At 39.0% G+C, this 57,671-nt stretch carries 57 protein-coding genes (1 of these 57 running past the window's edge); 29 read left to right on the top strand and 28 right to left on the bottom strand.

Annotated elements, in window-relative coordinates:
• Both OOZ15_RS16620 and OOZ15_RS16615 read right to left on the bottom strand, forming a co-directional pair.
• Positions 1–1,310, bottom strand: the 5' portion of a protein-coding gene (locus OOZ15_RS16620) for a M56 family metallopeptidase (protein WP_265957568.1). It extends 55 nt beyond the left edge of the window; the window shows 1,310 of its 1,365 coding nt (coding positions 1–1,310); its start codon is at positions 1,308–1,310; the stop codon falls past the left edge of the window.
• Entirely contained in the window at positions 1,310–1,669 is a 360-nt protein-coding gene (locus tag OOZ15_RS16615) for a BlaI/MecI/CopY family transcriptional regulator (RefSeq protein WP_265957567.1), read from the bottom strand. Before OOZ15_RS16615 ends, OOZ15_RS16620 begins: the two co-directional genes overlap by 1 nt.
• Before the next feature lie 152 nt (positions 1,670–1,821).
• Between OOZ15_RS16615 and OOZ15_RS16610 the strand changes: the two genes are divergently transcribed.
• Positions 1,822–2,754, top strand: coding sequence for a calcium/sodium antiporter (locus tag OOZ15_RS16610; RefSeq protein ID WP_265957566.1), 933 nt, complete (start codon positions 1,822–1,824; stop codon positions 2,752–2,754).
• Between the two features lie 129 nt (positions 2,755–2,883).
• Here the strand turns inward: OOZ15_RS16610 and OOZ15_RS16605 are convergent, their stop codons facing one another.
• Positions 2,884–3,915 (bottom strand): glutamine synthetase beta-grasp domain-containing protein, encoded by a 1,032-nt coding sequence (locus OOZ15_RS16605; protein WP_265957565.1) that lies wholly within the window; start codon positions 3,913–3,915, stop codon positions 2,884–2,886.
• 282 nt (positions 3,916–4,197) lie between these two features.
• Here OOZ15_RS16605 and OOZ15_RS16600 point away from each other — a divergent pair, with 282 nt between their 5' ends.
• The 4 genes from OOZ15_RS16600 (at position 4,198) to pyrF (ending at position 10,246) form a co-directional block, all read left to right on the top strand.
• Complete coding sequence (locus OOZ15_RS16600) at positions 4,198–6,384, top strand: glutamine synthetase III family protein (protein WP_265957564.1); 2,187 nt, start codon at positions 4,198–4,200, stop codon at positions 6,382–6,384.
• Between the two features lie 318 nt (positions 6,385–6,702).
• Positions 6,703–7,881 (top strand): AIR synthase related protein, encoded by a 1,179-nt coding sequence (locus OOZ15_RS16595; protein WP_265957563.1) that lies wholly within the window; start codon positions 6,703–6,705, stop codon positions 7,879–7,881.
• Between the two features lie 383 nt (positions 7,882–8,264).
• Positions 8,265–9,341, top strand: a complete 1,077-nt coding sequence (prfA, locus tag OOZ15_RS16590; RefSeq protein ID WP_265957562.1) for a peptide chain release factor 1 — start codon at positions 8,265–8,267, stop codon at positions 9,339–9,341.
• Between the two features lie 95 nt (positions 9,342–9,436).
• A complete protein-coding gene (gene pyrF, locus OOZ15_RS16585; protein WP_265957561.1) occupies positions 9,437–10,246 on the top strand; it encodes an orotidine-5'-phosphate decarboxylase in 810 nt (269 codons plus the stop codon).
• 182 nt (positions 10,247–10,428) lie between these two features.
• On the opposite strand, the gene purU is transcribed toward pyrF, so the two are convergent.
• Positions 10,429–11,283 (bottom strand): formyltetrahydrofolate deformylase, encoded by an 855-nt coding sequence (gene purU, locus OOZ15_RS16580; protein WP_265957560.1) that lies wholly within the window; start codon positions 11,281–11,283, stop codon positions 10,429–10,431.
• 313 nt (positions 11,284–11,596) lie between these two features.
• Here purU and OOZ15_RS16575 point away from each other — a divergent pair, with 313 nt between their 5' ends.
• Complete coding sequence (locus OOZ15_RS16575; protein ID WP_265957559.1) at positions 11,597–15,061, top strand: methylmalonyl-CoA mutase family protein; 3,465 nt, start codon at positions 11,597–11,599, stop codon at positions 15,059–15,061.
• Between the two features lie 237 nt (positions 15,062–15,298).
• On the opposite strand, the gene OOZ15_RS16570 is transcribed toward OOZ15_RS16575, so the two are convergent.
• The 6 genes from OOZ15_RS16570 to OOZ15_RS16545 all read right to left on the bottom strand — a co-directional run bounded on the left by OOZ15_RS16570 (position 15,299) and on the right by OOZ15_RS16545 (position 18,416).
• The gene (locus OOZ15_RS16570; RefSeq protein WP_265957558.1) at positions 15,299–15,922 is read right to left on the bottom strand and encodes a dihydrofolate reductase family protein; all 624 of its coding nucleotides are present in this window, start codon (positions 15,920–15,922) and stop codon (positions 15,299–15,301) included.
• An 82-nt stretch (positions 15,923–16,004) separates the two neighbouring features.
• A complete protein-coding gene (locus tag OOZ15_RS16565; RefSeq protein ID WP_265957557.1) occupies positions 16,005–16,214 on the bottom strand; it encodes a hypothetical protein in 210 nt (69 codons plus the stop codon).
• A gap of 162 nt (positions 16,215–16,376) precedes the next feature.
• On the bottom strand, positions 16,377–16,784 hold the full coding sequence (locus OOZ15_RS16560; protein ID WP_265957556.1) for a VOC family protein: 408 nt from the start codon (positions 16,782–16,784) through the stop codon (positions 16,377–16,379).
• Positions 16,785–16,809: 25 nt separating this feature from the next.
• A complete protein-coding gene (locus OOZ15_RS16555) occupies positions 16,810–17,253 on the bottom strand; it encodes an SRPBCC family protein (protein WP_265957555.1) in 444 nt (147 codons plus the stop codon).
• A 168-nt stretch (positions 17,254–17,421) separates the two neighbouring features.
• Positions 17,422–17,814 (bottom strand): VOC family protein, encoded by a 393-nt coding sequence (locus OOZ15_RS16550; protein ID WP_265957554.1) that lies wholly within the window; start codon positions 17,812–17,814, stop codon positions 17,422–17,424.
• A 188-nt stretch (positions 17,815–18,002) separates the two neighbouring features.
• Complete coding sequence (locus OOZ15_RS16545; RefSeq protein WP_265957553.1) at positions 18,003–18,416, bottom strand: VOC family protein; 414 nt, start codon at positions 18,414–18,416, stop codon at positions 18,003–18,005.
• Between the two features lie 330 nt (positions 18,417–18,746).
• Here OOZ15_RS16545 and OOZ15_RS16540 point away from each other — a divergent pair, with 330 nt between their 5' ends.
• Positions 18,747–19,724 (top strand): GlxA family transcriptional regulator, encoded by a 978-nt coding sequence (locus tag OOZ15_RS16540; RefSeq protein WP_265957552.1) that lies wholly within the window; start codon positions 18,747–18,749, stop codon positions 19,722–19,724.
• 470 nt (positions 19,725–20,194) lie between these two features.
• On the opposite strand, the gene OOZ15_RS16535 is transcribed toward OOZ15_RS16540, so the two are convergent.
• The 5 genes from OOZ15_RS16535 to OOZ15_RS16515 all read right to left on the bottom strand — a co-directional run bounded on the left by OOZ15_RS16535 (position 20,195) and on the right by OOZ15_RS16515 (position 26,155).
• Entirely contained in the window at positions 20,195–20,689 is a 495-nt protein-coding gene (locus tag OOZ15_RS16535) for a MepB family protein (protein WP_265957551.1), read from the bottom strand.
• A 160-nt stretch (positions 20,690–20,849) separates the two neighbouring features.
• Positions 20,850–22,673 carry an ABC transporter ATP-binding protein gene (locus OOZ15_RS16530; RefSeq protein ID WP_265957550.1) on the bottom strand — a complete coding sequence of 608 codons (1,824 nt, stop codon included), beginning with the start codon at positions 22,671–22,673 and terminating at the stop codon, positions 20,850–20,852.
• 156 nt (positions 22,674–22,829) lie between these two features.
• Positions 22,830–24,548, bottom strand: a complete 1,719-nt coding sequence (locus OOZ15_RS16525; RefSeq protein ID WP_265957594.1) for a phospho-sugar mutase — start codon at positions 24,546–24,548, stop codon at positions 22,830–22,832.
• 42 nt (positions 24,549–24,590) lie between these two features.
• The gene (locus tag OOZ15_RS16520) at positions 24,591–25,556 is read right to left on the bottom strand and encodes a glycosyltransferase family 2 protein (RefSeq protein WP_265957549.1); all 966 of its coding nucleotides are present in this window, start codon (positions 25,554–25,556) and stop codon (positions 24,591–24,593) included.
• Between the two features lie 74 nt (positions 25,557–25,630).
• Complete coding sequence (locus OOZ15_RS16515) at positions 25,631–26,155, bottom strand: DUF4199 domain-containing protein (protein ID WP_265957548.1); 525 nt, start codon at positions 26,153–26,155, stop codon at positions 25,631–25,633.
• Positions 26,156–26,333: 178 nt separating this feature from the next.
• Here OOZ15_RS16515 and OOZ15_RS16510 point away from each other — a divergent pair, with 178 nt between their 5' ends.
• The 4 genes from OOZ15_RS16510 to OOZ15_RS16495 all read left to right on the top strand — a co-directional run bounded on the left by OOZ15_RS16510 (position 26,334) and on the right by OOZ15_RS16495 (position 29,551).
• Positions 26,334–26,585 carry a type B 50S ribosomal protein L31 gene (locus tag OOZ15_RS16510; protein ID WP_265957547.1) on the top strand — a complete coding sequence of 84 codons (252 nt, stop codon included), beginning with the start codon at positions 26,334–26,336 and terminating at the stop codon, positions 26,583–26,585.
• Between the two features lie 159 nt (positions 26,586–26,744).
• Positions 26,745–27,920 carry a GlmU family protein gene (locus tag OOZ15_RS16505; RefSeq protein WP_265957546.1) on the top strand — a complete coding sequence of 392 codons (1,176 nt, stop codon included), beginning with the start codon at positions 26,745–26,747 and terminating at the stop codon, positions 27,918–27,920.
• An 86-nt stretch (positions 27,921–28,006) separates the two neighbouring features.
• The gene (locus OOZ15_RS16500; protein ID WP_265957545.1) at positions 28,007–29,035 is read left to right on the top strand and encodes an alkaline phosphatase D family protein; all 1,029 of its coding nucleotides are present in this window, start codon (positions 28,007–28,009) and stop codon (positions 29,033–29,035) included.
• 96 nt (positions 29,036–29,131) lie between these two features.
• Positions 29,132–29,551 carry a nucleoside-diphosphate kinase gene (locus OOZ15_RS16495; RefSeq protein ID WP_265957544.1) on the top strand — a complete coding sequence of 140 codons (420 nt, stop codon included), beginning with the start codon at positions 29,132–29,134 and terminating at the stop codon, positions 29,549–29,551.
• Positions 29,552–29,681: 130 nt separating this feature from the next.
• Here the strand turns inward: OOZ15_RS16495 and OOZ15_RS16490 are convergent, their stop codons facing one another.
• The 3 genes from OOZ15_RS16490 to recF form a co-directional block, all read right to left on the bottom strand.
• The gene (locus OOZ15_RS16490; RefSeq protein WP_265957543.1) at positions 29,682–29,981 is read right to left on the bottom strand and encodes a DciA family protein; all 300 of its coding nucleotides are present in this window, start codon (positions 29,979–29,981) and stop codon (positions 29,682–29,684) included.
• Positions 29,981–30,397 (bottom strand): lipocalin family protein, encoded by a 417-nt coding sequence (locus OOZ15_RS16485; RefSeq protein WP_265957542.1) that lies wholly within the window; start codon positions 30,395–30,397, stop codon positions 29,981–29,983. The genes OOZ15_RS16490 and OOZ15_RS16485 overlap by 1 nt, the downstream gene beginning before the upstream one ends.
• A 483-nt stretch (positions 30,398–30,880) precedes the next feature.
• Positions 30,881–31,960, bottom strand: coding sequence for a DNA replication/repair protein RecF (recF, locus tag OOZ15_RS16480; RefSeq protein ID WP_265957541.1), 1,080 nt, complete (start codon positions 31,958–31,960; stop codon positions 30,881–30,883).
• 190 nt (positions 31,961–32,150) lie between these two features.
• Between recF and OOZ15_RS16475 the strand changes: the two genes are divergently transcribed.
• The 9 genes from OOZ15_RS16475 (at position 32,151) to OOZ15_RS16435 (ending at position 39,224) form a co-directional block, all read left to right on the top strand.
• Complete coding sequence (locus OOZ15_RS16475; RefSeq protein WP_265957540.1) at positions 32,151–32,915, top strand: tetratricopeptide repeat protein; 765 nt, start codon at positions 32,151–32,153, stop codon at positions 32,913–32,915.
• A 65-nt stretch (positions 32,916–32,980) separates the two neighbouring features.
• Positions 32,981–33,463, top strand: a complete 483-nt coding sequence (gene ribH / locus OOZ15_RS16470; protein WP_265957539.1) for a 6,7-dimethyl-8-ribityllumazine synthase — start codon at positions 32,981–32,983, stop codon at positions 33,461–33,463.
• Between the two features lie 194 nt (positions 33,464–33,657).
• Entirely contained in the window at positions 33,658–33,951 is a 294-nt protein-coding gene (locus tag OOZ15_RS16465; protein ID WP_265957538.1) for a hypothetical protein, read from the top strand.
• Positions 33,951–35,786: a DNA mismatch repair endonuclease MutL gene (mutL, locus tag OOZ15_RS16460; protein WP_265957537.1), complete on the top strand. Its 1,836-nt coding sequence runs from the start codon at positions 33,951–33,953 to the stop codon at positions 35,784–35,786. Before OOZ15_RS16465 ends, mutL begins: the two co-directional genes overlap by 1 nt.
• Positions 35,787–35,802: 16 nt before the next feature.
• On the top strand, positions 35,803–36,546 hold the full coding sequence (locus OOZ15_RS16455; RefSeq protein WP_265957536.1) for a rhomboid family intramembrane serine protease: 744 nt from the start codon (positions 35,803–35,805) through the stop codon (positions 36,544–36,546).
• Positions 36,546–37,412, top strand: coding sequence for a rhomboid family intramembrane serine protease (locus tag OOZ15_RS16450; protein ID WP_265957535.1), 867 nt, complete (start codon positions 36,546–36,548; stop codon positions 37,410–37,412). Before OOZ15_RS16455 ends, OOZ15_RS16450 begins: the two co-directional genes overlap by 1 nt.
• Before the next feature lie 32 nt (positions 37,413–37,444).
• Positions 37,445–38,458, top strand: a complete 1,014-nt coding sequence (locus tag OOZ15_RS16445; protein WP_265957534.1) for an endonuclease/exonuclease/phosphatase family protein — start codon at positions 37,445–37,447, stop codon at positions 38,456–38,458.
• A gap of 105 nt (positions 38,459–38,563) precedes the next feature.
• Positions 38,564–38,773: a hypothetical protein gene (locus OOZ15_RS16440; protein ID WP_265957533.1), complete on the top strand. Its 210-nt coding sequence runs from the start codon at positions 38,564–38,566 to the stop codon at positions 38,771–38,773.
• Positions 38,745–39,224, top strand: coding sequence for a nucleotidyl transferase AbiEii/AbiGii toxin family protein (locus OOZ15_RS16435; protein WP_265957532.1), 480 nt, complete (start codon positions 38,745–38,747; stop codon positions 39,222–39,224). Before OOZ15_RS16440 ends, OOZ15_RS16435 begins: the two co-directional genes overlap by 29 nt.
• Here OOZ15_RS16435 and OOZ15_RS20330 read toward each other — a convergent pair.
• A complete protein-coding gene (locus tag OOZ15_RS20330) occupies positions 39,191–39,520 on the bottom strand; it encodes a DUF6122 family protein (RefSeq protein WP_265957531.1) in 330 nt (109 codons plus the stop codon). The two genes, OOZ15_RS16435 and OOZ15_RS20330, sit on opposite strands and share 34 nt — an antisense overlap.
• A 487-nt stretch (positions 39,521–40,007) precedes the next feature.
• On the opposite strand from OOZ15_RS20330, the gene OOZ15_RS16425 reads away from it, so the two are divergent.
• A complete protein-coding gene (locus OOZ15_RS16425) occupies positions 40,008–41,405 on the top strand; it encodes an alpha/beta hydrolase (RefSeq protein ID WP_265957530.1) in 1,398 nt (465 codons plus the stop codon).
• A gap of 71 nt (positions 41,406–41,476) precedes the next feature.
• Here the strand turns inward: OOZ15_RS16425 and OOZ15_RS16420 are convergent, their stop codons facing one another.
• Entirely contained in the window at positions 41,477–42,688 is a 1,212-nt protein-coding gene (locus OOZ15_RS16420; protein WP_265957529.1) for an MDR family MFS transporter, read from the bottom strand.
• A 311-nt stretch (positions 42,689–42,999) separates the two neighbouring features.
• On the opposite strand from OOZ15_RS16420, the gene OOZ15_RS16415 reads away from it, so the two are divergent.
• Entirely contained in the window at positions 43,000–43,662 is a 663-nt protein-coding gene (locus tag OOZ15_RS16415; RefSeq protein WP_265957528.1) for a DUF1684 domain-containing protein, read from the top strand.
• On the opposite strand, the gene OOZ15_RS16410 is transcribed toward OOZ15_RS16415, so the two are convergent.
• Entirely contained in the window at positions 43,652–44,356 is a 705-nt protein-coding gene (locus OOZ15_RS16410; protein ID WP_265957527.1) for a class I SAM-dependent methyltransferase, read from the bottom strand. The two genes, OOZ15_RS16415 and OOZ15_RS16410, sit on opposite strands and share 11 nt — an antisense overlap.
• Before the next feature lie 106 nt (positions 44,357–44,462).
• On the opposite strand from OOZ15_RS16410, the gene OOZ15_RS16405 reads away from it, so the two are divergent.
• Positions 44,463–44,957, top strand: a complete 495-nt coding sequence (locus OOZ15_RS16405) for a YkgJ family cysteine cluster protein (RefSeq protein WP_265957526.1) — start codon at positions 44,463–44,465, stop codon at positions 44,955–44,957.
• Between the two features lie 41 nt (positions 44,958–44,998).
• Positions 44,999–45,832 carry a sterol desaturase family protein gene (locus OOZ15_RS16400; RefSeq protein WP_265957525.1) on the top strand — a complete coding sequence of 278 codons (834 nt, stop codon included), beginning with the start codon at positions 44,999–45,001 and terminating at the stop codon, positions 45,830–45,832.
• A 3-nt stretch (positions 45,833–45,835) separates the two neighbouring features.
• Here the strand turns inward: OOZ15_RS16400 and OOZ15_RS16395 are convergent, their stop codons facing one another.
• Positions 45,836–47,071 (bottom strand): exo-beta-N-acetylmuramidase NamZ family protein, encoded by a 1,236-nt coding sequence (locus OOZ15_RS16395; RefSeq protein WP_265957524.1) that lies wholly within the window; start codon positions 47,069–47,071, stop codon positions 45,836–45,838.
• Positions 47,072–47,074: 3 nt separating this feature from the next.
• Here OOZ15_RS16395 and OOZ15_RS16390 point away from each other — a divergent pair, with 3 nt between their 5' ends.
• The gene (locus OOZ15_RS16390; RefSeq protein ID WP_265957523.1) at positions 47,075–48,310 is read left to right on the top strand and encodes an ABC transporter permease; all 1,236 of its coding nucleotides are present in this window, start codon (positions 47,075–47,077) and stop codon (positions 48,308–48,310) included.
• 288 nt (positions 48,311–48,598) lie between these two features.
• Positions 48,599–49,681: a Gfo/Idh/MocA family protein gene (locus OOZ15_RS16385; RefSeq protein WP_265957522.1), complete on the top strand. Its 1,083-nt coding sequence runs from the start codon at positions 48,599–48,601 to the stop codon at positions 49,679–49,681.
• 346 nt (positions 49,682–50,027) lie between these two features.
• On the opposite strand, the gene OOZ15_RS16380 is transcribed toward OOZ15_RS16385, so the two are convergent.
• Positions 50,028–50,456, bottom strand: coding sequence for a DUF4268 domain-containing protein (locus tag OOZ15_RS16380; protein ID WP_265957521.1), 429 nt, complete (start codon positions 50,454–50,456; stop codon positions 50,028–50,030).
• A gap of 13 nt (positions 50,457–50,469) precedes the next feature.
• A complete protein-coding gene (locus tag OOZ15_RS16375; protein ID WP_265957520.1) occupies positions 50,470–51,144 on the bottom strand; it encodes a ZIP family metal transporter in 675 nt (224 codons plus the stop codon).
• An 82-nt stretch (positions 51,145–51,226) separates the two neighbouring features.
• On the opposite strand from OOZ15_RS16375, the gene OOZ15_RS16370 reads away from it, so the two are divergent.
• Positions 51,227–52,384: a THUMP domain-containing class I SAM-dependent RNA methyltransferase gene (locus tag OOZ15_RS16370; RefSeq protein ID WP_265957519.1), complete on the top strand. Its 1,158-nt coding sequence runs from the start codon at positions 51,227–51,229 to the stop codon at positions 52,382–52,384.
• A gap of 18 nt (positions 52,385–52,402) precedes the next feature.
• Positions 52,403–52,636, top strand: coding sequence for a hypothetical protein (locus OOZ15_RS16365; protein ID WP_265957518.1), 234 nt, complete (start codon positions 52,403–52,405; stop codon positions 52,634–52,636).
• A gap of 12 nt (positions 52,637–52,648) precedes the next feature.
• On the opposite strand, the gene OOZ15_RS16360 is transcribed toward OOZ15_RS16365, so the two are convergent.
• The 4 genes from OOZ15_RS16360 to OOZ15_RS16345 form a co-directional block, all read right to left on the bottom strand.
• A complete protein-coding gene (locus OOZ15_RS16360; protein ID WP_265957517.1) occupies positions 52,649–53,434 on the bottom strand; it encodes a DUF6048 family protein in 786 nt (261 codons plus the stop codon).
• Positions 53,415–53,957 carry a DUF6452 family protein gene (locus OOZ15_RS16355; RefSeq protein ID WP_265957516.1) on the bottom strand — a complete coding sequence of 181 codons (543 nt, stop codon included), beginning with the start codon at positions 53,955–53,957 and terminating at the stop codon, positions 53,415–53,417. Before OOZ15_RS16355 ends, OOZ15_RS16360 begins: the two co-directional genes overlap by 20 nt.
• 22 nt (positions 53,958–53,979) lie before the next feature.
• Positions 53,980–55,389: a 23S rRNA (uracil(1939)-C(5))-methyltransferase RlmD gene (gene rlmD / locus OOZ15_RS16350; RefSeq protein WP_265957515.1), complete on the bottom strand. Its 1,410-nt coding sequence runs from the start codon at positions 55,387–55,389 to the stop codon at positions 53,980–53,982.
• Positions 55,390–55,558: 169 nt separating this feature from the next.
• On the bottom strand, positions 55,559–55,948 hold the full coding sequence (locus OOZ15_RS16345) for a lipocalin-like domain-containing protein (RefSeq protein ID WP_265957514.1): 390 nt from the start codon (positions 55,946–55,948) through the stop codon (positions 55,559–55,561).
• A 260-nt stretch (positions 55,949–56,208) separates the two neighbouring features.
• On the opposite strand from OOZ15_RS16345, the gene rocD reads away from it, so the two are divergent.
• Positions 56,209–57,453 (top strand): ornithine--oxo-acid transaminase, encoded by a 1,245-nt coding sequence (gene rocD, locus OOZ15_RS16340; RefSeq protein ID WP_265957513.1) that lies wholly within the window; start codon positions 56,209–56,211, stop codon positions 57,451–57,453.
• Positions 57,454–57,671: the final 218 nt, after the last annotated feature.

Raw genomic sequence — 57,671 nt, 5'->3', positions numbered from 1 at the left:
TCTCCATATTTTTCAATAGCTTTTGCTTCTTTCAATACCATTACACTACCAATATCGTCTGGGTTAATTTCAGATAGCTCTTCTTCTGTAGCTTCCTTATCATCGATGATAAGTAATTTTTCTTTAACATCTAGTTTTGTCTTTTTCAATAAAGCATCAGGAGTATTGGCCTCACTGGTTTTCTTGATGCTAATTCCATTTCCTGTATTAGCAGATGTGTTTTTTGAATCTTTCTTCAAGAAAATTTCAACAACTCCGTTTTTAGCCTTTTCACCATATTTTTTTACGGCTTTCTCTCCTTTGAGGACGTTTATTTTGTCAATTGATTTAGGATCGATAGCTGCCATAATACTTTTTGAAACTACTTTTCCATCTACCACATATATCGGATCATCATCTTGTTCGTTATGTGGAGTAATTGCTGTTTTTTGTGCGGTTTCAGAAGGTACTTTATAGGTAGTAACCGTTTTAAAACTGAACAGTAGCATAAAACCTAATAAAAAAGGTGCAATTAATGCATAACGTAATAATTTTACTTTGTTTGATTTTTGTTTTTGTAACATAAGAATTCGTTTTTTGATTAATGAATTAAAAAATGGATTAATGATGGAGAATTGGTCTCCATATGATTGTTTCAATAGTAAATATTGATAGTTTTTCAAGTCGCTATTTGCTGTTTCCGCTGTCTCCATATCGGCTATGTATTCCATATTTTGCGTCAGGTCTTTTTTATAAAACCAGACCAAGGGGTTCGACCAAAAGAATGCAGCGAACAAATGGATAAGTATGACATCCAAGGAATGAAATTGTTTCACATGCACCTTTTCGTGTTTTAATATGGTTTTTAATTCTTTTTCACTGTATAAATCAGGATTGTAGACCACATAGTGGAAAAACGAAAAGGGACTCACTTTTTTTGAAACGTGAACATGTTTGATGCTTGCTTTCTGAATCGTTTTCCCTTTTTTGATAAACCGGTAAAGTGATATTAACTGAATCCCTAACCGGCTTAGGAAAAATAAGACACCGATAATATGTATATAGAAGATTGCTTTTATAAAATCAAACCCTTGGTTTTCTACAGCTGAATTGATAGGAGTGTTACTGAAAGAGAGTTCTGGCTGTATCTCAATCAGCGCTGTTTTTTCAAAATATATAAGGGGAAATAATATGGAAAAAGCGAGACCGGATAATAAAAACCACCTGTTTTGTACAAAAAAGGTTTCTTTTTTTAGGAAAAGGGTGTAAATCAACCAAAAAATGAGTAAAACCCCGTAGCTTTTAAGCAGGTATGTAAAAAAATCTTCCATTATTTTTTGTTTTCTATTTGTTTGATAATGTCTTTCAGTTCATTAATACTGATCTTCTCTTCATCGGCAAAAAAAGAAACTAGGTTCTTATATGAGTTGTTGAAATAGTCCTCAATGGCAGAAGCGACAAAACGTTTTCTGTAATCTTCCTTTTTTATAACGGGAAAATATTGATGGGTGTTCCCGTAAGCTTTATGTCCCACATAACCTTTATCTTCCAAATTGCGAATAATGGTCGATAAGGTGTTGTAGTGTGGTTTGTCATCTTTTATTTTAGACAAGACTTCTTTTACAAAAGCTTTTTCAAGCTTCCATAATATTTTCATCACCTCTTCTTCTTTGTTAGTGAGCTTTTTCATCTACTTCATTTTATACGCTTATGCGAAAGCAAATATAAACTATATTTTTAGTTATACAACTATTTTTATAGTTATTTAACTAATTCATTAGTTTTATGAGGAGAGTTTGTTGCTTTATCTAATTGTATATCTTCGTAGCAAAACAACTGTAAATGAACTTTCTCTTTGTTGTGCTCGGCCTTTTTCTATTGGTTTTGGGCGGAAATTGGCTTTTAAAAGCAGCTGTAAGCTTATCAATAAAATTAAATATCCCGAAAATCGTTATCGGAATGACGGTGGTGTCCTTGGCGACCTCTGCTCCGGAACTTATCGTAAGTGTGAAATCCGCTTTAGACGGCTTTCCAGACCTTGCCATGGGAAATGTAATCGGGTCTAATGTAGCCAATTTAGGTATGGTATTGGCTATAACAATTATTTTATCGAGCATCGATGTTGAAAAAAGTTTTTACAAAACAGGCTGGCCGGTCGTGATGCTGGCTTCGTTGATGTTGTTTGGCTTTGTATTTTTCGATCATGTCTTAGAGCGTTATGAAGGGATTATTTTGTTCAGTTTTCTTGTCGTTTTTCTAATCTATCTGCTCAGATTTCAAAAACCAGCTGTGTTGGCAGAGGAAACTGACCAAGAGGAACTTCCGCTGTATAAAGTGATGTTGTTTTTGTCTTTGGGAGGTGTCGCACTCTGGGGTGGGTCGGAATTGTTGATCGAAGGAGCAGTAGGGATGGCTGAGTTTTACGGAGTAAGCAGACGTATCATAGCGGTAACGGTTGTCTCCATAGGGACTAGTGTTCCGGAGTTGGCTGCTTCGGTTATAGCGGTTATTAAAAAGGAAAAAGCGATTTCCTTGGGAAATCTTTTAGGCTCCAATGTGTTCAATATTTTAGCTGTATTGGGTATTACGGCCATGATAGCCCCTATTCATGTAAATGATACGGGTTTGCTGACTAATGATATGTATTGGATGTTGGGTATTTCGTTTGTTGTTCTTCCTTTGGTGTTTTTCCCCAAAGGCTTGCGATTGGGATGGAGAGATGGTTTGGTTTTACTTGGAGGGTATGCAGCTTTTGTCTGGACTACTTTGCAATGAATTTAGTTTAGTTCATCTGTATCATTCAGATATGATTACTTCAAAAATTGTAAGCAGGCTAAATAAAAAAAAGGCTGCCAAATAAAATTGGCAACCTTTCTTAACAAATTCTAATAGGTAGGTTAATTATTAAAATTTTGCTTCTACTTTCACATCTGCAGTTTTAACTGTCTCGATGATTCTAGCAGCTACTTTATATGGATCTGCATTGGAAGCAGGACGTCTGTCTTCCAACCATCCTTTATATCCTTTTTCAACTGTAATAATTGGGATACGAATAGAAGCTCCTCTATCTGATACTCCATAACTGAAGTCGTTTATAGAAGCTGTTTCGTGATCACCGGTCAAACGTTGGTCATTGAACTCACCATAAACAGCAATGTGTTCTTTGGTAACAGGTCTAAACGCTTCACATACTCTGTCGTAGATATCTTTAGAACCGGCAGTTCTTAAAAGGGTATTAGAAAAGTTTGCGTGCATTCCCGAACCGTTCCAGTCACCTTTGACTGGTTTAGGGTGATATTCGATATAATAACCGTATTCTTCAGTAAGCCTGTCCAGTAAATAACGGGCTACCCAAATTTCGTCTCCAGCTTTTTTAGCTCCTTTTGCAAAAAGTTGGAATTCCCACTGTCCTGAAGCAACTTCCTGATTAATACCTTCAAAGTTAAGTCCGGCTTCTATACAAAGGTCGGCATGTCTTTCAACAAGTTTTCTACCGTGAGTGTTTCTACCACCAACAGAGCAGTAGTACATTCCTTGTGGTCCCGGATATCCACCTACAGGGAAACCAAGAGGTAGTTGGGTTTTAGTGTCCATTATAAAATATTCTTGCTCAAAACCAAACCAGAAGTCTTCGTCATTATCAGCATCGATCGTTGCTCTCGAGTTGGTTTTGTGAGGAGTTCCATCAGCGTTTAAAACCTCAGCCATCACCAAATATCCGTTTTTACGTGCCGGATCCGGGTAGATAGCAACGGGTTTCAATAGACAGTCAGATGAGCCTCCTTCTGCTTGTTTTGTTGAAGAGCCGTCAAACGACCAGATAGGGCAATCTTCTAATTTACCACTGAAATCATCTTCAACTTTGGTTTTACTTCTCATGTTTTGGGTAGGAAAGTATCCATCTAACCAAATGTACTCAAGTTTAGCCTTACTCATTTTTTAATAGTTTTAATTGAACTTTACTCAGTTAGCAAAAATATGTTTTTTTATGTTTGATACCGAAAATCATCGGGGTGTTTTTCAAAAAATATTATTATTTTTATTAATACCCTATTTTTAGACAGGGTATTTTCATTTTTATGTAAATTTTCAAAAATATGTTAATAATAATTTAATATTTTATTTACTTGAAAGTAATGGATTAAAAATGAAAATCGCATTTTTGTTATCTATTAAACATATCAACTTAAAAATCAACTTTTTATAACTAAAAATATTATGTCAACAATCAGGTTTAAGGCTATTAAAGAGACATTTGGACGAAAACCGTTAGGAGTTACTTCAGATGGGAAAAGATCGGCGCTGTATGGAACCAGTGTTTTTAATGAAATGGTAATGCGTCAAGTATTGTCAAAAGAAGCTTTCAATAGTGTGATGTCGGCCATAGAGGGCGGTGGGAATATTGACAGAAAACTTGCTGATGAAATTGCTGCAGCCATGAAAAATTGGGCCTTGTCAAAAGGGGCTACACATTATACACATTGGTTTCAACCTTTGACAGGGGCTACGGCCGAAAAACACGACGCTTTTTTTGAGCCTATCAATAATTCGCAGGCTGTAGAAAAATTCGGGGGGGATCAATTGGTGCAGCAAGAACCGGATGCATCCAGCTTTCCGCATGGAGGGATCAGAAATACATTTGAAGCCCGGGGATATACAGCTTGGGATCCGACCTCTCCTGCGTTTGTGTACGGAACAACCTTGTGTATTCCTACGGTGTTTGTCTCCTATACCGGAGAGGCTTTAGACAATAAAGCGCCACTTTTGAGGGCATTGCAGGCTATTGATGGTGCAGCTACCGAAGTGGCTCGCTATTTTGATAAGAGTGTGACCAAGGTATATGCTACTTTGGGTTGGGAGCAAGAATATTTTTTGATCGATAAGGTATTGGCGTCCTCACGTCCAGATATTGTATTGGCGGGAAGAACACTCCTTGGACATTCCCCGGCAAAAGGACAGCAGTTGGACGATCATTACTTTGGATCGATCCCTGACAGGGTGTTGAGTTTTATGCGGGAACTCGAAAATGAATGTGTGAAATTGGGGATTCCTGTAAAAACAAGGCATAATGAGGTGGCACCCAATCAGTTTGAATTGGCGCCACTGTTTGAAGAAGCCAACTTGTCGGTTGACCACAATTCGCTGTTGATGGACTTGATGGACAAAATAGCCGACAAGCATAATTTCAAGGTACTTTTTCATGAAAAACCCTTTGCCGGCATCAACGGATCCGGAAAACACAACAATTGGTCTTTGGCAACCAACAATGGGGTCAATTTGCTGAGTCCGGGTACTACACCGACAAAAAACCTTCAGTTTTTGACCTTTTTTATCAATACCATCAAAGCGGTTCACGATAACGAAGCCTTGTTAAGAGCTTCGGTGGCTTCGGTGTCCAATGATCATCGTTTGGGAGCCAACGAAGCACCACCGGCCATTGTTTCGGTTTTTATTGGGTCACAACTTACCAAGGTTTTGGATGAGTTGGAAGATGTTTCCAAAGGAAAATTATCACCACAGGAAAAAACAGACCTGAAATTGAACGTGGTGGGAAAAATACCTGAAATTTTATTGGATAATACCGATAGAAATCGAACCTCCTCTTTTGCTTTTACGGGGAATAAATTTGAATTTCGTGCAGTAGGGTCTAAATCCAATTGTGCCAAACCTATGACGGTACTGAATACCATCGTGGCCAAACAGCTTCAAGAGTTCAAAAAAGAAGTAGATGGCTTGATCGACAAAAAAGGACTTAAAAAAGATGAGGCTGTTTTTAATGTGTTGAGAGAGTACATAAAATCGTCTAAGAAGATTCGCTTTGAAGGCGATGGATATAGTGCCGCTTGGGAAAAAGAAGCTGAAAAAAGAGGGTTGAGCAACAAGAAAACAACACCTGAGGCCTTAAAAGCCTCTGTCTCTAAAAAAGCAGTGGACTTATTTGAAGAAATGGGAGTGATGAATTCCGTAGAAATACGTGCCCGTCACGAGATCGAATTGGAAGAATATGCGTTGAAAGTTCAGATTGAAGGTCGTGTGTTGGGCGATATTGCAAAAAATCATGTGATTCCAACGGCTATACGATATCAAAACACACTTATAGAAAATGTGAAAGGGCTCAAAGAGGTCTTCGGGAGTGATTTTAAAAAACTGGCTCCCGAACAATTGGATTTGATAGAAGAGATATCCAATCACATCTCAGAGATCAACTCAAATGTGAACTTTATGGTTGAAGAGCGGAAAAAAGCCAATAAATTAGAAAAAGTTGAGCTTAAAGCTGAGGCATACTGTGAAAAGGTGCTGCCCTATTTTGCTAAGATACGTTACCATTGTGATAAGCTTGAACTCTTAGTGGACGATTCGTTGTGGCCACTTACAAAGTATAGGGAGTTGTTGTTTACACGGTAAGTAGGGCACTGCGGATTGTTTTTGTAAGAATTTTTACTTTTTGATATAAAACCGATGAGTTAATCCGATTTTATTACTTTTTCGTCTAAAAATGAGAGAAATAGGATTTTTCCCCTTAAATCAGTGTTACATTTTTTTATCTTTGGATTGCTATTAATCGATTGAATAATGTGATTTTGAAGTTGGGAAGCAAGTGAAGCTTTTGCTGAAAAATCACAGAAGGTTGAAAGGAAACTACCTTTCGAAAATTATAAAGCACACGAACTTTTGTTTGTGTGCTTTTTATTTATGGCTATTTTTGCACAAAACATTCTGTAAATGAGTTCTGAGATAAGCAAAAGGTATGCACAAAGAGGTGTTTCGGCATCCAAGGAAGACGTGCACAACGCGATTAAAAATGTTGATAAAGGATTATTCCCAAATGCCTTTTGCAAGATTGTCCCCGATTATTTAACCGGAAGCAGGGATCACTGTATTATCATGCATGCCGATGGAGCAGGAACCAAGTCGTCTTTAGCTTATATGTATTGGAAAGAAACCGGCGATATTTCGGTTTGGAAAGGGATAGCGCAAGATGCATTGATTATGAATATAGATGATCTGCTTTGTGTAGGAGCGACTGAAAATATCATGTTGTCTTCGACTATAGGAAGGAATAAAAACCTGATTCCCGGTGAAGTGATCTCAGCTATCATCAATGGTACGGAAGAACTCATAGCCGAGTTGAAGGATTTTGGGGTACAGATCCACTCCACGGGAGGGGAAACAGCCGATGTAGGTGATTTGGTAAGAACCATTATTGTCGATTCTACCGTAACCGCAAGGATGAAACGCAAAGATGTGATCGATAATGCCAACATCAAAGCCGGAAATGTAATTGTGGGATTATCTTCCTTCGGACAGGCCACGTACGAGACCCAATACAACGGCGGGATGGGAAGTAACGGTTTGACCTCGGCGCGCCACGATGTTTTTTCAAAATATTTAGCTGAAAAATATCCGGAAAGTTTTGATCACTCCGTTCCCGACGAACTCGTATATTCAGGAAATGTAAAACTCACGGATGCCGTTGCTGATGCTCCCCTCGATGCCGGAAAACTGGTGCTTTCGCCAACGCGGACTTATGCTCCGGTTATTCAAAAAATATTCAAAAAATATACAGCCAAAGATATCGATGGAATGGTACACTGCAGCGGTGGGGCACAAACTAAAGTGTTGCATTTTGTAGATGATGTCCACGTAATAAAAGATAATTTGTTTGACGTACCTCCGCTTTTCAAATTGATTCAAGAACAATCAAAAACCTCATGGAAAGAAATGTATCAGGTGTTCAACTGCGGTCACAGAATGGAGATTTATGTTGATGAAAATATCGCTCAGGATATTATAGATATTTCCAAGTCTTTTGATGTTGACGCACAGATCATCGGCCGCGTAGAGGCTTCAGAAAATAAAAAACTGACTATTACAAGCGGACACGGGACTTTTGAGTATTAAAAGCGATTTAAAGTTTAATATTTAAGATTCAAAATTCAAGGCTGCTTTCGGTTTTAAAATTCAACTTACCAAATAATGATTTTCAACCAGCTCTTGTCTGGAATTGATAAGTTTTGTATATCCGTTTTTCAGGATGTAAAGATCATCGGAAACATCGACGATATGTTTGTATGGATTCTGTAAAGTTTATTTAAGTAAGGTAAAGTCCGTAGGACTGAAATATTAATAGCAAGAATGTAGCCTTAGTAGGTCTAAGCCCGCCTTAGGCGGGGTGGAATAAAAAGCTGCAATCCGATTTAGATCAAAAATCATTAAAAATAATCGTAAATTTGCGAATTGAACCCAATAAGCGCCCCTGAGGGAAGATTATATAGAAACGAGTTATGTTAGATAAATTGAATGTTGTAAAACAGCGTTTTGATGAGGTCTCAGATTTGATTATCCAACCGGATATCATTGCAGACCAAAAGCGTTATGTGAAGTTAAATAAAGAGTACAAAGAATTAAAAGAGCTTGTAGATAAACGGGAGGAATACAAAGCCATACTCGATAATATTGCCGAAGCTGAAGAGATCATCGAAGATGGAAGCGATGAAGAGATGGTAGAAATGGCCAAGTTGCAATTGGAAGAAGCCAAAGAAAAGTTGCCAGATCTTGAAGAGGAGATCAAATATATGTTGATCCCGAAAGATCCTGAGGATGCCAAAAACGTTGTGGTGGAAATCCGTGCAGGAACCGGAGGCGATGAAGCCAGTATTTTTGCCGGAGATTTACAGCGAATGTATGCCAAGTACTGTGAGAGCAAGGGCTGGAAAGTGAATGTGGTCGATTATAATGAAGGAACTTCCGGGGGTTATAAAGAAATCATTTTTGAAGTGAATGGGGAGGATGTGTACGGAACTATGAAATTTGAAGCCGGTGTACACCGCGTACAGCGTGTTCCACAAACCGAGACCCAAGGACGAGTACATACATCGGCGGCAACGGTAATGGTATTGCCCGAAGCAGAAGAATTTGATGTCGAACTCGATATGAGCGATGTGAAAATCATCAGAACGACTTCTACGGGCCCCGGCGGACAATCGGTAAATACGACTTATTCGGCTATTCAGCTGCAACACATCCCTACGGGAATTGAAGTGCGTTGTCAGGATGAAAAATCACAGCACAAGAACTTGGAAAAAGCAACCAAAGTCCTGCGTTCACGTTTATATGAACGCGAATTGGCCAAAAAACAGGAAGCCGATGCAGCCAGACGTAAAAGTATGGTTTCCAGTGGTGACAGAAGTGCGAAGATTAGAACTTACAACTATCCGCAGGGTCGTGTCACCGATCACAGAATTGGACTCACGCTTTACGACTTGTCCAATATTGTAAATGGTGATCTTGAAAAGATCATCGACGAATTGAAAATGACTGAAAATACTGAAAAGCTCAAAGAAGCCAGTGAAACCATGTAACTGGTTATTTTAAATGTTGCTGATGTCATTCTGAGCACAGTCGAAGGACTGTCGAAGTATGGCATTTTTTATAGACGCTAAAAGCTGAAAATAAAATGACAACCAAAGAACTCGTAGAACAAATCCGAACCAAAAAGTCCTTTCTCTGCATAGGTTTGGATGTCGATTTAAAAAAAATACCATCACATTTATTAAAGGAGGAAGACCCTATTTTTTCATTCAACAAAGCAATTGTAGATGCCACACATCACTTGGCGGTGGCCTACAAACCCAATATTGCATTCTACGAAGCCTATGGTTTGAAAGGCTGGCAGGCACTGGGAAAAACAATTGCTTATATCAACAAACAGTACCCGGAAATCTTTACTATCGCTGATGCAAAAAGAGGGGATATCGGAAACACATCAACGATGTATGCCAAGGCTTTTTTTGAAGATCTTAATTTTGATTCGGTGACCATTGCGCCCTATATGGGCAGGGATTCCGTTGAGCCTTTTTTAGAATTTAAGGATAAGCACACCATTCTGTTGGCGTTGACTTCCAATGCAGGGGCGTTCGATTTTCAAACCAAAGAAGTCAATGGTAAGCCACTCTACCAACAAGTACTCGAAACTTCAAAAACATACAAAAATGCTGAAAACCTGATGTATGTCGTCGGGGCGACCAAAGCAGAATACCTTAAAGAAATACGACAGATTATTCCTGATAACTTTTTACTGGTGCCCGGAGTTGGCGCACAAGGAGGGAGTCTGGAAGAGGTTTGTAAATATGGAATGACAAAAGATGTAGGTTTGTTAATCAACTCTTCACGCGGAATCATATACGCATCAAACGAAACGGATTTTGCTCAAAAAGCAGCCGAAAAAGCTGAGGCTCTACAACAGCAAATGGCAGAGTTTTTATAAAAAAACAAAAAACCGACTTTATAAAAAATCGGTTTTTGCTAAACTAACTAATTTGCTAACTCAAACATTCAATGTATGAAACTCATCCTGACGCAAATGTCCGTTATAGAGTTGTAATCTATGTTAAGTAGAAATTATGAAAGTATTAATTCAATGCTTTGTGTGTGTTGCGTTATCAAACCTTAGCTAAAAATGATGGTTTTATTGTTAAAAACCATGGTTTTCCGATCGATATGCAGTTTTATAGCCCGTGCAAGGACAATTTTTTCAAGATCCCTTCCTTTCATCACCATATCGTTGATAGCGTGAGCGTGGGTAACACGTGCAACATCTTGTTCGATAATAGGCCCGGCATCCAATTCTTCAGTTACATAGTGGCTAGTAGCGCCAATGATTTTCACTCCGCGTTTGTAGGCAGAATGATAGGGTTTTGCACCCGCAAAAGCAGGTAAAAAGGAATGGTGGATATTGATAATTTTGTTTTGATAATGCTGAATAAGCCTTTCAGAAACAATTTGCATATACCTCGCCAAGACCACAAAATCAACTTGATGTTTTTCCAGTAGTTCCAATTGTTTTGTTTCCGCTTCTTTTTTGGTTGCTGAGATAACTGGAATATGATGAAATGGGATTTTAAAACTATCCGCAATATGTTTTAGATCTGGGTGATTACTGATGATAAAAGGAATTTCAACATTCAATTCCCCGGCATTATATCTTCCTAGGATATCATAAAGACAGTGATCGTATTTTGATACAAAAACAGCCATCTTAGGTTTGTGATCATCAGTGTGTAATTCCCATGACATGACATATTTTTCGGCAATTTGATCATTAAAATCAGAACGAAAAGCATTCAAATCAAAAGTTTGTGGATCGAATTCGCTTTCGCAACGCATAAAGAAAATGCTGTTGTGCCTGTCTACATGCTGATCGATATAAACGATATTCCCCTGATTCTCGTATATGAAATTAGTAACTGAGGCGATAATACCCGAGCTGTCCTTACAGTGAATTAAAATGGTAATCTTTCCCATAATTGTTGGTTGGTTAACAACGAACTTATTGAATTTAAAATAATTCTCCCAAGTTTTCCTATCATCAGACAGGCTTGTCCCGGAATTTCCTTTTTACCCCTCCTTTGGAGAGGTCGAACCCCGGAAACTCGGGATTCGGGTGAGGCAAAATAATGAATATTCAGCTAAAATAAAGGATGATTTTGTGATATAAATGAAGTAAATGTTTTACTTAAAAATTATAAGGTCAAAATACTTGAAAACTTCTAAAAAGAATCGACATTATTTTGCAAATTCTGTAAATTGCAGACGTAAATAAGACATTTTATTACTGATGGAGCAAATAAATCGATATAAACCCAAGAATAAAATACGAATTGTAACAGCGGCTTCTTTGTTTGATGGTCATGATGCAGCAATCAATATCATGCGTAGGATCATTCAGGCTACTGGGGTGGAGGTTATTCACTTGGGGCATGACAGAAGTGTGGAGGAAGTAGTGAACACGGCCATTCAGGAAGATGTAAATGCCATTGCGATGACTTCCTATCAAGGGGGGCATAACGAGTATTTTAAATATATGTATGATTTGCTTCAGGAAAAAGGAGCGGAGCATATCAAGATCTTTGGCGGTGGTGGCGGTGTGATCCTTCCTGAGGAAATCGAAGCCTTGATGGATTATGGAATAACAAAGATTTATTCCCCGGATGATGGTCGTGAAATGGGATTGCAAGGCATGATCAATGATTTGATAGCTACAGCTGATTATCCTATCGATACGTTTTCAAAAAAAATAGATGTTGCTAAAAAACTTAAAGAAAAAGATAAAAACACCATTGCCCGGTTGATTTCCCTGGCGGAAAACAACCCGGAAATGTTTAAAGAGGAATTTAATTCCCCTCCTTTGGAGGGGCTAGGGGAGGAAACACCCGTTCTAGGAATCACAGGAACAGGCGGCGCCGGAAAATCTTCACTGGTCGACGAATTGGTACGTCGGTTTTTGAATGACTTTGATGATAAAACCATCGGAATTATCTCCGTAGATCCTTCCAAACGTAAAACAGGAGGGGCTTTGTTGGGTGACCGAATCAGAATGAATGCCATCAACAACCCGAGGGTGTATATGCGAAGTTTGGCCACACGACAGTCTAATTTAGCATTGTCAAAGCATGTAAAAGAAGCGGTTGAAGTCCTGAAAGCAGCAAAATACGACCTGATTATCCTTGAAACTTCTGGAATCGGACAAAGTGATACCGAGATTTTGGAACACTCAGATGTGTCGCTGTATGTGATGACGCCTGAATTTGGCGCAGCCACACAACTGGAAAAAATTGACATGCTTGATTTTGCCGATTTGGTAGCGATCAACAAATTTGATAAACGAGGAGCACAGGATGCACTTCGTGATGTAAAAAAACAATATCAACGGAATCATGGACTTTGGGATGCCAAAGCCGAGGATCTTCCTGTATTTGGGACCATTGCAGCTCAGTTTAACGACCCCGGAATGAATACGCTTTATATGGCGATCATGAAAACCCTGGTTGATAAAACAAAAGCAGACTTACAATCAGCTTTTGAAATTTCCGAGGAAATGAGTGAGAAAGTTTTTGTTATTCCTCCAAATCGTACGCGCTACCTTTCTGAAATTTCCGAAAACAACCGCGGATATGATAAAAGAGCTTCCGAACAAGCGGCAGTAGCACAAAAACTCTACGGGATCTATAAAACCATAGAAACAGTTGCTGATGCTAAACTAAGCTTGTCAAAATTTGGAATTGAGAGTGAAGGGCTTCAATCCGCCAAGTCTGACAAAGCTGATTTGGTAAAAATGCTTCTCAATGAGTTTGACCAGATAAAAATGAATCTTCATCCACATCATTGGGAGATTATCATCAACTGGGAAGGGAAACTAAAAAAATATAAAGATCCGATCTATTCATTTAAAGTCCGCGATAAGGAGATTAAAATAGAAACCCATAGCGAATCGCTTTCACATACTCCAATTCCGAAGATAGCTTTGCCCAAATATGAAGCTTGGGGCGATGTGTTGCGTTGGGTATTACAGGAAAATGTACCGGGTGAATTTCCTTTCGCTTCCGGTTTATACCCTTTTAAGCGAACCGGGGAAGACCCTACCCGAATGTTTGCAGGAGAAGGAGGATCGGAACGGACTAACAGGCGTTTTCACTATGTGAGTTTGGGAATGCCGGCAAAGCGTTTGTCAACTGCTTTTGATTCGGTAACACTCTATGGAAATGACCCCGATCATCGTCCGGATATCTATGGAAAAATCGGGAATGCCGGGGTGTCTGTTTGCTGTTTGGATGATGCCAAGAAATTGTATTCAGGTTTCAATTTGGCAGACCCGATGACTTCGGTGAGTATGACCATCAACGGACCCGCACCGATGTTGCTCGGTTTTTATATGAATGCAGCTATCGATCAGCAATGTGAGATTTATATCAAGGAAAACGGATTGGAAGATGAAGTAAATGCTAAAATTGATGCGATTTACAAAACAAAAAAGGAAGCGCGTCCGCGTTATCATAGTTTTTCCCGTGCAGAAGGTGCTGAAGAGGAAGGTCTTCCTGAAGGAAATGATGGTTTGGGGCTGATGCTATTGGGAGTAACCGGAGATATGGTGCTGCCCAAAAAGGTATATGAAAACATCAAAGCAAAAACCATAGCGCAAGTCCGCGGAACAGTACAAGCCGATATTTTAAAAGAAGATCAGGCGCAAAACACCTGTATTTTTTCAACTGAATTTGCCCTGCGTTTGATGGGTGACGTACAGGAATACTTTATCGAAAACAATGTTCGGAATTTCTATTCCGTTTCTATCTCGGGTTATCATATCGCCGAAGCTGGCGCCAATCCCATTACACAATTGGCTTTTACCTTGGCTAACGGATTTACTTACGTGGAATACTACCTGAGTAGGGGGATGGATATCAATAAATTCGGTCCGAATCTTTCGTTCTTTTTCTCTAATGGAGTTGATCCGGAATATGCGGTTATCGGTAGGGTAGCACGGAAAATATGGGCCAAAGCATTAAAAGAAAAATACGGAGCAAACGAGCGTTCCCAGATGTTGAAATACCACATACAGACGTCGGGAAGATCACTGCACGCACAAGAAATCGATTTTAACGACATCCGAACCACGCTTCAGGCTTTGTATGCCATTTACGACAATTGCAATTCGTTACATACCAATGCCTATGACGAGGCGATTACCACACCTACAGAAGAGAGTGTTCGTCGGGCAATGGCCATTCAGTTGATTATCAACAAAGAACTGGGGCTGACCAAAAACGAAAATCCGATTCAAGGAAGTTTTATCATAGAAGAGCTCACTGATTTGGTCGAAGAGGCTGTTTTACAGGAGTTCGACCGCATTACAGAGCGTGGAGGAGTGCTTGGTGCAATGGAAACCATGTATCAGCGATCTAAAATACAAGAAGAGAGTTTGTATTACGAAACCTTGAAACATACCGGAGAATATCCGATTATCGGAGTCAATACCTTTTTAAGCAGTAAGGGCTCACCAACGATTATCCCTTCCGAAGTCATCCGCGCTACGGAAACTGAAAAGCAATTGCAGATAGCGACTTTGGAGAAACTGAACAAAGTCTATGAGGAAGAAGCCAGCGAAACAATCGCAACGGTAAAAAATTCAGCTATTCAGAATAAAAATATATTTGAAGCCTTAATGGAAGCCACAAAAGTGTGCTCCCTCGGGCAAATCACAAATGCTCTCTTTGAAGTAGGAGGACAGTATAGAAGAAATATGTAAGCAGGTCGCCAAATTTTTCAACCCGCCTTAGGCGGGGCAGAAAAATTTGTGCAGACTGCTTATCCCGACTGAGCGCAGCGAACGTCGGGATCTTGGTGTACTTCACATTGTTTTTTTGAATGGGAGCAAAACTTGTGTGAGTCGCTTATCCCGACCGATCTTGCACCGACATTTATCGTCGGTGCGCAGCGAACGTCGGGATCTTAATGTACTTCAACTTGTTTTTACATATTATCGCTATTTTGTTTTTCCTCCGTTATTATATTCTGTTTGTCTTTTGTAATGATTAACAATAATTCCGCATTGAAATGATGTTGCATTTACCATTTCTAAGTTTGCCCGATTTTTGAAAATTGGTAAACCTTTTCCTAATGCTACGGGGTTTATTATTAAATGATATTCGTCTATCAGGTCTGAGTCTATTAGAAAAGAAACAAGTTCCGCCCCTCCATAGACAATGATGTTTTCATTATTTAGATTTTTTAATTTAATAATCTCCTTCTCTAAATTTCCTCTTAGGATAGCAGTATTGTCCCAACCGCCCGGAATTTGAGTTTCCTTTGTTAAAGTTCTGCTTGCTACGAATTTATTTGCATTAATGATATGGCTGGCAAAGTCAAACCTCGTGTCGGTTGGGTCTTTCGAAACTTCTAGCCAATGGGCATTAAATCCCTCCTGTGCCATTTGGCTGCTTATTAAAATAGTATTGGCCGATTTGTTAAGATTGCTATGGTAAGCTTGCAACTCTTTATCCCAACTCCAATTGGGGCCCCAATTCCAAATCATCCAATCTGTTCCACCATTTTCATCGGCAATATATCCGTCAATGCTTATTTGTGTTTCAAGGATTAATCTGTTCATATTTTTAATATCGTTTTGTTTGGTATTTGTGCAGTGTCGGGTTACAATGACCGCTAACAACTTCTTGTCAAATCGAATAAAATCAATCCAATACCTTACAATAAAAACCACTGTCTTTTAGAATGCGCTCTACAGTATTTACGGCAATGGTTTCGGTTTCGATCCGTAAAATACGATCACAATCTTCCAGATCGAAATTGATATCGGATTTCGGGAAGTAAGCGTTCAACATAGCAATCACTTGTTGGGCTATGTCTTCACGATTAATATCTGTTTTAAAGATTTCAACCATTTTTATTATCAAGTTAAAAGTTCAAACCCTGCCTCCGAAATTTCGGAGTTATTGTTCCCGGTAATTATCGGGATTAGTTTCCATAAGCTTTGGCCACAAATACACCAATGGTTATTTAAAAATCATTCGTGTATTTGTGGCAAAACAGAATTTCAGTTGGAACTAGGAAGGAAATTTTGATTCATCCATAAAGAATACTTCCCATTGATGACCATCCAAATCCTCAAAACTGTGTTGGTACATAAATCCGTAATCCTGAGGTTCTGCATAGATGCTTCCACCGGCGTCAACCGCTTTTTTTACAATGTTATCCACTTCTTCTTTATTGTCCAACTGAAGGGCAACAAGGGTTTCGGTTTGCTGTTTGGCATTGCTTAGCGGTTTTTTGGTAAACTCTTTAAACTTATCCTTTGTGAGCAACATGGAATGAAGGTTTTCACCTAAAACCAAACAGGATGCGGTCTCGTCGGAAATTTTTTTGTTGAATGTAAATCCAAGGGTTTCAAAAAATGTCATGGATTTCTTAAGATCGTTTACTGCCAGGTTTACAAATATTTGTTGTGCTTTCATAACTGTTTATGTATTTGATTAATTATTATTTTTCTGATAATTGTTTTACCCTTTCCAGGGCTTTCGGAAAGGTTTTATTAAAATAGCCTGCCCATTCGTTGTCTGAATGCATACGGACCTCCAAAAGGGTTTCTCCGTTTGAACCTGAAAGGCGGTATTCCTCTTTGGCTCCTGCCCATTCTTTTGTTTGTCTGTCTTGAGGTTGTTCGACACCATCTTTTACGATTCCTTGATGTTCAAAGCTCATAAATTCATTGGTAGTACATTGTGCTATTTTGCTGTACATGCCACTTCCATTGTTGTCCAGAAACAATACTTTGCTGCCTTCTTCCCAATCGGTAACGGCATGCGAACCTTCACAAAAAGCACTCGACCACTCACGATAAGATTTGTCGTTCCATAACGCCTCCCAAACTTTGTCTTTGGAAGCATTGATACTAATCGAAAAGTTTAATTCTTTTAGTTTCATGCGAATAAATTTAAATTAAATATCTGATTTTAGGTCTATTACATAATTATGTAAGTAATCACGATCTCATAAAAACCTTTATCTATTCATCTTCTTTTGTTGAGGAATTTATCTTGGCCATACTAAATCCCTCTATGAGGGTTTCATAATGACTTGTTTTACAAAAAATTATTTCAGGGAATGAACCCCAAACATATTCCCTTCAGTATCATTGGCCAATATCATAAAGCCGTATTCTCCAAGGGATTGTTTAGTTTGCAATACTTTTCCGCCGGCCTTTTCAATTCTGCTTTCTTCAACACTACAATCTTCACTTCCAAAATAGACCAAGGTGGAATTTCCTCCGGCTTTAACTCCGTCCATTTTAACCAGAGTACCACCGGCACCTGTTGCTTCCATATCCATTGGGAAAGCCAACATTTCCATTTTATTTTCACCTTCCATTGGTTCAGGCATTGGAAGTTCATCCAATTTAAGATCAAGTACTTTTTCGTAAAATTTTTGGGCTCTTTCGAGATCGTCAGCATAGATCTCAAACCAAACTACAGGGTTATATTTCATAATTTTATATTTAATTGATTATTAATGATTATAGTGTTTCAGCATATTTTTTAAAATTGTCCAAAATGGATTGCCAACCACTTCTCTGCATGTCTTCAGAATTTTGGTTTTTGATTTCATAAGTCAAAATGAAACTAGCAAAATACTCCGATAGCTTACCCCAGGGATAGTTAATTTCAAGAATTTTTTTACTGTGGCATTTTACTCATATCCATATACAAGACACTCCAGCGGTGTCCGTCGGGATCGATAAAACCGAAGGCATACATCCAGCCGTCTTTTTCACCCGGAGGGGCATAGATAGTACCTCCAGCTTTTTCAACGGTTTTTGCCAGGGTATCGACCTCTTCTTTACTCTCCGCATCTATATTGAATAATGCTTCGGTACCTTTGTCGGTGTCAGCAATCTGATGTGCTGTAAATCCTTCAAAAGCTTCCTTCGGAAAAAGCATCATAACGACATTTTTCTCGCCGATAAAAAAACTTCCTAGATGATTGGCCTTGGCCATTGAAGGGTTTTCTTTAAATCCAATATCCCTGAAGAATTGCTTGGATCGTTCCAAATCTTTTACGGGTAGATTAAACCAGAAATCTTTTGTCATAACTATTCGTTTTTACCGTTTCTAATTGTGTTTGATACAAAGTTAGGCAACGGTTGTAGATAATAAGGCGTGTAAATACGACAACATGACGGGTTGATTGCGACAATGCAAATACCTATATTTGAATGTGTTAAAAAAATACAGTTAAGACTAAAAATATAAAGAGACGTGCATTGATGATCTATAAGAATTATACAGAGAGTAGAGGCTCTTTGCGTATCCATTGCACTCATTGCGGTTAAATTTAACTGTAACGAAGGCAAAGCATATCAGAATTTTGAACTATACAATATACATTCTATTAAAAAATAAACCACTTTAATACTAATAATGAAACAAGTATCTATTATAATTCCGAAAGGCCACTTTAGTTTGGTGAATGTAGAAGGGACACACCACATGTTCAGTTGGGTGAATTCTTATTATGAGCAAATGGGGAAGTCCCCTGTTTTTAAATTGAACCTGGTGGGGGTCGACAAACCGGTGACGCAAACCAGCGGATTGTTTACCATCCATCCGCAGCAAACCCTGGAAGAAGTGTCAGAAACCGATATTATTGTCGTTCCGGCAATCCACGGGGACTTGGATAAGGTATATAAAGACAATGCGTCTTTACTGCCCTGGTTGGTAAAACACTATAAAAAAGGAGCGGAGATCGTCACTTTTTGTATAGGATCGTTTGTTTTGGGACAAGCCGGCTTACTGGACGGCAGACCTTGTTCTACTCACTGGCAATACGCCAACGAGTTCAGAAACCAATTCCCCAAGGCGATTTTAAGGGATGACAGGATCATCACCGATGCCGATGGGATATATACCAGTGGCGGGGCTTATTCGTTTACTAATTTATTGGTCTATCTGATAGAAAAATATGCGGGTAGGGAAGCAGCGGTTTTAGTATCCAAAGGATTTATGGTGGATATCGATCGGGAGAGCCAGTCGCCGTTTATGATGTTTAAAGGACAAAAAACACATGCTGATGCTGAAGTTTTGGAAGCTCAACAGTATATAGAAGCAAATTTTCAGGAGAAAATCACTGTTGACGAACTCTGTGAAAGCAGTAATGTATCACGACGCACTTTTGAACGCCGGTTTAAGAAAGCCACGGCCAATACGATATTGGAATATATCCGCCGCGTAAAAATAGAAGCCGCCAAAAAAGACTTGGAATCCGGACGCAAAACGGTTAACGAAGTGATGTATGATGTGGGGTATAACGACACCAAAGCCTTCCGCGAGACTTTTAAAAAGGTAACCGGAATGACCCCCGTTGGATATCGCAATAAATTTGTTGTGGCAAGGGCTTAAAAATATTTTATACCGTCAGGAGTGTTTTTATGGAGCTCTGCGGAATAAAAATGTATCGAGAAGCATTCTGAAAAAGGGCCTCGATACACCCCGTGGAGTACTATTGCTTCGCAATCCTCCACAGGGCACTCCTGACGCTACCCACTTCCCGAACCTATCCAGATACGTCCGGTAACGTATCTGGATAGGTCTTTAACCCCGTCGGATACGTCCGATAACGTATCTGGATAGGTCTTTAACCCCGCCGGATACGTCCGGTAACGTATCTGGATAGGTCTTTAACCCCGAAATATAGGTCTACTAACGTATCCAGAGATGTCTTTCACCTCAACGGATGGTTAAATCAATATACCAGACCTGTTTTTTACCCCGATGGATAGTCAGATGATGTGTTGGGAGGTGGTGTTTGTCAATCTAACCTGTTATGTCATTCAAAGCAACCTGAATTGCTTGAAGTGGTGTGTAAAATGTCAATCATTTTTATACAATTCTGCAACTTTATTAAGGTCCGTTGAATCATTAATTTCATAGAAATAATCCAGTTGCCATTTTTGAGTTCGTTCCGCTTGTTTATTTTTCGCAATGTCCCAATTCGGATAAACTCGGAATGCTCTTTTACCTTCTTTCCTTTCCGTTGAGATTATACCTTTTTTAATCAGCACGGACTTAGGGAAAACAAACTGTCCGAACTCGTTTTCAGTCCGCACGTTTACAGCATAAAAATCAATTCGGTCGGTTTCGCTAAAAGGTTCAATCGATCCCCTTCCGTTTCGTTTCCAAAAAGTAACGAATTGCCCACTCTTTTTAGGTGTAATTTTGGCATTCCTGCACACTATATTTTGTCCGTTTAATTCAAATCGACATGCATTATATTCTTTACTTTCCTGCTCTATTCTATAATCAGAAATTTCGAGCTTAATTCTGTCGTAAACTTCCTTTTTGATTTGTTTTAAATTTTTGTCCATATAATTTACAAATTCAATTTTGAATTAAGCAAATATTATACACAACTCATTGGAATAGTAGACCTCACAGGTTTTTACTTGTCCCGACATGTCACTCTAGCTTGTCGAAGGGTATCGTGGGGAAAACCTGTCAGGTCTTTGTCAATTAAATTTTTAACCCCTACTCAAACGACTGCATTTCCACGAGTTTGTGATAGACCTCTTTTTTGTCGAGGAGTTGCTGATGGGTTCCTTGTTCTACGATTTCCCCTTTTTGCATCACCACGATAAGATCGGCGTTTTGGATGGTCGAAAGCCTGTGGGCAATGACGATAGAGGTTCTGTTTTTCATCATGTTTTCCAGAGCCATTTGCACCAGTTTTTCACTTTCAGTATCCAAAGCCGAAGTCGCTTCGTCCAGAATCATGATAGGCGGATTTTTAAGTACGGCACGAGCGATGGAAAGTCTTTGTTTTTGTCCGCCACTCAATTTGCCGCCCGCATCCCCGATATTGGTTTCAAAGCCGTTGGGGAGGTTTTGTATAAATTCATATGCATTAGCGATCTTGGCTGCTTCTATGACTTCTTCTTTTGTAGCGTTCGGATTTCCGATGCGGATGTTGTTTTCAACCGTATCATTAAAAAGAATGGAATCCTGAGTCACGATACCCATGAGGTTACGAAGGCTTTTTACGGTAATTTCCTTGATGTTTTTACCGTCTATTTCGATACTTCCTTTGTTAACATCATAAAAACGGGTCACCAGATTGGCAATCGTACTCTTACCACTACCGGATTGTCCCACCAAAGCGATAGTCTTCCCTATTGGAACTTCAAGGTTGAAATTTTTAAGCACCCATTCATCTTCATATTTAAAAGACATATCCTTAACGCTAATGTTTTTCTCAAAGGCGGTTTTTTCAATCGCATTGGGAGCATCTTTAATGGTATTTTCGGTTTGCAGTACTTCTAAGACCCTTTCTGCAGCGGCATTTCCTTTTTTAACCCCATATGAAGCTTTACTGATTGATTTTGCAGGGGTGAGGATGTTGTATGCAAGTCCCATATAGGCGATAAATGATGAAGCGTCCAAAGTCTCGTCTATCAGTACCATTTTTCCGCCAAACCACAATAGGATTCCGATGACTAAAATTCCTAAAAATTCACTGGTTGGGGATGCTAGATTTTGTCGGTTCAACAAGCTGTTTGAAAATTTAAAAAACCTTCCGGTTGATGTGTTGAAATGTTTTACAAATCTGTTTTCAGCATTAAAAGCTTTGATAACGCGTAATCCGCCAAGGGTTTCTTCAATAATGGATAAAAAAGTACCTTGTTCTTTTTGGACTTTGTCCGATTTCTTTTTGAGGGATTTACCAATTCTGGAAATAAGCATTCCAGAGATTGGAATAAATATAAAAACAAAGATGGTTAGCTTTGTACTTATGGCAAACATTACAATGATGGTGAACAAGATGGTCAAGGGTTCCCTGACAATCAGTTCCAAAATCGATAAAAAAGAATGCTGAATTTCCAATACATCCGAAGTGATACGAGCAATCACATCTCCTTTTCTCTTTTCAGAATAATAGGAAATAGGCAATTCCACTACCTTTTTATACATCGCGTTTCTAACATCTTTTAAAACCCCATTTCTTAAAAAAGTAATGAAGTACATAGCCAGATAGTTAAAGATATTCTTGAACAAGAACAGGACAATAACCAAAGAAATCACCAAAACAAGGGCTTTCATTTCGTCTTCCCCGGCATATTGAGTGACCTGATAGTTTAAGTAATCTTTGTAGAAGTCATTCAATTGACCAATGCCCTGGTAAGTTGGTTTTTCATAAAGACGGTCGCTTTCTTTAAAAAGAACATCAAGCATGGGTATCAATGCAACAAACGATAGCGCACTGAAAAGCGCGTAAAGAATGTTAAAAAAGATATTTAGAAAACCATACTTCTGATAGGGTTTTGCGAAACGCAGTATTTTTTTGAAATAATTCATTAACTAGGCTATGATATGTTTTGATGTGAATGTACGGTTAAAGAATTTAGCAAAGATAGGGCTATAAATTTATGTCGATGTCACGCTGAGCCTGTCGAAGTGTGTTAAACCATATCCTGATGATGTTTTGACAGGCTCAACCTGACAAACTGTTTGTTATTTCAATTTCAGTTCGTCGATAATACGATCGATCTTCGCATCCAGTTTAGAAGCTTCATGGTCGTAATCGGCTGTGTTGCTTATTTCACCCTTAACACTGAAATAGAATTTTATTTTAGGTTCTGTTCCACTGGGTCTGGCGGCTATTTTTGTGCCGTCTTCAGTATAATAGATCAGTACGTTCGCTTTTGGAATACTAATGGTTTCCTTATCGCCCGTAAGCATATTTTTGCGGGTTGAACTCTGGTAGTCTTCTACATAATTAACTTTGGCACCGTCAATTTCCGCAATCGGATTTTCCCTGAGGTCGATCATCATCTGTTTGATCTCATCAGCACCACTGATACCTTTTTTGACCAGTGAGATCAATTTTTCCTTGTACAGTCCGAATTCTTCATAACATTGCAACAGTTGCTTGTAAAACGAACTTCCACTAGCTTTTGCATTTGCGGCTATTTCACAAGCTAGAAGCGATGCGGTTACGGCATCTTTATCCCTTACAAAATCACCTACCATATATCCGAAACTCTCTTCACCACCACCTATAAATTGTTTGTTGGGGAAATCCTTGACCATTTTTGCAATCCATTTGAATCCGGTTAGGGCTTCCATATATTCCACATCGTAATTTTTTGCGAGCACTTTCATCATCGGCGTGGAAACGATGGTAGAGGCAATAAATTGGTTGCCATTGATGCGGTCTGCGTTTTTCCATTTCTCCAGCAGAAAACGGGTCATAAGCACCATAGTTTGATTCCCGTTAAGCAGTGTCATTTCTCCTTCGTTGTTTCTTACGGCTATTCCAAGGCGATCGCTATCGGGATCGGTACCGATAACCATATCGGCTTTTAATTCCTCCGCTTTCTTCAAAGCCATAGCCAAGGCTTCAGGTTCTTCCGGGTTGGGGGATATAACGGTAGGGAAACTGCCATCGGGTTTGGCTTGTTCTTCTACAACATGAACATTCTTGTATCCGGCACGTTTTAAGACTTCAGGCATAAGCGTGATGGATGTCCCGTGAAGGGAAGTGAAAACAATAGAAAAATCGTCTTTTCCGGGAGTGTTGAAGTTTCCGTTTTCAACAGAGGCTGTGATAAAAGCTTCGTCGACATCTTTGTCGATATATTGCATCTTACTTTGGTCTGCATCAAATTTAATATCCTCAAAAGAAAGTGCTTCAATCTCGTTGATGATCTCATAATCTTGCGGAGGTACTATTTGTCCGCCGTCTGTCCAATATACTTTATATCCATTGTATTCAGGTGGGTTATGGGAAGCAGTAAGTACAATTCCACATTGGCAATCCAAGTGTTTTACAGCAAAGGAAAGCTCCGGAGTCGGACGCAGTTCAGAAAATAAAAACACTTTGATTCCGTTGGCTGCAAAGACATCGGCCACCACTTTTGCCAACGTGTCACTGTTGTGACGGCAATCGTAGGCAATGGCAACCTTAAGCTCTTTGTCCGGATATATTTTTTGAAGGTAATTGCTAAGTCCTTGTGTGTTTTTCCCCAGTGTGTATTTGTTGATCCTGTTGGAGCCGACTCCCATGATTCCACGCATACCTCCGGTTCCGAATTCAAGGTTTTTATAAAAACTTTCTTTGAGTTCTTCAGGTTTGTTATCGATGAGGTTTTGTACTTCTTTTTTGGTTTCAGCATCAAAAAAATCGGTTAACCAACCTTTTGCTTTTGTGGTAATGTCCTCTGCTGTCATGATCTGTGTTGTATTTTTGTATAAGTTAAGCAACTGACGCTTTTAATTCAATTTTTCACTGTATAAGTTGATGGTTTCAGAAACTTTATATCGTTTTTCATGGCGTTTGAAACGCAAAATGAGTTCCCCTAAAAATCCTGCCATAAAAAATTGTGTACCGATGATCATAGCGGTAAGTGCGATAAAAAATTGTGGTTTTTGGGTAATAAGTCTTCCGTAGGGATTAATAAAGAGCTTATCGACACCCAGATAGGCAGCAAATCCAAATCCTACTATGAACATAAGTACGCCAAGGGCACCAAAAAGGTGCATGGGACGCCTTCCGAATTTAGAGATAAACCAAATGGTGATAAGATCCAGAAAACCGTTGATAAAGCGTTCCATCCCAAATTTGGTCTTTCCGTATTTCCGGGCTTGGTGTTGCACTACTTTCTCTTCAATTTTTGAAAATCCGGCATTTTTCACCAATACGGGGATATAGCGGTGCATTTCACCATGAACATCTATGTTTTTTACCACCTCTTTTCGGTAGGCTTTCAATCCGCAGTTAAAATCGTGCAGGGATACCCTCGATGTTTTTCTCGCTGCCCAATTAAAAAGTTTTGAAGGCAGGTTTTTGGTAAGAACCGAGTCGTACCGCACTTTTTTCCATCCCGAAACGAGATCGGCATTGTTGTTTTTAATATGTTGATATAATCCAGGGATTTCTTCCGGATTGTCCTGCAGGTCGGCATCCATGGTGATCACCACATCGCCTTGAGCCATATCAAATCCCGCATGCAAGGCTTGCGATTTCCCGAAATTCTTTAAAAATCGGATGCCTTTTACGGCTTTATTTTTTGTGGATAAGTATTGGATAAGCTCCCAAGAGTCGTCTGTACTTCCATCGTCGATAAAGATAATTTCATAAGAAAAATGATTGGATTGCATTACGTCTGCAATCCAATCATGTAATTCCTTTAAAGACTCTTGTTCGTTGAGTAGTGGTATTACTACTGATATATCCATGAATGCTTGATCACTAATAAATAGAAATCAAAGATATAAATTATCCCTGTTTATTGGGAGATTCTGTAGCTAAATTAGAGTTGCTGATCGGATTTTTTCATAATAAGCCCGGTAATCAATGATACTACAAAACCTACAAAAATATTAAGGATTAAAACTACCGGATATGTAACCCAAAAGAATTTTTGTTGCATTTCTATAGTTTGATCCATTTGTTCTTGGCTCATTTCAGGGTTGTTTTTCAGCATCCCTGCCCGGCTCATTTCTGCTACTTTTTCATGAAAATCCGGATCGATTACATTGACATACAATAAAAGGTAGAGAACGGTAATCAAGGCGGCGATAGCGGCAGCCCCCATTCCTACTTTTAAAGCGTCACCAAGTGAAAGAAGACCTCCATTGGCTTTTTTGAATTGATAGATAGCCAAGACGACAAGCACGACCAAAATCAATGTAGAAATAATTGTTTTGCCTGCACTTTGATCGTATTGCATATCCATAAAATGCAGCATTAGGCTAAAGATGATACCAACTCCTCCAATCAGGAGACCGTAGTTCAATGCATATTTTTTCGTTGTTGGTTGTTGAGTGTTTTCCATGATTTCTTATATAGTTGAATTAGTTTTATATAAAATTAGTAGATATTCCTGTATATTTGTTACAACATTGGCAAATAAAAAAATACTTCCGTTTTTTTGGTGTAAAACTATTGGTAATCTAAAATAATTATATAAATTTGCACCTCGAAAAAATTCTGAAGTTTAAAATATTAAGGCGATGAAAAAAGGTATACATCCGGAAAATTACAGATTAGTGGCTTTTAAAGACATGTCAAACGATGATGTTTTTATCACAAAATCTACGGCAGAGACTAAAGAGACGATGGAAGTTGACGGTGTGGAATATCCTCTGATTAAATTGGAGATTTCCAGATCATCGCATCCTTACTATACCGGTAAATCCAAATTGGTTGATACTGCCGGACGTATCGATAAGTTCAAAAACAAATACAAGAAGTTCAAAAAATAAGAAACTTACCCGTTTCGATTCAAAACCTCTGATTTTTATCAGGGGTTTTTTTGTTTTCGAAAGTTGATGAGGTAGTTTGTCTATGAATTATTTTTTATAACGCAATCTTTTCAGGAATTATGAACATTCAGTTATCTTTAAACTCAAAAATCATGTGCTATGAACTTTATTCTTTTTGATGGTCCTTCCCGCAATGCCTTACTTCCTTTTACATATACAAGGCCTGTAGCCGATATCCGTATAGGGATCTTGACGATCAGGGAGAAATGGGAGAAGCACTTGGGCTATACCACAACAACCATTACTGAAGATTATCTTTCGGACAAATACCCCATGGTGGAAATGGAAGAGAATGTGATGATCAACGCTTCTTTTTTACCGAATGAAGACTTGGTTGAACAGATAAAAGGCTTGAAACCCGAACAAGCTATTTTTTATGATGAGGAAGTAATAGCTTTTTTTACTACTGATGCCCAAGAAGAAGTGGATTTGAAGAAATATAAAGCTATTGAATATGAAGGGGAGTGTGTTCAAATCCAGCATACCTGGGACATTTTTTCCAAGAACGGAGAAGCTTTGGAATCTGATTTTGACTTGATAACCAAAGGAAGGGAGAGTCAGCCTTTGCCGAGCAGCAATAATGTGATTGCCCCGGAAAATATATTCCTGGAAGAAGGTGTAACGATAGAGTTTTGTACGCTTAACGCCTCAAACGGACCTATCTATCTGGGGAAAGATTCCTTGGTGTTGGAGGGGAGTAATATCCGTGGTGGATTTTCTTTGGGGGAAAATGCTATCGTAAAAATGGGGGCACGTATTTACGGCCCGACAACTATAGGTCCAGGCTCTAAAATAGGGGGCGAGGTCAACAATTCGGTTTTGTTTGCCAATTCCAATAAAGGACATGACGGATTTTTAGGGAATTCCGTTTTGGGAGAATGGTGTAATATCGGTGCCGATACCAATACATCAAATTTGAAAAATGATTATGGTCCGGTGCGTTTGTGGAGTTATGAAACCAAATCTTTTGCCGAGACGGGCAGGCAGTTTTGCGGACTCATGATGGGTGATCACAGCAAATGCGGAATCAATACCATGTTCAATACAGGAACCGTGGTAGGGGTGAACGCCAATATCTTCGGAAGTGGTTATCCGCGAAATTTCATTCCGAGTTTCAGCTGGGGAGGAGCTTCAGGATTCACGACCTACAAACCACAAAAGGCATATCAAACCGCAAAAGCCATGATGGAGCGCAGGGGAGTTGAATTTAATGATGAAGAGCAGAAAATCCTCGATCAGGTTTTTGAACTTACCAAAAAGTGGCGCAAGAATTAACATGTATCCAGCAAGTATATTTATCAATTTTTTAAATTTGGTTCATCCAAACTTATACTATCTTTGTAAGGAACAGATTAATACCTATGCGCAAATTATTTATTCTTTTTGGGCTGATAAGCTTATGTTTAGGATGTAAGACAGCCCAACACAAGACCTATAGCCTGTCGGGCGATGATTTTGTAATTGCTTTCGGCTCTTGTAACAAGCAATATGAAGAGAACCTCCTCTGGGATGATGTTGTCAAAAACCAGCCCGCAGTTTGGGTGTGGGGAGGCGATAATATCTATTCCGATACCTACGATATGCGGCAAATGCGCAGGGATTATGAAGAACAGCGCTATCAAGACGGTTATAAAGAGGTGACCAAGACGATGGATGTCATCGGGACATGGGACGACCACGACTACGGGTTAAACGACGGCGGAGCAGAATTTCCGAAGAAGGCCGAATCCCAAGAGTTGTTCCTCAATTTTATGGATGTTCCCAAAAACGATCCGAGACGCGACAGGGCAGGGGTTTATCATTCAAAAACATACCATACTCCGGCCGGGGATGTAAAAATCATAGTGTTGGATACACGCTATTTCAGGAGTGCGCTGACCAAAAACCTCGGGGACGGTGGTAAACGTTTTATGCCCAACCCAAAAGGAGTAGGGACGATCTTGGGTGAAAAACAATGGTTGTGGCTACATCGCGAGTTGAACAATTCTACTGCTGCGTTCAATATTATTGTGAGCAGTATTCAGGTGTTGTCAAACAAACACGGTTTTGAAACCTGGGGGAACTTTCCGGGAGAGGTCGAAAAACTGTTTACCATGATAAAAAACAGTTCAGCACAACGGGTGATTTTATTGTCCGGTGACCGGCATATTTCAGAATTTTCACAGATCAACATGAGCGAATTAAGCTATCCGCTGGTTGATTTTACATCAAGCGGACTCACCCATACCTACGAGGCTTTTACTTCGGAAGAAAACCCGTATCGAGTAGGAGATGTAGTCAAAGAAAAGAGTTTCGGACTTCTAAAACTGAATATGAAAAACCACAGGGTTATTATGCAGATGATTGGCGATGGCAATCGGGTGTTGAATGAGTTTGAACAGGTGTATTGATTTTTATTAATCTTTCTAGGAAATAAACATAAAAACCTTACTTTTGCGCCAAATTAAAAAAGCCCCAGGGAGGGTTGCAAAATTTTATTTTAGAAAATGGCAACAAACAGAACATTTACAATGATCAAGCCTGATGCTGTGGAAAACGGACACATCGGGGCTATTCTTGATAAAATAACTGCTGCGGGATTTAAGATCGTTGCGATGAAATATACGCAATTGAGTAAACGCGATGCGGAAGAATTTTACGCAATCCACAAAGAGCGTCCGTTTTTTGGCGAATTGGTAGAATTTATGACACGCGGGCCTATCGTAGCTGCTATCTTGGAAAAAGACAATGCCGTAGACGATTTTAGGACTTTAATAGGTGCTACCAATCCGGAAGAGGCTGCGGAAGGAACCATCCGTAAGCTGTATGCTGCTTCCATAGGAGAAAACGCGGTGCACGGTTCAGACAGTGATGAAAATGCAGCTATAGAAAGTGCTTTCCATTTCTCCGGAAGGGAAATTTTTTAAGTTCACAGAGCCTGAAAATATTGTCATGCTGAGCTTGTCGAAGCATTGTCGAAGTGTACTTCACTATGACATCAAAAAGTCTTCGACAGGCTCAGACTGACAGATTAAAATGAAAACCTAAAAGTATTTTCTATCTCAAAACAATACTTTTCACCAATTCTTTCCCCAATTCTTCGTTGATCATTTTGATGATCTTGTCTTTTCCATAACTCAATTCTTGCCGTAATACCGAAGAAGATAAAGAGACATAAAGGGTATCCCGTTTTAATTGAATTTGGGTAGTATAATTGTTGACGCCGTTGCCCATTAAGTTTTGCCATGCGTTGCGAACATCAATCTTGTCCATGCCCTTTTCCAGTTTGTTTTCGTTGACAAACTCTTTTAAAGCATCACTCAGGGAGATATATTCGTTACGTCGTTTTGCGACCATTATTTCAGTTCAAATTTTTCAAAGCGTTTATAAAAATACGTTTTATTTTCCCCATTGGAAACCACAAATTGGTCTTTTGTGAGTTTGATCAAAACTTCGCTTCTTTCGTCAAGTTCGTTTTTGTAGTGCATATAGTAATTACCGTCTTTTTTTCGGATCGTAAAATCTTCCAACTCTTGCATATTGACAAAAGTGCCGTCCAGTCGGGGCATGACTTTTTCTCGCGTTCCTACAGAATCATTTTTCATGCTGATAAAATCGATTACCGTATTTACGGTATATTCTTTAGTTTTTCCGTCAGCAAAGGTCATTTTCTCGATTTCCCAATAACCGTTCAGTAAATTGAGGTCTTCTACTTTTGAAGTGTTGCAACCTATAGTTAAAAAACCGATAAGAATAAGGATGTTTGTTTTCAATGCACTACGTTTTTATGTTGCAAAGGTAAGGAAGGATATGGATTTAGTAGTCTGATTTTAGGTGAATGATATGGATGGAAGTCGGGAGTCCGAAGTCCGAAGTCAGGAGTGGTACGTCCCTGATTAGTGTTGACCGTTTTTGAATATATAATATTCTTATTATTTATCAAACGGCTCCCCTCTTCAGATGAAGAGGGGAATGAATCCGCCTAAGGCGGAGAAAGGGGAGTTTTGAAAGCCCAAGCTTTATAGTTAAATCACCAAGTGTTTGTTTTGTGCCAATGACTTGGGATTTCAGAACCCTCCGTCTTCAGTTCTGCTATCGCAAAACTGAATCCACCTCCCTTTGTCTAAAGGGAGGAGCTGTTTTTTTTACTTTTATTATTATTCAATACTTGAATGAAATCAAAATTTCAAATTCTATGGTCAACCTATATCAGGGACGTACGTATTTCTAATTTCGTACTTCTAACTTCGTACTTCCTATAATTGGATCATCCTATACGATTGATGGGTTTTTTTTACCACATTTTCCGTGCGTTCGGGATGGGTGTCGCTGATGAATATCTGTCCAAACTCGTCTTTATCCACCAACTCGATGATGTGTCCGACACGGTTTTCATCCAGTTTATCAAAAATATCATCCAAAAGAAGGATGGGTGTGTGGCCGGCCTGTACTTTTATAAAGTCGAATTGTGCCAGTTTCAAGGCGATCAAAAACGATTTTTGTTGTCCTTGACTTCCAAATTTTTTAATGGGAAAGCCACCGATATCAAAGCTCAGATCGTCTTTGTGTGTCCCGACGGAAGTGTATTGTATAGCCCGGTCTTTTTGGAGGTTTTCTTCCAGTAGTGTTTTGAGGTCTTTATCGAACAACTGACTTTTATATGACAGATCAATCTCTTCTTTTCCTCCGGAAATAGCGCTATACCGCTCTTTGAAAATCGGGTTGAAGGTGGCTAAGAATTCGCTACGTTCTTTAAAAATGACGCTTCCGTATTCGTTTAGTTGTTCGTTGTAGACTTCCAGTGTATCCGTATTGAACGTATTGTTCAGTGCGAAATATTTCAAAAGGGAGTTGCGCTGCGCCAGTACTTTGTTGTAGTTGATCAGCGTTTTGAGGTATTGCTTATTGCTTTGCGAAATAACGCTGTCAATAAATTTCCTTCGGGTTTCACTTCCTTCAATGATAAGGTCGCGATCTGCCGGCGAAATAATGACCAAAGGAATGAATCCAACATGTTCAGAAAGTTTGTCGTAGACCTTTCCGTTGCGTTTCATGACCTTCTTTTGCCCTTTTTTTAAGCTGCAAATTATTTTTTCGTTCTTTTCGTCCCTTATAAATTCCCCGTCGATCACAAAAAAGTTCTCCCCGTGCTTTATGTTCTGCGAAGCTATCGGATTAAAATAACTTTTCCCGAAAGCCAGATAATAGATCGCATCCAGGGTATTGGTCTTTCCAATTCCGTTTTGCCCCACAAAGCAGTTGATCTTTGAATCGAATTCAAAGTCCTGTGACGAAAAATTTTTGTAATTTATAAGCGATAACTTTTGTAAGTACATTTATTTTAGACCAAACTTTTTTTATAAAAGGTTTTTACTCACTAAGTGAGATTTAGTCCCGATAGCTATCGGGATGCCCCCAAGATAATTTATGGGGAAATGTGTTGCAAATTATTGAAAATAATCAAATAAATTCCCTTTCCTATTTGAATAAAAATCATATTTTTGCGGGGCTTAATAAAATGTAGATATGGCAACGTATAAGAAAAGAGGCTATAAGAAATCAGCTAAAAAGGATGAAAACCAAGTGCATGACGAACAAAGTGCAACTGCTGAGGTGTTCAGTACGCTGGATGAGAGTGCGGGTAAGACTGAAGAGTGGGTTTCCAGAAACCAAAAGTATATTCTTGGTGGAATAGGAGTCGTAGTGCTTGTTGTATTGGGATTTTTAGGATACCAACAATTCATTTTGAAACCAAAAGAGGCTGAAGCATCCAACGAAATGTTCTTTGCACAACAGTATTTTGATGAAGCTGTGAACAGTACAGCTAAAGATTCACTATACGGATTGGCGTTGAATGGAGCTGAAGGAAAATACGGTTTGTTGGATATCATAGCAAACTACAGTGGGACAAAAGCCGCAAATTTGGCGTATTACAGTGCTGGAATGGCTTATTTGAACACGCAACAATACGATGAAGCGATAAAATACCTTCAGGATTTCAAATCTGATGATGAGATTCTTGGAGCCTTGGCCAAAGGGGGTATAGGTGATGCTTTTGTACAATTGGGACAAGAAGAAGATGCTGTAGGTTATTATGAAAAAGCGATAGCCCATGCCGATAACGCTTTTACAACACCAAAATTCCTGTTCAAAGCCGGAGTGATCATAATGCAAAACGGAAATGCAGATAAAGCATTGCGGTATTTCAACAGAATAAAGAATGACTATCCTGATTCTGAAGAAGGAAGAGCGATCGATATTTACATCGGTAGAGCGGAAACGCTTCAATAGTTTGGTGATGATTGTTGCCGTATAAATACGTTCAACAAATAGCACTTAACAAATCAATAAGAAACATGGCGACAGAAAATAAAAATTTGTCTGTTTACGATAAAGCTACAATCCCAAACGCGAAAGACCTTCGGTTTGGGATTGTTGTTTCAGAATGGAATTCAGAAATAACAGAAGGGCTTTTCAATGGCGCGGTGTCGGCTTTGTTAGATTGTGGTGCTGTAGAAGAGAACATCATACGCTGGGATGTACCCGGAAGCTACGAACTTGTTTATGGTGCTAAAAAAATGATCAAAAAACACGAACCGGATGCTATTATCACCATCGGTAGTGTGATCCAAGGCGAAACCAAACATTTTGATTTTGTGTGTAGTGCCGCGGCTCAAGGAATAAAAGATTTGAATGTGTTGTATGACACCCCTGTAATTTTCTGTGTTCTTACCGATAATACCATGCAGCAGGCCATCGATCGAAGCGGTGGCAAACACGGCAACAAAGGAACCGAAGCTGCCATTGCCGCTATAAAAATGGCCGTACTTGGGAATTAACCGACTTCAGGTTTTTATCCTATTTCTTAACAATTTTTAGGGATTATAGACGGTAATTCTGCTCCTTTTTAAGTAATTTTGAGTTTTAAGGAACTGTTATGAATATGTTGTGCCTGATGTGTCTTAGGTGTAAACGAGGGTGAATTCCTCCCGATAGTTGTCGGGACTTAAATAAAGCAAAAGAAAAGAACACAATGAAACTTCCAACACTTTTTAAGCAAAAAGGGAATAAGTCGTATAGCTATACGCCACGGTATTATGATGAACGAAAAGAACGTTTGGAGAAGCTTAAAAAAAGTAAAGAGAAGCGTTCTGATGAAGATTATTTTAAAGGCTATCGTAGAAAAAGCTATCGCGATGACTGGAAAACAGTTCGGAAATCTTCTTCAAATCTCAATAGTAGGATTCGTTTTCTTGTTGTTCTGGCATTCCTCTTTATGTTTGCCTATGTGGCAATCAAATATATTAATCTAGACAACCTTTTTTAATGGCAGATATTATTCAGCTTTTACCAGACCATGTTGCTAACCAGATTGCGGCGGGAGAAGTGGTACAAAGACCGGCTTCTGTTGTTAAAGAACTTATAGAAAATGCCGTAGATGCAGGCAGTACAGAAATAAAACTGATCGTAAAAGACGCCGGGAAAACCCTGATTCAAGTGGTTGATAATGGTAAGGGAATGAGTGCTACCGATGCCCGTTTGTCTTTTGAACGTCACGCTACTTCAAAAATAAAAGCTGCCGAAGACCTTTTTCAACTGAATACCAAAGGATTTCGAGGTGAAGCCTTGGCCTCCATAGCTGCTATTGCCCATGTGGAAATGAACACAAGACAAGAAGATGAAGATGTAGGTGCACAATTGAAGATCGAAGGAAGTAAAGTCGTGGGGCAAGAGGTGTCTGTTACTCCAAAAGGGACTTCAATCTTGGTCAAAAACTTGTTTTTTAATATCCCAGCAAGAAGGAATTTCCTTAAATCTGATACAGTTGAGTTGCGCCATATTATTGATGAATTCCACCGTGTGGCTTTGGCACATCCCGATATTCATTTTGATTTTTATAACAACGGGAGCGAACTTTTTAATCTGCCAGCGACAAATTTAAGGCAGCGGATTGTTCATATTTTTGGAGGGAAAACCAATGAAAAATTGGTTCCGGTACAGGAAGATACAGAGGTGATAGGCATAGACGGATTTATCTGTAAGCCCAAATTCGCCAAAAAAACACGGGGGGAACAGTTTTTTTTTGTGAACAACCGCTTTGTTAAAAATTCATACCTCCACCATGCGGTTTCTTCGGCTTTTGAAGGACTTGTAAAAGAACGAACACATCCGGGATATTTTCTTTTTTTGAAGGTGGATCCTTCAGCTATTGATATCAATATTCACCCGACCAAAACCGAAGTGAAATTCGACGACGAACACGCCATGTATGCTATTTTGAGGTCGGCTGTAAAACATAGTTTAGGACAATTCAATGTGGCACCGGTACTCGATTTTGAAAGGGATTCCAATTTGGATACGCCATATGATTACAAATCAAAAAGACCCGATGTTCCAACGGTAGAGGTGGACGCAAATTTTAATCCGTTTGAAAAGGAAAACAAAGGGAAGGCGACTGTAAACTATCCGAAGCGGGAACGACAAACAGGGAGTTGGGAGCAATTGTATGTAGGGTTGGATGAAAAAAAGGATTTTAGTTCTATCGAATTGGAATCAGAGGAAGTGACGGGTTCGTTGTTTACCGAAAATGAAGAGACGCCTTCGGCAACAACCTATCAATTACATAAAAAATATATAGTGACCACCATAAAATCAGGAATGGTGATCATCAATCAACACAGGGCACACCAACGTGTTTTGTATGAACAATTCCTGAAAAATATAACGGTTGACAAAGGAGTGAGCCAACAATTACTTTTTCCGTTAAAACTGAGTTTTTCCAAAACGGAGATCGAATTGTTGAAAGACTTGAAAGACAGTCTCGAAAACACAGGTTTTCTCTTTTCAGATTTTAAAGGTGATGAGGTGGAGATTAGTGGTATTCCGCTTCATATTTCAGAAAGTGAGGTGGCTATGGTGATCGATCAGCTTTTATCCGATTTTCAAGCGGAAGTGCCTGACAGTTCCTTTTCCCAAGCCGATATTTTGGCAAAGGCCATGTGTAAAACCCTGGCGGTAAAAAGCGGGGAGTTGCTGAGTGTGGAATCGCAAGAGGCCTTGGTGAACAATCTTTTTGCGACTAAAGACCCTACGGTTTCGCCCTTCAACAAACCTACTTATATCACAATGACGGTGGAAGAAATAGATAAACGATTTTTATAATATTGAACTCAATTTCATGGGAAGAATTACAGATGCCGTAAAGCATTTATTGATTGTAAATGTGTTGTTTTTTATAGCGACACTATTGTTCGGAGACCAAATGTATCAGTTGTTTTCACTTTGGTTCCCGAAGAACGAAAACTTCCAACTTTGGCAGATCGTTTCGCATATGTTTATGCACGGTGGATTTATGCATATTTTGTTTAACATGTATGCACTTTGGGCTTTTGGAAGTCCCTTAGAAGAAATGTGGGGACGGAAAAAATTCTTTTTCTTCTATTTTTCGGCTGGTTTGGGTTCGGCTTTGATCCACACATTGGTAAATTATTATTATTTTAATGAAGGAATGCAGGCCTTGTTGAGCGAAGGCTATCGCCAAGCGGAGATTATGGATTTGTTGCGGAACGGACAGTATAACAAAGGTTGGTATAATGTAGTGCCGGGAAATACACTGGATAATTTTCTGAGTTCATACATGAGTCCGGCAGTTGGAGCCTCTGGGGCAATATATGGTATCTTAGTTGCGTTTGGAATGATGTTTCCCAATGCTGAACTGATGCTTATATTTTTGCCGATACCCATCAAAGCAAAATACTTTATTCCGGCGCTTATCGGTTTAGACTTGTTTTCAGGAGTTACCGGATACTCTATATTTGGAGCAGGAATAGCGCATTTTGCACATATTGGAGGGGCTTTGTTCGGTTTTATTATGATGTGGTATTGGAGAAAGAATCAATTTAAAAACAATCGCTGGGATTAATGAGCATATCAGACGACATACGCTATAAATTTGCAACACTTAATGTGGCCGAAAAATTGATCGTGATCAATGTCGCCATTTTTATTGTCAATGCCTTGTTAGTGTTCTTGTTTAAGTGGGATGCTGATTTTATCATGCGCTGGTTTGAACTTCCAAAAAGTTTTGGAAGTTTTATCCTTCAGCCTTGGTCCATAGTGACCTACGCCTTTTTTCACGGGGGATTTATGCATATTTTTTGGAATATGATCTTACTGTATTTCACGTCAAGGATTTTTTTGAACCTCTTTAGTGCAAAGCGTTTCCTCAATGTGTATTTCCTCGGGGCTATTTGTGGCGGATTATTGTTTTTGCTTGCCTACAATATTTTTCCGGCCTTTTCAGGGATCAACTCTTCACTTATCGGAGCTTCTGCAGCGGTAATGGCTATTTTGATTTTCATCTGTACATACATCCCCAATCAGGAGGTTCGTGTTATTTTCTTTAATATCAAACTCTGGTATATCGGCGCAGCTTTTGTGATCATAGACCTTATACAATTGCCTATGGGGAATTCCGGAGGACACTTGGCACATTTGGGTGGTTCATTACTCGGATTTGTTTACGCTAAAAAACTTCAGGAAGGTCGCGATATAGGTGTTGGATTTGAAAATACGGTGTCTTCTGTCGGAGACCTGTTCAAGAAAAAGAAAAAATCACCTTTGAAAACGGTTCACAAAACAAAACAGCGAAGTAGTAACACTTCCAAAACCTCCAAAGACGAACATCAAAAGAAAATAGATGCGATTTTGGACAAGATAAGCAAGAGTGGTTATGAAAGCCTCTCTAAAGAAGAAAAAGATTTTCTTTTTAAAGCCGGAAAAGAATAAAAAAACATCCAAACAAAAACCATTCAAAACACATGAAAAAACTTAAATGGCTGCATAAAGGAGTTTTTCTTGCAAATTCGCTTTTTGCTTTTCTTCTTTTACTGTGTTTGCTGGCACCCTATATTCCATTGAGCTCCTTTCCGCGGATAGCTATTTTTAGTTTGGTCACTCCCGTTCTCATTATCGTGAACATACTTTTTTTGGTGTATTGGATCATCAAACGGAAAAAACAATGGATTTTGTCGTTTGTGGTATTACTGTTGGGCTATCAACAGGTGTTCTCACTTTATAAATTTTCGGGGACAAAAGAAGTGGTTTCTGCCAATTCTTTAAAAGTGATGACCTATAACGTGCGGGTTTTTGATGAATACAAATGGATTGGCCGTGATGGTGTTTTTGATGAGATGATGGGAATGATCAAAGAGGAAAACCCCGGAATTTTGTGCTTTCAGGAATTTTATCATACAAAAGAAGACGCATTTGATTACTATCCATATAAATTTGTCAACTATAAAACCAAGGAAACCGGACAGGCCATTTTTTCAAAATATCCTATCATTAACAAAGGCTCATTACATTTCCCCAATTCAGGCAACGATGCCATTTTTGCTGATGTGGTGAAAGGAAATGATACGATTCGGGTGTATAATTTGCACATGCAGTCGTTTCATATCAACCCCGAAGATGAAGAACTCTCTCAGGAAAACTCGGGACGATTGGCGCGACGCATGGGGGCAGTTTTTTCAAAGCAACAGGTACAGACTGATATTTTTCTGTCACATAAAACGGAATGTCCGTATAAGACCATTACCTGTGGAGACCTGAACAACAATCAATATTCTGCCATTTACAGACAAATCAAAGGAGACGACATAGATACTTTTGATGAAAAGGGGAGTGGCACCGGAAAAACCTACTATTACAAATATTTTCCTTTCAGGATCGATTTTATCTTTGTCGATGAAGAAATCCCGGTCAGATCACACAAAAACCGATACGAACTGTTTTCAGACCATTATCCCGTGATTTCACAGTTGGATATTTGATGTGAATTTTAAAACTTTCAATTGTATTGTGGGACCCTTTTTACATCAATGAATGTGGATTATTACTGATTCTTTATTAAATTGCTTTAAATACCCACAAATATTATGGAGATTACTTTTACCACAAAGGAAATAACCAATAAAGAGCAGCAAGCAGCATTTTTGGCATTAAAACCGACAGAGCGATTTTATGCTTTTCTGAATATGGCTGAACGACTGAAGGATTTTCCCAGTAAAGCAAAAGGCCATAAAAAAAAGGCTAATTTCCTAATTGAAATCAGACGCGATGGAAAACAGATGGAAAGAGAACATTGATAGTTTTATCGAGCTTTCTAGTAAACATGGTGTAAGGATGCTCATGGTAGGTGGAGGAGCTGTAAATTTTCATGGTTATCAAAGGCATTCTGCTGATGTGGATTTTTGGATAGAAACTACAGAGGCAAATTTTCAAAAACTCATAAAAGTTTTTAATGAAATGGGTTATGAAATTAATGATTTCCCTAAAGCTGTAAAAGATAAACAACAAAACATCTCTGTGAAATTTTCCATGGAAGAACTCAATTTAGAACTTATCACCAATTTTTCTGTCAACAAATCTTTTGAACAAGCCTATAAAGAAGCTGAAGTAGCAGAAATAAACAAGCATAAAATTATCCGATGGCGAGTCCTTTCCATGGAAGATCTTATAACCAGTAAAATTAAGGCAGGAAGACCTAAAGACTTGTTGGACATTCAGGAATTAAAAAAGCTGAAAGACCTCAAATAACAATCCATCAGATCAGCAATGATATGGATACATAAGGCGATACCAAAAATCCGTGTGCGTTTGAAGAAAAGTAAACCGAGATAAACGGCGATCATAGGGTAGGAATGCAAAAAATGAAACCCGATACTACATCGGTTAGGGTCAAAAATTGGATTTGCCCACAGATGATCAATGTCAATGATAATTCCCAACAACAAAATAAGACAGGTTTTCCAAAAAATATTTCTGTAAAACAACCAAGCTATAAGTATGGGCACAATAAAATGAATGCCATAGTGGACTATAAATCGGAGCATTTTTTATTTTTTGAAGTTAAGCCGACGAATTGTTTTTCAGTTGAATTGATAAACCAAAGGTATTATATCTGGACTAATTATGATCGTTTTGATAGTTATTTATTGAATTTGTGTCTTATCATATCGGTTTAAAATCATTTTTTCCATAATTTTAAAATTACTTTAATAGTATTATGATGAAATCAATAGCGTCCAAAACGTTTTTATTGAGTTTTTGAAATACTCTGAAATTGCAAATTATGATTAAACTTCAATGTTTGGGGTTTGGTTCCGGCCTACGATAAAAATATTGAAAATCAAGGAAGCACTGGTGGCCTAGAGATAAAAATCTGTTTGAGTTCCGCCCTCAAGGCGGAATGAGTTATTTTTATCTGTGGCTGGGGATTCCGTAGTATTTTCTTATGTTTTTATCGTCAGCCTAGACTTTTTTGGTTCTTTTTTGGGCAATGCAAAAAAGAACAAATAGAAATTTATTTAGGATGGAATTATGATGAAACATTTAAAAAAAATAATCTTCTTCTTTTTAATAAGCACCGTTGGCTTTTCTCAGGAACAACTTCCAGAAGTTGGGGTGATCACAGATTCAATAGCCATTGAAAACAAAAATGGGAGTTATTCGCTCTATCTTCCGTCAGATTATAATGCGGAAAAAACATGGCCGGTCATTTTGGTTTTCGGTCCCTCCGGAAAGGGAAAGTTGGCTGTAGCACCCTTTGTAGAAGCTGCGGAAAAATACGGCTATATCGTTGCGGGTTCTAATAGTTTAAAAAATGATACCTATCAGAAAAACTTCAATATTGCACGCTCTTTTTACGATAAGGTAATCAAAACTTATGCGGTTGACACCAATAAGATATACTTGGCAGGATTTTCGGGCGGGGCACGATTGGCAGTGGCCATTGCTACAATCTCAAAAAATATCAAAGGAGTGATTGGCTGTGGGGCTTCTTTTGCCAATAATGATTTGTACATTCCTAAACGAAACAGTTTTCTGTATGTAGGATTGGTAGGGGACGAAGATTTTAATTACAGGGAAATGAAAACTGCCATGGAGTATTTTGACAAATTGAAATTTGATGCTGAGCTTTTGATTTTCCCCGGCGGACATACATGGCCTCCTGAAAATTATATGATTAAGGCGGTACGACTGCTTACACTAAAGTCGATGACGCACAATATTCTGCCAAAAAACGAAGAACGGATTCAGCAGTTTTTTAATGAGGATCTAGATTTTAACAGGGAATTGATCCTTAAACTCGAGATGCTTAACGCCTATAATGATATTGAGGAGATAAAAGCCAATTATCGCCCTTATTTTGATATGGATACCCTAAAAAGCAGGGAAAAAGAAATACGAAAAAACAAATTATATAAAACACAGCGCAACGATCAAAAGGAAATCGACGCGGCTGAACCTTATTACACATTTGATTATTCTACTTATTTGCCAAAGGATATTGCCTCAGGGGAATTGGAATCTTTGGCATATTGGGAAGATGAAATCAAAAAATTGAAAAAAGAATACTTGGAAAATGCCAAACCAGCCAAACGTAAAATGGGAAAACGGGTGTTGGGTTATTTGGAGGTATTTACAGATGCGATAAAGGACTCCTACAATGAAAAAGAACATGCCGATAACTTATTGTACATCAGTATTTTTGAAACATTGGTAGACCCAAAAGCCTATGATTCTTATTTGGAGATTCTAAAATATACCGTAAAGGATGGCCACTACGGAATAGCATATTACTATCTGGAACAAATGTTGGAAAACGGATTTACAGATACAAAAAGGCTGAACGAGCAGGAGGGGATTACCCTGCTACGCATTCAGCCTGAATATAATGAGATATTGGAATCCCACGGTTTAAAGGTTTTGTATTGATTTCGTAATTTCAAAGACCTGTCAGGTTTCGGAACCTGACAGGTCTGATAACCATCTCAATTCAATTAAAATTATTCCTTATCAATATTCCTTGCAATCCTTCTTTTAAGATAGAAAATCAGTAGGCAGGTAACAATTCCCAGAGCCGTCATAAAAAACCAAGTGAATTCAAATCCGAAGGTGTCTATGAGCTGTAAACCGGAATTGTGTCCGAGGATATGTGCAACCGAAAAAGCAATACTATACATAGCCATATATTCCCCTTGATTTCCCCTTCTGGCCCTGGTGAGGGCAAAGGAATTTGAAAAGGGGAAGACCAGCATTTCCCCGAAAGTCATTAAAAGCATCCCCACGATCAATATCCCTACCCAAGTGGAGAGGTTTAACACTACAAAACTCAAGAGTACAAGTGCACAACCGATTATCATTGTAGTAAGCGCACCCCAAGGCTTGTTCTCAAAATATTTTACCAGAGGCATTTCAAACACAAAAATCAAAAAACCGTTCATTCCCAAGAGAAGTCCAATCTCACCTTCTGAAAGGAAAAACAGTTCCTTGTAAAAAATTGGAATGGAGGAAAAATATTGTAAGAACATAAACCCAAATAGGATCATGGCAATAAAAAACACCCAATACGGAAAATCCCCGTAAGCCGATTTTGGTGCATGGTTTTTTACCTCGTCCAAAACCTTTACTTTTTTAGGATTCAATACGTTCAGTAGTAAAGCACCGGCAATGATACAGGTAATGCCATCGACCCAAAACAATCCGCCGTAGCTCAAATTGGTAATGATAAGTCCGCCAATGGCTGGTCCGGCCGAGAACCCAAGGTTAATGGCCAAACGTATCAAAGTAACCGATCGTGTTTTGTTTTCCGGTTTACTGTAGGCACTTAGTGCAACAAAAGCAGCCGGCCGGAACATATCGGCGGCGATCATCACCATAAAAATACCTATACAGATACCCCAGAATGTTTGAAGGTATTGCATGACGATAAAAAAGAGCCCGGAAGAAATAAGACTAAACACCATAATTTTGTAATACCCGATCTTGTCTGTGAGTTTCCCGCCTATCCATGACCCCACGACAGAACCAAGTCCGAAAGCGGTCATAATCCAGCCTACGTCACCGAGCGTAAAATGGAGTTTTTGAGTTAAATAGAGCGATAAAAAGGGAATTACCATGGTTCCCGCCCTGTTTATCAGTGTAATTAGTGAAAGCCACCATACTTCTTGCGAGAGCCCTTCAAAAGAAGAGACATAGCTTAAGTACAATTTTCTCATTGGTTGATTGATTTTTGATTGATAAATAAACTGCTGTTTTTGATTTTTCAATGTCGTTCTGACATCAAACCCACTGTGTGGGAAATAAAAAGCCCGACGTTTTTGGCGTCGGGCTTTTTATAATGATTTATAGTTATGACTCGTCACATCATATAAAAGCACCGACCTCGATACAGCTTATCGACGCTGGTATTCTTAATAGTATATGATGTCATTAGTCGCATTTTCTAATACTTATTTCTTGTTTTGTACGGACAAAGCTAAATAAAAAATCTGTAAGTTGTACTTTTGTCTTGTTAAAAATAGTCGAAATGCAGATTAAAAATATATATTTCCCGATCATAGTAATTTCATTTGCTTTTTTTTCTTGTAAAAGTGATAAGCGATATCATGATGAAAAGAGTGTAGAGGAAGAAAAGCCGGTAGCCGAAAAAAGTGTTTTGGGTACTATTGAGGAATTTCAAAAGGAATTGAATGCTGAATTTGCCGATGCTGAACGTTCGCCCTTAACTGAAAAAGACCGAAAAAGGTTTCAGGGATTGGATTTCTTTCCGATCGATACGACCTATAGTGTGACTGCTGTTTTTGAGCGCACCCCGAACGAAAAACCTTTTATGATGCCGACGACGACCGACCGAAAAACAGAAGAAGTGCGATATGGAATTGTCAAATTTGATTTACACGGGAAAGAATTTCAGTTGAATATTTATCAAAATCAACAATTAAAACTAACGGAAGAATACCGGGACTACCTTTTCTTGCCGTTTTCAGACCTGACCAATGGAGAAGAAACCTATGGTGGCGGACGCTATATCGATCTGCGGATTCCGAAAGGGGATTCCATTGTGATCGATTTTAACAAGGCCTATAATCCGTATTGCGCATACAACGAAAAATATTCGTGTCCGCTCGTACCTGCCGAAAACAATTTGGATTATGCGGTTAGGGTAGGAGTGAAGAAGTTTAAATCATGATTCTTACCAGGTAATCATAATGTTCCCCTTCGGTCAGGAGCTCGCATTTTAAACCGATATCGTCACAGATATTCTTCAAGGTGTTGAAATCCAGATAAAGCCAAGTAGTGGTTTCAGTTTCTCCCTTGTATTTTAAGGTGTATTTTACCTCGCCGTAATACTCGTTGTTAAGCGGAACCCATTTACCACCATCATCATCTTCATCAAACATAAAGATAATATCAGAAGAATCGATCAGGATTTGTCCGTTGTCGTTGAGCAACCCTTTTAAATGCAAGAGTTTTTGAGGGACTTCAGCATAGGTTCCAAAGAGACCGGTGCCGTTCATCAGCATAAGAATAGTGTCGAATTTTTCATCTTTCAACTGAAAAACATCCTGTTGGACTACATGCTGTACGCCTCTTTTTTTACAGGTTTCAACAGCACCTTCGGAAATTTCCATAGCTGTAACATCCAGCTTTTTCTCACTCTGAAGGTACAACGCATGACTCCCTGCACCACATCCTACATCCAGGACTTTTCCATAACTTTCATCCAGTGCTTTTTGTTCGATAGCCGGCATTTCATCATAATTCCTGAAAAGATAGGTTATAGGAAGGACATCTTCCTCAGAAATGGAAGTTTCTGTTAACAGGTCTTCAGAAAAATTTCCGGAGTAATAATCAGAAATGGCTTTGCCGAGGAGGTCTTTCATGAATGGAGTCCTAACATTTGAAAGCACAAAGTTAAAGCTTAATGGAGATCATATCTAATTTTTGAAAGTAATTTAGCTATTTTTGCAAGGATAGCATTTGATTATTATGAAGGAGATTTTAAAACAACTTCCGCAGCTAGCGAAAGACAAGCATAACGAAAACAAGAAGTATTTTGCGAAGCTGAAGAAAAAGCCGCCCAAAAACCTCGATTATGTGATGCAGGAGTTGCATGATGAGGAATTTAGCAGAATGGATTGCTTGTCCTGTGCCAATTGTTGTAAAACCACAGGACCTTTGTTTACCAATGCCGATATCGAGCGGATTTCAAAGCATTTGAAAATGAAGACTCAACAATTTATCAATACTTATTTAAAGGTAGACGAAGACAATGATTATGTGCTTCAGGAAGTACCCTGTACTTTTTTAGACGCTGAAAATTATTGCCTGATCTATGATGTAAGGCCAAAAGCTTGCAGGGAATACCCCCATACCGATCGGAAGAAGTTCCACAAAATTTCTGATCTTACCATAAAGAATACTGCGATTTGTCCGGCTGCATACAATATTGTGGAAGCCATAAAAAAACGATTACCGAAATAACAACCACCTTCTGAATTTCATTTTTTTGGTATCTTGTAGCTATGGAAACGATTGTAAATTATTTTGAGAGCATCCCATCTTCACATCGGAGTTTGATACTGATATCTGGAATCACTTTTTTCTGGTTGTTGGAGTATGGCGTTCCGCTTTTTAAATTCGATTACAAAAAGTTCAGGCATGCGTGGCCCAATATCTTTTTTACCTTGACGACCATTATTGTCAACTTTGTGTTGGCTTTTATCTTGTTAAAAACATCAGATTGGACGGTAGAACACGATTTTGGACTTCTACAATGGCTCAATATGCCGCTCTGGGCTGCGGTTTTGAGTGGGTTATTGATTTTAGACCTCGTAGGTGCTTGGTTTGCCCATTGGATACAGCATAAGCTAAAACCCCTGTGGATGTTTCATCTGATTCACCATACAGACAATCACGTAGATACCACGACGGCCAATCGGCATCACCCGGGGGAGAGTGTAATCCGATTTGTGTTTACCACACTGGGCGTTTTGATTGGGGGAGTTCCCATCGGGGTCGTACTGCTGTATCAATCCATGTCGGTCGTGTTCTCACAATTCAACCATGCGAACATCAAATTACCAAAAAAACTGGATGATATCATCAGTTGGGTGATTGTTTCCCCCGATATGCACAAAGTACATCACCATTATGTGTTACCCTATACCGACACGAACTATGGAAATATTTTTTCCATTTGGGATCGTCTTTTTGGCACTTTTGTGAAAATGCGAAATGAAGAGATCGTCTACGGAATAGACACCTATCCTGATGTGGATTCAAACACAGATGTGGTTAAACTGCTGAAAATCCCTTTTAAAAAATACCGGACTCCCAATGGTGCCAAGTTTGATTAAGGCTTATTCGTAAATCAGGTATTTCTTACGGATTTTTTTAAATGATTCGAGGTCTTCTTTCCAGGAAGCACGGATTTCCTTATCGGTTTTTCCGGTTTCGATCTGCTGGCGCACTTTTTCATTCCCGACATGATGGGTAAATGATACGTCTTTAAAAAACTTAGTCTTGTCAGTCGAATACTGGTAGGCTTTAATCAACCATTGAAAACTCACCTTTTTTGGCGGGGTGATATTGCTCAAGTCTTCTCCATAACATACTTTTCCGTCGTGTTTTGGCGCTTTCGCTCCGAAGTTGGGATGAGGGGTGTATTGAAAAGAAAACACATTCTTGTCCAAAAATGGAGCTCCGTACCGCTGAAATTGAAATTCGGTACCACGCCCGGCATTCACATGCGTTCCTTCAAAAAAACCTAAACTAGGGTATAATTTTATAGACTGATCGTTAGGAAGGTTAGGAGAAGGACGAATGGGCAGGCTGTAGTCCTTATCGTGATTGTAATTTTCAATAGGAATAACGGTGAGGTCGCATTGAACCCCATTGGCGAGCCATTTTTCGCCATTGAGCATTTTTCCATATTCTCCAATGGTCAATCCATACACCAATGGAATAGGAACCAAACCGAGAAAACCGCTGTGCTCGGGTTCCATAGTCGGACCATCAACATAACTCCCGTTAGGGTTGGGACGGTCTAAAACCATCACAGGAATATTGTTTTCGGCACAAGCTTCCATCACCAAATGCAGCGTAGAAGTATAGGTGTAAAAACGCACCCCCACATCCTGAATATCAAAAACAACCAGATCGAGATCTTTTAATACTGCTGAAGATGGTTTTCGGTTTTTTCCGTGCAGGGAAACAATGGGAAGCTGTGTTTTAGGATCTTTACTATCTTCTACCTTTTCCCCGGCATCTGCCTTTCCTCTGAACCCGTGTTCGGGCGAAAATATTTTTTGAACATCAACTCCAAGTGCAAGCAAGGAATCGACAAGATGGGTGTAACCTCCATCATCTTTGAAGACCACAGAGGTCTGATTGGCAACAATACCTATTTTTTTGCCTTTAAGAACGGGTAAGTATGCATCGGTTCTGTTAGCACCAACTGCTATTTTTTCAGCAGGATCGTTTTCTGCTGAAATCATTTTTTGTGGTTCATTTTTTTGCTGTTGACCATTCCCGCAGGAAATCACTAAAAAAAACAAGAATAAAAATGTATTTTTGAATCCTATAAAGTATGTCATAGTTTGAATTTAGAATATTTTATTGCCAAACGTCTTATCAAAGGCAAGGAGCATAAAAGTAGTATATCGGCACCAATAATAAAAATTGCGATTGCAGCAATCGCAATGGGCTTTATTATGATGCTAATAGCCATTGCTACCGGAGTGGGCTTGCAAAAAAAGATCAGGGAGAAGATATCGGCTTTCAACGGACATATACAAATTTTCAACTACGACAACAATACTTCAGATGTATCGGTAAACCCGATTTCCATTCACCAAGATTTTTATCCGGAGTTTAAAAATGTAGAAGGTATCAAACACGTTCAGGCCGTAGCAACCAAAGGCGGGATTATTCGAACTGAAGATACTTTTGAAGGAATTATTGCCAAAGGTGTTGGGAATGATTACAACTGGGGACCTTTCGAAGAGTTTTTGGTGGAAGGACGCTTGTCGGACTATTCTGAAAAAAGAAATGAAGAGGTATTGATCTCAAGATATTTGGCTAATCGGCTAAAATTTGAGTTAGGAACTGAGTTTTGGGCTTTTTTCTTAAAAGATAACGTCAACGATATCCCCAATCAGATCAAACTAAAGATTGTCGGGATTTACGATAGCGGTTTTCAAGATTTTGACACCAATTATATCTTTATTGATCTGCGTCATATCCAGCGGATGAACAGGTGGAAAGATGATGAAATAGGCACTTTTGAGGTTTTTATAGAGGATTTTAATCAGATAGAACAGAAGGGACGCGAAATTTACGGCTCTACTTTATCTACACTGGACTCACAAACCATTTCGAGTAAATATTATACCATTTTTGAGTGGCTGGCCTTGTTCGATTTTAACATAGCCATCATTATCGGTATTATGATTATTGTAGGTGGAATTAATATGATTACAGCCCTTTTGGTACTGATACTGGAACGCACTCAAATGATTGGAATACTAAAAGCCTTGGGAAGCAGTAATTGGAGTATCAGAAAAGTTTTTTTGTACAATGCTGCCTATTTGATCGGTATCGGACTTTTTTGGGGAAATGTGATCGGGGTTGGTCTGTTATTGTTGCAAAAATACTTCGGATTGATTTCGCTGGACCCATCTTCATATTACGTATCTGAAGCTCCGGTCTATCTCAATCCGGTACATATAGTACTGCTAAATGTCGGAACCTTGATCCTCTGTATGCTGATGTTGTTGGTACCTTCTTATATCATTACAAAAATCTCACCCGCAAGGTCGATTAAATTTGAGTAAACCAATATTCAAATTCCAAGCTTAAAACTTTACAATTCAATTCACCTTGAGCTTTCTGAAGGTTTGCAATCCAGATTATTAGAGGGATTGTCCCCTTGAGGACAAACAGAGTGGTAAAATATATTTTGTTGCGAGGTTTGCGAGCGTAGCTCATTAGGGGTGTTTTTTTTACATGATAAAACATGAATGCTAAATTGTCTTACGATCATTTACCCCGTAACAATTTTTAACTTTTTCTATTGATGGATTTGCATTAAAAATATTTAACTTTCAGGGAAATAGATAGTTATGCAAAACAGAAGGACATTTATACGTAATTCAGGTTTGATAATAGCGGCGGGGATTATGCCATATCCCGCTTATTTATTTCCGAAGAAAAAAGAAAAACTAGGCGTGGCACTAGTAGGACTGGGAAATTACAGCCGAAACCTTTTAGCTCCGGCTTTACAGCTCACCAGATATTGTGAATTAAAAGGAGTCGTTACCGGAAGCCCTGAGAAGATTCCGAGATGGCAAGCTAAATACGGAATTAAGGACAGCAATGTGTATAATTATGAAAACATGCACCAAATGGCAGATAACGATGAAATTGATGTGGTTTATATCGTACTTCCACCGGCAATGCATGCCGACTACGGAATTATCGGTGCTAATGCCGGAAAACACGTTTGGTGTGAAAAACCGATGGATGTAAGTGCCGCAAAATGTCAAATGTTGATAGATGCCTGTAAAAAGAACAAGGTAAAGCTCGCTATTGGCTATAGGATGCATCACGAACCGAACACACAAACCCTGATGAAATGGGCCAAAACAAAACCTTATGGAGCCATTCAGGATGTAATTGCCGAAGCGGGTTATTATGATAGTCGGACGGCGCACTGGAAGCAAAACAAAGCTTTGGGAGGCGGATCGATGCTGGATATGGGCGTTTATCCGCTTAACGCCATTCGTTATACTACCGGAATGGAACCTGTTTCGGTAAGTGCACGGCACGAAACCAACAGACCAAAAGTATATTTTGAAGTGGACGAAACCACCATTTTTGACCTGAAATTTGCTGATGGAACCACAGCCCATGGAAAAACCAGTTTGGGAGAAAACATAAATAATCTGGAAGCGAACTGCGAAAATGGATGGTATTACCTGAGACCCTTTCAGTCATATTCGGGAGTGCGGGGTAAAACCAGTGACGGGAAAGCGTTAAAACCCTTTGAGGGAAATCAGCAGGCAAAACAGATGGATGATGACGCTTTGGCGATCATAAATGGGAAACCCATGTTGGTTCCGGGAGAAGAAGGTTTAAAAGATATTCATATCGTCGAAAAAATATACGAATCTGCCGCTTCAGATAGTAAATGGGTATCAATTTAGTTCATCTGTTTTTATTGCATTTCAACAGGATGATTTGTTTTTACCTTATTGAAATTCTGTTTTTTATATAAAATTTTGTATTTTTAGGTAAATACCGAAACTGCCCCAAATCGTTAATTTATTTATTAATGATTAAATCTTTTTTTATGGGGCATTCATTACATAACGGAACTACAATTCTTAATCTCGCATTAAAAGCAATTGTATTTATCCTCGTCGCTATTTTATCATGGGTTGTTGTTTCCATGGTACTTAGTCTTGTGGGAGCTATATAATTGGCTTTTTTATAGGCTTGACAAGAATTATGGAGTCGTATTTTTATAGGACTCCTAGTTCTTTTTTTGTTTTAAGACTTGATAAAATCTTCAAAATCCCTGTAAAACTCTTCAAATTTCAGCATCTTTTTATTAAGGAACTCCATAGTCTCTTGCCATGTATTTTTATTGTGGATGCTAACCTTTTCTTTTAGGACATAGATTCGTGAGATTTCCTTTCCGTTATCCAAAAAGTAAATATCTTCATAAACTGCTTCGGGTAGATAATTTTCCAGTAAGACACTTTTGAGCGAAACCAGTTTTTCGTAATATTTGATTCTGTTTTCCAGATTTTGATCTTCAATATCCAAAACCACCATAGCCTTTTTGGTGTCGAAATGAAATTTGAACGAAAAATGCTTGATTTTGGTGTGATACAAGATCCATTTTCGGGGAAACGATTTGCCAAACGAGACCCAAAATTCTTTTCGCAATGCTCTTGATTCTTCCCTACTGAACATGATAAGTCCTATATTAAATAAAATAAGCGATTATAATTCCGAAAACAATGACCAGCAATTTCCGTAAATTAAATTTATGTCCTTCCGAACTTTCAAAAAGAATGACGGTAGAAATATGCAAGAAAATACCAATAACGATGGCCGAAATTTGATGGTAATACTGTTTTATAGCATGAAAATATTCAGAAATAAAACTTCCGATAGGGGTCATCAGGGAAAATAAAATCAAGAAAGCCGCAATTTTCCCTTTGCTCATTCCTGAGCTTAAGAAAAAAGTACTTAAAATAATGGCTACGGGAATTTTATGGACAATAATTCCGTATAACAAAGTTTCGTGTTGATGGATAGGAAAACCTTCTAAAATGGAATGAATACTCAAACTGATAAAAAGCAACCACGGAAAAACCTTGATATCATTGTGCAGATGAACATGGCCGTGTTCAGCACCTTTAGAGAAAAACTCGAGGAATATCTGCAAAAGGATACCCAACATGATAAAAATGCCTATCTCTTTGGTGTTTTTTTCGTGATAAACCGCCGGAAACAAGTGAAAAACAGTGATAGATAAAAGGAAAGCCCCACTAAAAGCTAAAAATAGTTTGAGTGTGGTTTTTTCTTTCAATTTAAAAGTGAGCACAAAAAGGTAGCCTATCAAAACAGACAATATGGGCAGGATGTAGTAGATCATTTAAAAAAGTGCTGAAAATATATGTTGAACAGTTTTTAAGGAGCTAAATTAATGTATTTTTGCCTTATAGTGTAGTTATATTATGGGGAATAATTTTAAAATGGTGGCCAAAACCATGTTCGGTTTTGAAGAAATTCTCGAAGAGGAGTTGAAGAAATTGGGCGCCATGAACATTGAAAAAGGAGTTAGAAGTGTCTCTTTTGAAGGAGATACAGGTTTTATGTATAAGGCGAATTTATGTCTGCGTACTGCCATCAAGATATTAAAACCCATCCGAACTTTTAAAGTAAGAAATGAACAGGACCTCTATGATCAGGTCTATAAAATGAATTGGGAGGAATATATTACTCATGATAATACATTTGCCATCGATGCGACTGTAAATTCTGATATATTCAATCATACGCTTTACGTAGCTTTAAAAACGAAGGATGCCATTGCCGACAAATTCAGGAATACACAAGGACGGCGCCCTAATGTAGATTTGAAACATCCTGATCTTCAGATCAACGTTCATATTCAACGGAATATATGTACGGTGTCACTGGATAGTTCAGGAGCTTCGTTGCATCATCGTGGGTATCGAACGATGACGAATATCGCTCCGATAAACGAAATTTTGGCTGCGGGAATGCTGTTGTTGAGTGGCTGGGACGGAGAGACAGATTTTACAGACCCCATGTGTGGTAGCGGAACAATTCTCGTTGAAGCGGCGATGATCGCTTGTAATATCCCGGCGAACATTAACCGAAGGGAATTTGCCTTTGAAAAATGGAGGGATTATGATGAAGACTTTTTCGATAAAATAGTAGAAAGCAGCTTGAAAAAAACACGGGAATTCCATCATAAGGTGTACGGATTCGACAAAGCGCCTTCAGCAGTGAGAAAAGCTAAGGATAATGTGAGGAACGCCAACTTGTCGGAATATATAAGCATCGAACAAAACAATTTCTTTGATTCTGAAAAAACAACAGAAGGGAAACTACACATGCTTTTCAATCCGCCGTATGGCGAGCGACTCCCTATAGAAATGGAAGCTTTTTATAAAGGAATAGGGGACACGCTCAAACAAAACTATCCCAATACAGAAGCCTGGTTTATCACTGCGAATATGGAAGCGATCAAAAATGTGGGATTACGCCCTTCCAGAAGGATCAAACTTTTTAATGGAAAGTTGGAAAGTAAACTGCTGAAATACGATATCTATGAAGGCAGTAAAAAAGCAAAGTTCAACCGATAATTACAAAATTTCAAGCCTATGAGCCTAAAAACAAAAGCATTTATATACAATATGATAGGTTTTATAGCTATCTTTTTGATAGTGCGCTTTAGCCTTTTGTATCTTTTTTCTTTAAATCATTTGATTTTGGTCTTGATAGCGGCATTTTCAGCCAGTATTTTGTCGCCAAAATTTGCTGTGGTTACTGAAAATGGAGTTGAAAAGATCAAAATGAAGTGGATCTTTTTAAAAGGATTCCGCGATGTGAAATAATAAGCTGTTTTTTTAGTTTTCAGGTAAAGGCTCTTCTTCAACAGCTTCTTCTCTTTTCTTCTTTTTGGGTTTGTTGGCTTTAAATATCGGGATCAAATAGGAAAGGGTGTAGTTATACCCAACACCAAATTTACTTCCATCAGTCACTTTATTAAATCCGGGAATGAATAAGTTGGGAAACTGACTGGCTTCGGTTTCGTTGACGAGGTAATTTAAGCGTACGCTTCCACTCATAAATATATTTCGGAAAAGTTCAACCTTAATTCCTAAAACAACCTCTGCCCATTGTGCATTCAAACCACTATAATCGCCCAACATTTCTTCTCCCATGATACCGCTTTCAGCTTCATTCCAATATTGGTTGGGAGTGTAGGGCTGGTATTCGTTGAGCGTATGTTCAAAGGTGCTAAGTCCAAGACGGATCCCCAGATTGATGATGTTTTCCATCCCGTACCAATTCTCATATGTATTCCAGTCGAAACCTAATTTGAGATAACTTCCACTGGTTGTAAAGTTGAAATTATCTTCTTGGCGGGTTACTTTTTCATTTCCCAATTCTCCCGCCACATAAAAATTATGGGAAAGTCTGAAATCACCTACCAATTCAAAACCCTGATAATTATCATCTAAAAAAGTACGTAAAGGTTTGCTAAGGTCGATCCCCACACGCAAGCCATAACGTTGCTTATAAACAATGCTATCGGTAGCGGTTGTGTCTGTTTCAGTCTGATTTTCCTCTTGGGAAAAACCGATAAAAACACAGAGAAAAAATAAACTGTTAATGATATATTTTAACATGGATGGTGTCTTGATGTTGAATATTTCTGTCTTGAACAAATATGGAGGATATCCATCCTTCAGTTGAAGTGGTACCCTGTTCAGGGTTTAGAACGGCTTCCAGTCGATCAAAGCTTACAGCATAGCCACAACCCCTGGAAACAAAACGCTCTTGCCTGACGTAATTGAATTGTATGGTGTCGATGTTTCCGGTTTCGTTCCCATCCTCATCACTGGCCGAATCAAAGATAAATTGAAAAGTACTTGAATTTTCATAGGTTTTTAGCGGGATATCGACTTCAGTTCTGTGGGTCCGATCCGGAAAAGTATTTAATACAGCCAAAGTGTCCCCTACTGAATCCATCCCCCGAATACGCAATCGCGTTGCTCTTTTTTCACTATCCTGATTCTGTAGGTTATAGAATCCTACTTTTAATACCGGGGTGGTCAGGTCTCCCGGCGGACAAATATCGTCTCTTTCGCAAGCCGAAAAAAAGGCGGTTCCCAAGGAGGTTATAAAAAGTACTGTTAATATTTTTTTCATTTGTTATCTATCCAAATCTGCTTTATCGTTTTTCCAAAAGTACAACATTTTCCACATGATGTGTTTGTGGGAACATATCTACAGGCTGAACCTTACTTACTTTATACATTTCATCCATCAAAGCGAGATCCCTGGCTTGTGTGGCGCTGTTGCAACTCACATATACGACTTTCTCCGCAGCGATATTCAATAATTGCTTGACCACATCCTTGTGCATCCCGTCACGAGGGGGGTCGGTTATAATAACATCAGGAGTGCCATTGGTTTTTATGAATTCGTCATTAAATACCACCTTCATATCACCTGCGTAAAAGCTAACGTTGTCGATACCATTTAATTGTGCATTGGCCTTGGCGTCTTCAATAGCTTCAGGGACAGCTTCTACACCCACTACTTTTTTAGCTTTCTTGGCTACAAATTGTGCAATAGTGCCCGTCCCGGTGTAAAGATCATATACGAGTTCGTTTCCGGATAATCCGGCAAAATCACGAGCTATTTTATACAGTTCGTAAGCCTGTTCTGAATTGGTTTGGTAAAAAGATTTCGCATTAATTTTAAACTTCAAACCTTCCATTTCTTCAAAAATATGATCGCGCCCTGCATAACAAATCACTTCTTGATCGTAAATAGTATCGTTTTGTTTCTGATTGACCACATATTGTAGCGAAGTGATCTGCGGAAATTCTTCTTTCAGAAAATTCAGTAACAGTTCCCGTTGCTCCTGATTATCGTCATAAAATTGAATAAGTACCATAATCTCTCCGGTAGAGGAGGTGCGGATCATCACCGTTCGCAATAAACCTGTTTGATTGCGAGGGTTAAAGAATTGGAATCCGTTTTCAACAGCAAAATTTTTAATCCCCAAACGGATAGCATTGGAAGGATCTTCCTGTAAATGACATTTTTTGATGTCCAATATCTTGTCCCACATCCCCGGAATATGAAATCCCAGTGCGTTCTTGTCGTCAAGTTCTTCACCACTGTCTATTTCCTCCTGTGTCAACCAACGGCTGTCGGAAAATGAAAACTCCATTTTGTTGCGATAAAAATATTGTTTTTCTGAACCGAGGATAGGCGAAAATTCCGGTAAATCCACTTTTCCGATGCGTTTCAGGTTGTTTTCCACCTCTTTTTGCTTGTAAAACAACTGATGTTCATAGCCCATGTTCTGCCATTTACAACCACCACAAACCCCAAAATGTTCACATTCGGGAGCAGTACGTTTCGGGGATTTGGTATGAAAACGGGTAATTTTACCCTCAAAATACGCACGCCTTTTTTTAAAGGTCTGTACATCCACAACATCTCCGGGAACGGCATAGGGAAGGAAAATCACACGGCCGTCAGGAGCTTTGGCAACACCTTTGCCCTTGGCACCGGCATCTATCACTTCTACCTGTTCGAAAAATGGTTTTTTACGCTTTCTTGACATGCCGCAAAAATAGGATTTTTAGTTGGATTGCACAGTATGAAGTGGGGGAGTTGTGGAGGGAGAGCATAAGTTTTGTCAATTCATAGCGAACCTTGCGTATACCTTTGCGTTCCTAGCGGTTAAAAGTCCTATGATTTGTTGTGAGCCCGTCATAGGCGAAGTGGCATATTTATTTTCTTTCAAAGACGAGGTCGGGACCGTCGGCAAATGAATCACCAAGAACCATTTTTCCGTTTATAAAAGCAGAAGTCCAGTTCTGGTTGTTTATTTTTACCAATAATTCTGAATTCCCCTTTTCGAAAGAGTATTCATATTCTCCACTTGGATATCCAGCATTTTCTCCACCTGAGACGATTAGAATTCCATTAGTCTGGAAATTGTACATGATATTTTCATTTGTGTAGTCAGTTGAGCCATCGGAAACACTACCATCTCCAAGTCCATAAAATTTGGCTTCAACCAATTTCCAATTACCCGTTATTTGATTTGTATCACCGTCGTCGTTTGAACAACCTATAAACAAAAATCCGATTAAAGTTAGGGTTAGTATTTTTTTCATAATAAATCGTTTTTTATTAGATGATATTTTTTCTGTATGGTTGCGTTTAAATTTACAATAAGTATTTATTCTCTCATCAATTCAGGATAACCACTTCAAATGCATGTAAAACAAAATCCCCCATCCCATCATTTTCAGCATCTCCATAATTATCGTAAATTGCAGGCACTACTATTACCTGTCAATGGTAAAAAGATGGATGATTTCTCTCCAAAAAGAAGGAATTGTAAAGTATCACGATTAAAAATTTCAATTTCAAAATGACAGTAGTAGAAAAACTCACTTCTCAGGACGCCATGGCGTTGGAAAATCAGTATGGAGCACATAATTACCACCCACTTCCGGTTGTACTCAGTAGGGGTGAAGGTGTATTTATGTGGGATGCAGAAGGAAAAAAGTATTACGATTTTCTTTCGGCCTATTCGGCAGTAAATCAAGGACATTGCCATCCGCGTATTGTCAATGCCATGACTGAGCAGGCAAAAAAACTCACGCTGACCTCAAGAGCGTTTTATAACGATATGCTCGGACAGTTTGAGCGTTATGCGACGGATTATTTTGGTTTTGATAAGCTTCTGCCGATGAATACAGGAGCCGAAGCAGTGGAAACAGCAATCAAGATCTGTAGGAAATGGGCCTATGAAGAGAAAGGCATTCCTGAGGAGCAAGCACAAATTATTGTTTGTAAAAACAATTTCCACGGAAGAACAACCACTATTATTTCGTTTTCCAACGATGAAGATGCCCGTAAAAACTTTGGACCATACACCCCCGGTTTTATTAAAATTGAATATGACGATACAGAAGCCTTGGAAAAGGCCTTGGAATCGGACAAAAATATTGCCGGTTTTTTGGTGGAACCTATCCAGGGAGAGGCCGGAGTATATGTGCCAAGTGAAGGCTATTTAACGAAAGCAAAAGCTTTGTGTAAAAAACACGGTGTTTTGTTTATCGCTGACGAAATACAAACCGGGATCGCAAGAACGGGAGAATTACTCGCCGTGGATCACGAAAACGTAAAGCCCGATATGTTGATCCTCGGAAAAGCCATTAGTGGCGGAGTGTATCCGGTTAGCGCTGTTTTGGCAAACGATGCGGTTATGGATGTGATCAAACCCGGACAGCACGGGAGTACCTTTGGAGGGAACCCTGTCGCTGCTGCGGTGGCTATGGAAGCCCTTGAAGTGGTTAAAGACGAAAAATTGGCTGAAAATGCAGAGCGACTCGGGCAACAATTCAGAAGTGGATTGAACGATTATATAAAAACAAGCAAGATAGTGAAGCTAGTTCGCGGTAAAGGCTTGCTCAACGCCATCGTTATCAACGACAGCGAAGAGAGCGAAACCGCTTGGAATATCTGTGTGGCACTAAAAGAAAACGGTCTTTTGGCCAAACCCACACACGGGAACATTATCCGTTTTGCACCTCCATTGGTGATAAACGAAGAACAGTTAGCCGATTGTGTGTCGATTATTAAAAAGACATTGAAGGAATTTGAGGGGTAGTGTGACTATTCCTTGAAAATGATATTGGCTTTGCCAGATTGTTTCTTGTCAGTTCGAGCGCAGTCGAGAACTAAATGATTGTTGAAAATCAGGAGGTTTCGACTGCGCTCAACCTGACATAGGTAGCATCTCATAAACTGTGTAAATAGAAAATATCGGGGGTCATGACCCCCGATATTTTTTTATTAATTTTAAATTTTACACAGTATGAAGAAAGA

Source organism: Galbibacter kalidii (assembly GCF_026241135.1).
GTDB lineage: Bacteria > Bacteroidota > Bacteroidia > Flavobacteriales > Flavobacteriaceae > Galbibacter.
Note: the sequence above shows the minus strand (reverse complement) of the source record. Positions and strands in the feature narration are given on the sequence as shown.

Coding starts and splice junctions, on each gene's coding strand:
- OOZ15_RS16615 (WP_265957567.1), bottom strand. CDS start 1,669: ATGAAAAAGCTCACTAACAAAGAAGAAGAGGTGATGAAAATATTATGG.
- OOZ15_RS16610 (WP_265957566.1), top strand. CDS start 1,822: ATGAACTTTCTCTTTGTTGTGCTCGGCCTTTTTCTATTGGTTTTGGGC.
- OOZ15_RS16605 (WP_265957565.1), bottom strand. CDS start 3,915: ATGAGTAAGGCTAAACTTGAGTACATTTGGTTAGATGGATACTTTCCT.
- OOZ15_RS16600 (WP_265957564.1), top strand. CDS start 4,198: ATGTCAACAATCAGGTTTAAGGCTATTAAAGAGACATTTGGACGAAAA.
- OOZ15_RS16595 (WP_265957563.1), top strand. CDS start 6,703: ATGAGTTCTGAGATAAGCAAAAGGTATGCACAAAGAGGTGTTTCGGCA.
- prfA (WP_265957562.1), top strand. CDS start 8,265: ATGTTAGATAAATTGAATGTTGTAAAACAGCGTTTTGATGAGGTCTCA.
- pyrF (WP_265957561.1), top strand. CDS start 9,437: ATGACAACCAAAGAACTCGTAGAACAAATCCGAACCAAAAAGTCCTTT.
- purU (WP_265957560.1), bottom strand. CDS start 11,283: ATGGGAAAGATTACCATTTTAATTCACTGTAAGGACAGCTCGGGTATT.
- OOZ15_RS16575 (WP_265957559.1), top strand. CDS start 11,597: ATGGAGCAAATAAATCGATATAAACCCAAGAATAAAATACGAATTGTA.
- OOZ15_RS16570 (WP_265957558.1), bottom strand. CDS start 15,922: ATGAACAGATTAATCCTTGAAACACAAATAAGCATTGACGGATATATT.
- OOZ15_RS16565 (WP_265957557.1), bottom strand. CDS start 16,214: ATGGTTGAAATCTTTAAAACAGATATTAATCGTGAAGACATAGCCCAA.
- OOZ15_RS16560 (WP_265957556.1), bottom strand. CDS start 16,784: ATGAAAGCACAACAAATATTTGTAAACCTGGCAGTAAACGATCTTAAG.
- OOZ15_RS16555 (WP_265957555.1), bottom strand. CDS start 17,253: ATGAAACTAAAAGAATTAAACTTTTCGATTAGTATCAATGCTTCCAAA.
- OOZ15_RS16550 (WP_265957554.1), bottom strand. CDS start 17,814: ATGAAATATAACCCTGTAGTTTGGTTTGAGATCTATGCTGACGATCTC.
- OOZ15_RS16545 (WP_265957553.1), bottom strand. CDS start 18,416: ATGACAAAAGATTTCTGGTTTAATCTACCCGTAAAAGATTTGGAACGA.
- OOZ15_RS16540 (WP_265957552.1), top strand. CDS start 18,747: ATGAAACAAGTATCTATTATAATTCCGAAAGGCCACTTTAGTTTGGTG.
- OOZ15_RS16535 (WP_265957551.1), bottom strand. CDS start 20,689: ATGGACAAAAATTTAAAACAAATCAAAAAGGAAGTTTACGACAGAATT.
- OOZ15_RS16530 (WP_265957550.1), bottom strand. CDS start 22,673: ATGAATTATTTCAAAAAAATACTGCGTTTCGCAAAACCCTATCAGAAG.
- OOZ15_RS16525 (WP_265957594.1), bottom strand. CDS start 24,548: ATGACAGCAGAGGACATTACCACAAAAGCAAAAGGTTGGTTAACCGAT.
- OOZ15_RS16520 (WP_265957549.1), bottom strand. CDS start 25,556: ATGGATATATCAGTAGTAATACCACTACTCAACGAACAAGAGTCTTTA.
- OOZ15_RS16515 (WP_265957548.1), bottom strand. CDS start 26,155: ATGGAAAACACTCAACAACCAACAACGAAAAAATATGCATTGAACTAC.
- OOZ15_RS16510 (WP_265957547.1), top strand. CDS start 26,334: ATGAAAAAAGGTATACATCCGGAAAATTACAGATTAGTGGCTTTTAAA.
- OOZ15_RS16505 (WP_265957546.1), top strand. CDS start 26,745: ATGAACTTTATTCTTTTTGATGGTCCTTCCCGCAATGCCTTACTTCCT.
- OOZ15_RS16500 (WP_265957545.1), top strand. CDS start 28,007: ATGCGCAAATTATTTATTCTTTTTGGGCTGATAAGCTTATGTTTAGGA.
- OOZ15_RS16495 (WP_265957544.1), top strand. CDS start 29,132: ATGGCAACAAACAGAACATTTACAATGATCAAGCCTGATGCTGTGGAA.
- OOZ15_RS16490 (WP_265957543.1), bottom strand. CDS start 29,981: ATGGTCGCAAAACGACGTAACGAATATATCTCCCTGAGTGATGCTTTA.
- recF (WP_265957541.1), bottom strand. CDS start 31,960: ATGTACTTACAAAAGTTATCGCTTATAAATTACAAAAATTTTTCGTCA.
- OOZ15_RS16475 (WP_265957540.1), top strand. CDS start 32,151: ATGGCAACGTATAAGAAAAGAGGCTATAAGAAATCAGCTAAAAAGGAT.
- ribH (WP_265957539.1), top strand. CDS start 32,981: ATGGCGACAGAAAATAAAAATTTGTCTGTTTACGATAAAGCTACAATC.
- OOZ15_RS16465 (WP_265957538.1), top strand. CDS start 33,658: ATGAAACTTCCAACACTTTTTAAGCAAAAAGGGAATAAGTCGTATAGC.
- mutL (WP_265957537.1), top strand. CDS start 33,951: ATGGCAGATATTATTCAGCTTTTACCAGACCATGTTGCTAACCAGATT.
- OOZ15_RS16455 (WP_265957536.1), top strand. CDS start 35,803: ATGGGAAGAATTACAGATGCCGTAAAGCATTTATTGATTGTAAATGTG.
- OOZ15_RS16450 (WP_265957535.1), top strand. CDS start 36,546: ATGAGCATATCAGACGACATACGCTATAAATTTGCAACACTTAATGTG.
- OOZ15_RS16445 (WP_265957534.1), top strand. CDS start 37,445: ATGAAAAAACTTAAATGGCTGCATAAAGGAGTTTTTCTTGCAAATTCG.
- OOZ15_RS16440 (WP_265957533.1), top strand. CDS start 38,564: ATGGAGATTACTTTTACCACAAAGGAAATAACCAATAAAGAGCAGCAA.
- OOZ15_RS16435 (WP_265957532.1), top strand. CDS start 38,745: ATGGAAAACAGATGGAAAGAGAACATTGATAGTTTTATCGAGCTTTCT.
- OOZ15_RS20330 (WP_265957531.1), bottom strand. CDS start 39,520: ATGCTCCGATTTATAGTCCACTATGGCATTCATTTTATTGTGCCCATA.
- OOZ15_RS16425 (WP_265957530.1), top strand. CDS start 40,008: ATGATGAAACATTTAAAAAAAATAATCTTCTTCTTTTTAATAAGCACC.
- OOZ15_RS16420 (WP_265957529.1), bottom strand. CDS start 42,688: ATGAGAAAATTGTACTTAAGCTATGTCTCTTCTTTTGAAGGGCTCTCG.
- OOZ15_RS16415 (WP_265957528.1), top strand. CDS start 43,000: ATGCAGATTAAAAATATATATTTCCCGATCATAGTAATTTCATTTGCT.
- OOZ15_RS16410 (WP_265957527.1), bottom strand. CDS start 44,356: ATGAAAGACCTCCTCGGCAAAGCCATTTCTGATTATTACTCCGGAAAT.
- OOZ15_RS16405 (WP_265957526.1), top strand. CDS start 44,463: ATGAAGGAGATTTTAAAACAACTTCCGCAGCTAGCGAAAGACAAGCAT.
- OOZ15_RS16400 (WP_265957525.1), top strand. CDS start 44,999: ATGGAAACGATTGTAAATTATTTTGAGAGCATCCCATCTTCACATCGG.
- OOZ15_RS16395 (WP_265957524.1), bottom strand. CDS start 47,071: ATGACATACTTTATAGGATTCAAAAATACATTTTTATTCTTGTTTTTT.
- OOZ15_RS16385 (WP_265957522.1), top strand. CDS start 48,599: ATGCAAAACAGAAGGACATTTATACGTAATTCAGGTTTGATAATAGCG.
- OOZ15_RS16380 (WP_265957521.1), bottom strand. CDS start 50,456: ATGTTCAGTAGGGAAGAATCAAGAGCATTGCGAAAAGAATTTTGGGTC.
- OOZ15_RS16375 (WP_265957520.1), bottom strand. CDS start 51,144: ATGATCTACTACATCCTGCCCATATTGTCTGTTTTGATAGGCTACCTT.
- OOZ15_RS16370 (WP_265957519.1), top strand. CDS start 51,227: ATGGGGAATAATTTTAAAATGGTGGCCAAAACCATGTTCGGTTTTGAA.
- OOZ15_RS16365 (WP_265957518.1), top strand. CDS start 52,403: ATGAGCCTAAAAACAAAAGCATTTATATACAATATGATAGGTTTTATA.
- OOZ15_RS16360 (WP_265957517.1), bottom strand. CDS start 53,434: ATGTTAAAATATATCATTAACAGTTTATTTTTTCTCTGTGTTTTTATC.
- OOZ15_RS16355 (WP_265957516.1), bottom strand. CDS start 53,957: ATGAAAAAAATATTAACAGTACTTTTTATAACCTCCTTGGGAACCGCC.
- rlmD (WP_265957515.1), bottom strand. CDS start 55,389: ATGTCAAGAAAGCGTAAAAAACCATTTTTCGAACAGGTAGAAGTGATA.
- OOZ15_RS16345 (WP_265957514.1), bottom strand. CDS start 55,948: ATGAAAAAAATACTAACCCTAACTTTAATCGGATTTTTGTTTATAGGT.
- rocD (WP_265957513.1), top strand. CDS start 56,209: ATGACAGTAGTAGAAAAACTCACTTCTCAGGACGCCATGGCGTTGGAA.